Origin of the sequence: Paenibacillus sp. FSL K6-2859, from assembly GCF_038008265.1 — a bacterium.
GTDB lineage: Bacteria > Bacillota > Bacilli > Paenibacillales > Paenibacillaceae > Paenibacillus_AQ > Paenibacillus_AQ nitricinens.
Genome location: NZ_JBBOYU010000001.1, coordinates 2,417,587 through 2,475,257, shown reverse-complemented (window position 1 = coordinate 2,475,257; position 57,671 = coordinate 2,417,587). Strand labels below are relative to the sequence as shown.

The 57,671-nt window shown below is 44.5% G+C and carries 58 protein-coding genes and 1 tRNA gene (2 of these 59 only partly in view); 17 read left to right on the top strand and 42 right to left on the bottom strand.

Annotated features, from left to right (window positions below):
* The 4 genes from pepF to MHB64_RS10700 form a co-directional block, all read left to right on the top strand.
* A protein-coding gene (gene pepF / locus MHB64_RS10715; protein WP_094876149.1) for an oligoendopeptidase F crosses the window boundary here: on the top strand, positions 1–785 show its 3' portion. It extends 1,006 nt beyond the left edge of the window; 785 of the gene's 1,791 nt are visible here — the last part of the coding sequence; its start codon lies beyond the left edge, outside the window; it ends in the stop codon at positions 783–785.
* 87 nt (positions 786–872) lie between these two features.
* Positions 873–1,184 (top strand): LapA family protein, encoded by a 312-nt coding sequence (locus MHB64_RS10710; protein WP_042186819.1) that lies wholly within the window; start codon positions 873–875, stop codon positions 1,182–1,184.
* A gap of 2 nt (positions 1,185–1,186) precedes the next feature.
* The gene (locus MHB64_RS10705) at positions 1,187–2,227 is read left to right on the top strand and encodes a M42 family metallopeptidase (RefSeq protein WP_094876176.1); all 1,041 of its coding nucleotides are present in this window, start codon (positions 1,187–1,189) and stop codon (positions 2,225–2,227) included.
* Entirely contained in the window at positions 2,211–3,041 is an 831-nt protein-coding gene (locus MHB64_RS10700) for a hypothetical protein (protein WP_341134385.1), read from the top strand. The genes MHB64_RS10705 and MHB64_RS10700 overlap by 17 nt, the downstream gene beginning before the upstream one ends.
* 55 nt (positions 3,042–3,096) lie before the next feature.
* Here the strand turns inward: MHB64_RS10700 and MHB64_RS10695 are convergent, their stop codons facing one another.
* The 10 genes from MHB64_RS10695 to hemE form a co-directional block, all read right to left on the bottom strand.
* Entirely contained in the window at positions 3,097–3,567 is a 471-nt protein-coding gene (locus MHB64_RS10695; RefSeq protein ID WP_341136068.1) for a tetratricopeptide repeat protein, read from the bottom strand.
* A 54-nt stretch (positions 3,568–3,621) separates the two neighbouring features.
* Positions 3,622–5,559: an ABC-F family ATP-binding cassette domain-containing protein gene (locus tag MHB64_RS10690; RefSeq protein ID WP_094872263.1), complete on the bottom strand. Its 1,938-nt coding sequence runs from the start codon at positions 5,557–5,559 to the stop codon at positions 3,622–3,624.
* A gap of 54 nt (positions 5,560–5,613) precedes the next feature.
* A complete protein-coding gene (locus MHB64_RS10685; RefSeq protein ID WP_341134384.1) occupies positions 5,614–6,216 on the bottom strand; it encodes a TetR/AcrR family transcriptional regulator in 603 nt (200 codons plus the stop codon).
* Positions 6,217–6,227: 11 nt separating this feature from the next.
* Complete coding sequence (locus tag MHB64_RS10680; RefSeq protein WP_094872260.1) at positions 6,228–7,031, bottom strand: DUF92 domain-containing protein; 804 nt, start codon at positions 7,029–7,031, stop codon at positions 6,228–6,230.
* Between the two features lie 23 nt (positions 7,032–7,054).
* A complete protein-coding gene (locus MHB64_RS10675) occupies positions 7,055–7,678 on the bottom strand; it encodes a fumarylacetoacetate hydrolase family protein (protein WP_094872259.1) in 624 nt (207 codons plus the stop codon).
* A gap of 36 nt (positions 7,679–7,714) precedes the next feature.
* The gene (locus tag MHB64_RS10670) at positions 7,715–8,446 is read right to left on the bottom strand and encodes a glycerophosphodiester phosphodiesterase (protein WP_094872257.1); all 732 of its coding nucleotides are present in this window, start codon (positions 8,444–8,446) and stop codon (positions 7,715–7,717) included.
* Between the two features lie 21 nt (positions 8,447–8,467).
* Entirely contained in the window at positions 8,468–9,856 is a 1,389-nt protein-coding gene (locus MHB64_RS10665) for a CapA family protein (protein WP_341134383.1), read from the bottom strand.
* 280 nt (positions 9,857–10,136) lie between these two features.
* Positions 10,137–11,558 (bottom strand): protoporphyrinogen oxidase, encoded by a 1,422-nt coding sequence (gene hemG / locus MHB64_RS10660; RefSeq protein WP_341134382.1) that lies wholly within the window; start codon positions 11,556–11,558, stop codon positions 10,137–10,139.
* Entirely contained in the window at positions 11,555–12,511 is a 957-nt protein-coding gene (hemH, locus tag MHB64_RS10655; RefSeq protein WP_094876153.1) for a ferrochelatase, read from the bottom strand. Before hemH ends, hemG begins: the two co-directional genes overlap by 4 nt.
* A 35-nt stretch (positions 12,512–12,546) precedes the next feature.
* Positions 12,547–13,608: a uroporphyrinogen decarboxylase gene (hemE, locus tag MHB64_RS10650; RefSeq protein WP_094874395.1), complete on the bottom strand. Its 1,062-nt coding sequence runs from the start codon at positions 13,606–13,608 to the stop codon at positions 12,547–12,549.
* A gap of 278 nt (positions 13,609–13,886) precedes the next feature.
* Here hemE and MHB64_RS10645 point away from each other — a divergent pair, with 278 nt between their 5' ends.
* Entirely contained in the window at positions 13,887–15,107 is a 1,221-nt protein-coding gene (locus MHB64_RS10645; protein WP_094874394.1) for an MFS transporter, read from the top strand.
* Between the two features lie 7 nt (positions 15,108–15,114).
* On the opposite strand, the gene MHB64_RS10640 is transcribed toward MHB64_RS10645, so the two are convergent.
* The gene (locus MHB64_RS10640; RefSeq protein WP_341134381.1) at positions 15,115–15,744 is read right to left on the bottom strand and encodes an O-methyltransferase; all 630 of its coding nucleotides are present in this window, start codon (positions 15,742–15,744) and stop codon (positions 15,115–15,117) included.
* A gap of 198 nt (positions 15,745–15,942) precedes the next feature.
* On the opposite strand from MHB64_RS10640, the gene MHB64_RS10635 reads away from it, so the two are divergent.
* On the top strand, positions 15,943–17,082 hold the full coding sequence (locus MHB64_RS10635; protein WP_076283187.1) for a THUMP domain-containing class I SAM-dependent RNA methyltransferase: 1,140 nt from the start codon (positions 15,943–15,945) through the stop codon (positions 17,080–17,082).
* 203 nt (positions 17,083–17,285) lie between these two features.
* Positions 17,286–19,256 carry an LTA synthase family protein gene (locus MHB64_RS10630; RefSeq protein WP_445671636.1) on the top strand — a complete coding sequence of 657 codons (1,971 nt, stop codon included), beginning with the start codon at positions 17,286–17,288 and terminating at the stop codon, positions 19,254–19,256.
* An 86-nt stretch (positions 19,257–19,342) separates the two neighbouring features.
* Here the strand turns inward: MHB64_RS10630 and MHB64_RS10625 are convergent, their stop codons facing one another.
* The 9 genes from MHB64_RS10625 to MHB64_RS10585 all read right to left on the bottom strand — a co-directional run bounded on the left by MHB64_RS10625 (position 19,343) and on the right by MHB64_RS10585 (position 25,112).
* Entirely contained in the window at positions 19,343–19,582 is a 240-nt protein-coding gene (locus MHB64_RS10625; RefSeq protein WP_042126265.1) for a DUF1450 domain-containing protein, read from the bottom strand.
* A gap of 41 nt (positions 19,583–19,623) precedes the next feature.
* A complete protein-coding gene (locus tag MHB64_RS10620) occupies positions 19,624–19,926 on the bottom strand; it encodes a HesB/IscA family protein (RefSeq protein ID WP_042126263.1) in 303 nt (100 codons plus the stop codon).
* Positions 19,927–20,051: 125 nt separating this feature from the next.
* Positions 20,052–20,303: a hypothetical protein gene (locus MHB64_RS10615; RefSeq protein WP_094876156.1), complete on the bottom strand. Its 252-nt coding sequence runs from the start codon at positions 20,301–20,303 to the stop codon at positions 20,052–20,054.
* Between the two features lie 104 nt (positions 20,304–20,407).
* Complete coding sequence (locus tag MHB64_RS10610) at positions 20,408–21,622, bottom strand: M14 family zinc carboxypeptidase (RefSeq protein WP_341134379.1); 1,215 nt, start codon at positions 21,620–21,622, stop codon at positions 20,408–20,410.
* Positions 21,623–21,834: 212 nt separating this feature from the next.
* Positions 21,835–22,641 (bottom strand): glutamate racemase, encoded by an 807-nt coding sequence (racE, locus tag MHB64_RS10605; protein WP_042193608.1) that lies wholly within the window; start codon positions 22,639–22,641, stop codon positions 21,835–21,837.
* Positions 22,642–22,895: 254 nt separating this feature from the next.
* On the bottom strand, positions 22,896–23,348 hold the full coding sequence (locus tag MHB64_RS10600; RefSeq protein WP_094874389.1) for a YtxH domain-containing protein: 453 nt from the start codon (positions 23,346–23,348) through the stop codon (positions 22,896–22,898).
* Between the two features lie 100 nt (positions 23,349–23,448).
* Positions 23,449–24,114 carry a helix-turn-helix transcriptional regulator gene (locus MHB64_RS10595; protein ID WP_094874388.1) on the bottom strand — a complete coding sequence of 222 codons (666 nt, stop codon included), beginning with the start codon at positions 24,112–24,114 and terminating at the stop codon, positions 23,449–23,451.
* 59 nt (positions 24,115–24,173) lie between these two features.
* On the bottom strand, positions 24,174–24,614 hold the full coding sequence (locus MHB64_RS10590) for a DUF86 domain-containing protein (RefSeq protein ID WP_042186787.1): 441 nt from the start codon (positions 24,612–24,614) through the stop codon (positions 24,174–24,176).
* Between the two features lie 210 nt (positions 24,615–24,824).
* The gene (locus tag MHB64_RS10585; protein WP_042126253.1) at positions 24,825–25,112 is read right to left on the bottom strand and encodes a Dabb family protein; all 288 of its coding nucleotides are present in this window, start codon (positions 25,110–25,112) and stop codon (positions 24,825–24,827) included.
* 164 nt (positions 25,113–25,276) lie between these two features.
* Between MHB64_RS10585 and MHB64_RS10580 the strand changes: the two genes are divergently transcribed.
* The gene (locus tag MHB64_RS10580) at positions 25,277–25,861 is read left to right on the top strand and encodes a helix-turn-helix domain-containing protein (RefSeq protein ID WP_094874387.1); all 585 of its coding nucleotides are present in this window, start codon (positions 25,277–25,279) and stop codon (positions 25,859–25,861) included.
* A gap of 146 nt (positions 25,862–26,007) precedes the next feature.
* A complete protein-coding gene (locus MHB64_RS10575; RefSeq protein ID WP_094874386.1) occupies positions 26,008–26,811 on the top strand; it encodes an MBL fold metallo-hydrolase in 804 nt (267 codons plus the stop codon).
* Between the two features lie 269 nt (positions 26,812–27,080).
* Here MHB64_RS10575 and MHB64_RS10570 read toward each other — a convergent pair whose 3' ends face one another.
* The 10 genes from MHB64_RS10570 to rpmG form a co-directional block, all read right to left on the bottom strand.
* Positions 27,081–27,293 carry a hypothetical protein gene (locus MHB64_RS10570; RefSeq protein ID WP_341134378.1) on the bottom strand — a complete coding sequence of 71 codons (213 nt, stop codon included), beginning with the start codon at positions 27,291–27,293 and terminating at the stop codon, positions 27,081–27,083.
* Position 27,294: 1 nt separating this feature from the next.
* Positions 27,295–27,597: a hypothetical protein gene (locus MHB64_RS10565; protein WP_341134377.1), complete on the bottom strand. Its 303-nt coding sequence runs from the start codon at positions 27,595–27,597 to the stop codon at positions 27,295–27,297.
* A 22-nt stretch (positions 27,598–27,619) separates the two neighbouring features.
* On the bottom strand, positions 27,620–28,393 hold the full coding sequence (locus MHB64_RS10560) for a GNAT family N-acetyltransferase (RefSeq protein WP_143812211.1): 774 nt from the start codon (positions 28,391–28,393) through the stop codon (positions 27,620–27,622).
* Entirely contained in the window at positions 28,371–28,808 is a 438-nt protein-coding gene (locus MHB64_RS10555) for a DUF6157 family protein (protein ID WP_341134376.1), read from the bottom strand. Before MHB64_RS10555 ends, MHB64_RS10560 begins: the two co-directional genes overlap by 23 nt.
* A gap of 186 nt (positions 28,809–28,994) precedes the next feature.
* Positions 28,995–29,264 (bottom strand): 30S ribosomal protein S14, encoded by a 270-nt coding sequence (gene rpsN, locus MHB64_RS10550; protein WP_094874382.1) that lies wholly within the window; start codon positions 29,262–29,264, stop codon positions 28,995–28,997.
* 28 nt (positions 29,265–29,292) lie between these two features.
* Complete coding sequence (locus MHB64_RS10545; RefSeq protein ID WP_341134375.1) at positions 29,293–30,366, bottom strand: metal ABC transporter substrate-binding protein; 1,074 nt, start codon at positions 30,364–30,366, stop codon at positions 29,293–29,295.
* Complete coding sequence (locus tag MHB64_RS10540; protein WP_341134374.1) at positions 30,356–31,222, bottom strand: metal ABC transporter permease; 867 nt, start codon at positions 31,220–31,222, stop codon at positions 30,356–30,358. Before MHB64_RS10540 ends, MHB64_RS10545 begins: the two co-directional genes overlap by 11 nt.
* Positions 31,168–31,875, bottom strand: a complete 708-nt coding sequence (locus MHB64_RS10535) for a metal ABC transporter ATP-binding protein (RefSeq protein WP_094874654.1) — start codon at positions 31,873–31,875, stop codon at positions 31,168–31,170. Before MHB64_RS10535 ends, MHB64_RS10540 begins: the two co-directional genes overlap by 55 nt.
* A 214-nt stretch (positions 31,876–32,089) precedes the next feature.
* Complete coding sequence (locus tag MHB64_RS10530) at positions 32,090–33,298, bottom strand: GTP-binding protein (RefSeq protein ID WP_094876166.1); 1,209 nt, start codon at positions 33,296–33,298, stop codon at positions 32,090–32,092.
* A 50-nt stretch (positions 33,299–33,348) separates the two neighbouring features.
* Positions 33,349–33,498, bottom strand: a complete 150-nt coding sequence (gene rpmG / locus MHB64_RS10525) for a 50S ribosomal protein L33 (protein ID WP_094874652.1) — start codon at positions 33,496–33,498, stop codon at positions 33,349–33,351.
* 203 nt (positions 33,499–33,701) lie between these two features.
* Between rpmG and MHB64_RS10520 the strand changes: the two genes are divergently transcribed.
* From MHB64_RS10520 to MHB64_RS10510, 3 genes are read left to right on the top strand one after another with little or no spacing between them, the layout of a single operon-like run.
* Positions 33,702–34,730 (top strand): CobW family GTP-binding protein, encoded by a 1,029-nt coding sequence (locus MHB64_RS10520; protein ID WP_341134373.1) that lies wholly within the window; start codon positions 33,702–33,704, stop codon positions 34,728–34,730.
* The gene (locus MHB64_RS10515) at positions 34,706–35,716 is read left to right on the top strand and encodes a permease (RefSeq protein ID WP_445671607.1); all 1,011 of its coding nucleotides are present in this window, start codon (positions 34,706–34,708) and stop codon (positions 35,714–35,716) included. The genes MHB64_RS10520 and MHB64_RS10515 overlap by 25 nt, the downstream gene beginning before the upstream one ends.
* Before the next feature lie 48 nt (positions 35,717–35,764).
* A complete protein-coding gene (locus MHB64_RS10510; RefSeq protein WP_094876169.1) occupies positions 35,765–36,640 on the top strand; it encodes a TIGR03943 family putative permease subunit in 876 nt (291 codons plus the stop codon).
* Here MHB64_RS10510 and MHB64_RS10505 read toward each other — a convergent pair.
* The 5 genes from MHB64_RS10505 to MHB64_RS10485 form a co-directional block, all read right to left on the bottom strand.
* Entirely contained in the window at positions 36,633–37,025 is a 393-nt protein-coding gene (locus tag MHB64_RS10505; RefSeq protein ID WP_256990397.1) for a NusG domain II-containing protein, read from the bottom strand. The genes MHB64_RS10510 and MHB64_RS10505 overlap by 8 nt on opposite strands.
* Positions 37,026–37,126: 101 nt before the next feature.
* Entirely contained in the window at positions 37,127–40,216 is a 3,090-nt protein-coding gene (locus MHB64_RS10500; protein WP_341134372.1) for a PAS domain S-box protein, read from the bottom strand.
* Positions 40,217–40,437: 221 nt separating this feature from the next.
* Complete coding sequence (locus MHB64_RS10495) at positions 40,438–40,995, bottom strand: DUF2812 domain-containing protein (RefSeq protein WP_341134371.1); 558 nt, start codon at positions 40,993–40,995, stop codon at positions 40,438–40,440.
* The gene (locus MHB64_RS10490; RefSeq protein WP_094874645.1) at positions 40,992–41,321 is read right to left on the bottom strand and encodes a PadR family transcriptional regulator; all 330 of its coding nucleotides are present in this window, start codon (positions 41,319–41,321) and stop codon (positions 40,992–40,994) included. The genes MHB64_RS10495 and MHB64_RS10490 overlap by 4 nt, the downstream gene beginning before the upstream one ends.
* A 222-nt stretch (positions 41,322–41,543) precedes the next feature.
* Positions 41,544–41,627, bottom strand: a tRNA-Leu gene (locus MHB64_RS10485).
* Positions 41,628–41,894: 267 nt separating this feature from the next.
* Between MHB64_RS10485 and MHB64_RS10480 the strand changes: the two genes are divergently transcribed.
* Both MHB64_RS10480 and MHB64_RS10475 read left to right on the top strand, forming a co-directional pair.
* Positions 41,895–42,326 carry a class I SAM-dependent methyltransferase gene (locus MHB64_RS10480; protein WP_341134370.1) on the top strand — a complete coding sequence of 144 codons (432 nt, stop codon included), beginning with the start codon at positions 41,895–41,897 and terminating at the stop codon, positions 42,324–42,326.
* Positions 42,308–42,559, top strand: coding sequence for a hypothetical protein (locus MHB64_RS10475; protein WP_341134369.1), 252 nt, complete (start codon positions 42,308–42,310; stop codon positions 42,557–42,559). The genes MHB64_RS10480 and MHB64_RS10475 overlap by 19 nt, the downstream gene beginning before the upstream one ends.
* 90 nt (positions 42,560–42,649) lie before the next feature.
* On the opposite strand, the gene MHB64_RS10470 is transcribed toward MHB64_RS10475, so the two are convergent.
* Entirely contained in the window at positions 42,650–43,873 is a 1,224-nt protein-coding gene (locus MHB64_RS10470) for a CynX/NimT family MFS transporter (RefSeq protein ID WP_094873349.1), read from the bottom strand.
* A gap of 267 nt (positions 43,874–44,140) precedes the next feature.
* Here MHB64_RS10470 and MHB64_RS10465 point away from each other — a divergent pair, with 267 nt between their 5' ends.
* Positions 44,141–45,856 carry an ABC transporter ATP-binding protein gene (locus MHB64_RS10465; RefSeq protein WP_341134368.1) on the top strand — a complete coding sequence of 572 codons (1,716 nt, stop codon included), beginning with the start codon at positions 44,141–44,143 and terminating at the stop codon, positions 45,854–45,856.
* Positions 45,857–46,971: 1,115 nt separating this feature from the next.
* Here the strand turns inward: MHB64_RS10465 and MHB64_RS10460 are convergent.
* Both MHB64_RS10460 and MHB64_RS10455 read right to left on the bottom strand, forming a co-directional pair.
* A complete protein-coding gene (locus MHB64_RS10460) occupies positions 46,972–48,417 on the bottom strand; it encodes a DEAD/DEAH box helicase (RefSeq protein ID WP_341134367.1) in 1,446 nt (481 codons plus the stop codon).
* An 85-nt stretch (positions 48,418–48,502) separates the two neighbouring features.
* Entirely contained in the window at positions 48,503–49,156 is a 654-nt protein-coding gene (locus MHB64_RS10455) for an HD domain-containing protein (RefSeq protein ID WP_094878869.1), read from the bottom strand.
* A 353-nt stretch (positions 49,157–49,509) separates the two neighbouring features.
* Here MHB64_RS10455 and MHB64_RS10450 point away from each other — a divergent pair, with 353 nt between their 5' ends.
* Positions 49,510–50,787: a histidine--tRNA ligase gene (locus tag MHB64_RS10450; protein WP_341134366.1), complete on the top strand. Its 1,278-nt coding sequence runs from the start codon at positions 49,510–49,512 to the stop codon at positions 50,785–50,787.
* Between the two features lie 150 nt (positions 50,788–50,937).
* On the opposite strand, the gene MHB64_RS10445 is transcribed toward MHB64_RS10450, so the two are convergent.
* From MHB64_RS10445 to MHB64_RS10435, 3 genes are all read right to left on the bottom strand, one after another.
* On the bottom strand, positions 50,938–52,971 hold the full coding sequence (locus tag MHB64_RS10445; RefSeq protein WP_094873359.1) for a methyl-accepting chemotaxis protein: 2,034 nt from the start codon (positions 52,969–52,971) through the stop codon (positions 50,938–50,940).
* 215 nt (positions 52,972–53,186) lie between these two features.
* Positions 53,187–54,212 carry a bile acid:sodium symporter family protein gene (locus MHB64_RS10440; RefSeq protein ID WP_341134365.1) on the bottom strand — a complete coding sequence of 342 codons (1,026 nt, stop codon included), beginning with the start codon at positions 54,210–54,212 and terminating at the stop codon, positions 53,187–53,189.
* Positions 54,213–54,387: 175 nt separating this feature from the next.
* Entirely contained in the window at positions 54,388–55,335 is a 948-nt protein-coding gene (locus MHB64_RS10435; protein WP_094878873.1) for a radical SAM protein, read from the bottom strand.
* Between the two features lie 725 nt (positions 55,336–56,060).
* Here MHB64_RS10435 and MHB64_RS10430 point away from each other — a divergent pair.
* A complete protein-coding gene (locus MHB64_RS10430) occupies positions 56,061–56,609 on the top strand; it encodes a hypothetical protein (protein ID WP_341134364.1) in 549 nt (182 codons plus the stop codon).
* 467 nt (positions 56,610–57,076) lie between these two features.
* Here MHB64_RS10430 and MHB64_RS10425 read toward each other — a convergent pair whose 3' ends face one another.
* Positions 57,077–57,671 carry the end of a stalk domain-containing protein gene (locus MHB64_RS10425; protein ID WP_341134363.1) on the bottom strand. Its footprint extends 659 nt past the window's final position, so only the last 595 of its 1,254 coding nucleotides appear in the window; its start codon lies off the right edge, out of view; its stop codon occupies positions 57,077–57,079.

The following is a 57,671-nucleotide window of genomic DNA, read 5'->3' as shown; positions in this document are numbered from 1 at the left end:
ATGTGCTGCAAAAAGGCTACGACAACGGTTGGATCGATGTGTATGAGAACGAGAATAAACGGTCCGGGGCTTACAGCTGGGGGCCATATGGTACGCATCCTTTCGTACTGCTGAACCATAATGATAATTTAAACAGTATGTTTACACTGGCACATGAGATGGGCCATGCATTACACTCGTATTTTTCGGATAGCGCTCTGAATTATCGGGATGCGCAATATACGATTTTCCTAGCAGAGGTTGCTTCTACTACTAACGAGGCGTTGCTAATGGATTATTTACTCAAAAAGTCTACAGATCCTAAAGAAAAAATGTATTTGCTCACCTACTATGCTGATCAGTTCCGGACAACGATTTTCCGGCAGACGATGTTTGCTGAGTTCGAGAAAATCATTCATCAGCGTGTTGAAGAAGGTGAATCGCTTACTCCACAAGATCTTTCGAGCATCTACTATGACCTGAATGTTAAATACTATGGTAAAGAAATGGTTGTAGATCAAGATATCGAGATGGAATGGGCGCGGATTCCGCATTTCTATAACAGCTTCTATGTTTATAAATACGCAACCGGCTTCTCAGCAGCGACTAGCTTTGCCAAACAAATTCTTGAAGAAGGCAAACCTGCGGTGGATCGTTACCTCGGCTTCCTGAAGAGTGGCGGCAGTGACTACTCCATTAATATTCTGTCTAAAGCTGGTGTTGATATGTCTTCTCCTGAGCCGATTCGCGAAGCAATGAGTGTCTTCGAAGATGTTATCGCTCAAATGGAACAGTTGACCAAATAAGGCAGAGAGCTTAGTATTGCATTAATCCCTTGCCCTATTTGGGCAAGGGATTTTATTCTGTTATATCCCCTGAGGAGGAAGAATTCAATGAGAATTCAATGGTCTTTAATTGCAGGTCTAATCTTCGCGCTGCTAACAGCCATATTTGCAGTCATCAACGTGGATCCCGTTCAAGTTAATTTCGGTTTTGATGTAGTTAATATACCGCTGATCCTAGTTATTCTGGGCTGCGCGCTAATTGGTGGAATCATCGTGGGTTCTTACGGTATTTTTCGCCAGTACAAGCTACAAAAACAAATTAAAAGCTTAAATGCTGAGCTAACCAAACTTCGTGATGCCGACACTTCTTTAGATTCTTTTAACACAGACAATGATGGCCTAACAGGAGGACTTAACTAATGATTACTATTCAACCAAACGAAGATTACATACTCTCAATCCTAAAAAAATTACTTGATACACCGAGCCCCAGCGGCTTCACAGCACAAGTAATGAACCTTGTTGCCGAAGAAGCGGCAGCATTAAATGTACCGCTAAGCTGGAATGAAAAAGGCGGCGTAATTCTAACCGTCCCAGGCCTAGATCCTTCCCGTACAATCGGCATCAGCGCTCACGTGGATACACTTGGAGGCATGGTTCGCTCTATTAAATCTGATGGTACACTGCGACTAACCTCTGTTGGTGGCTTCACAATGCACAGCATCGAGAATGAATATTGTGTGATCCATACCCGCAGCGGCAGAACCTATACTGGAACCATCTTAACCAGCCATCCATCCGTTCACGTATATCCTGATGCTCGTGATTTCAAACGTTCAGAAGAGAACATGGAAGTACGGATTGATGAGCTAGTATCTAACAAAGAAGATGTACTTAAGCTAGGCATCTCTGTTGGTGATTTCATTTCCTTCGATGCACGTGCGGTGATTACACCTAGCGGGTATATTAAATCCCGGCATCTGGATGACAAAGCTAGCGTGGCTGCCCTTCTTGGCCTGCTGGAAAGCATGAAGCGCGAAGGCTGGAAACCGCTCCACAACCTTTCTTTCCTCATCTCCAACTATGAGGAAGTGGGACATGGCACATCTTGGATTCCTGGCGAGATTAATGAAATGATCGCAGTCGATATGGGTGCTATGGGCGATGATCTTAGCTGTAAAGAAACCGATGTGTCCATCTGTGCAAAGGATTCTTCCGGCCCTTATGATTATGTTATGACTGGCCGTTTGATTGAGCTGGCAGAAGCACTTGCTATTCCTTATGCCGTTGATATCTATCCCATGTACGGCTCTGATGCTTCCGCTGCCCTTCGAGGCGGCAATAATATTCGTGCCGCACTGATCGGCCCAGGCGTACACGCCTCCCACTCCATGGAACGTACACATAAGCAAGCTGTAGTAAACACTGCTAAGCTTCTCGCTGCTTATGTGGGCACTAACTGAGTCAAGCACTGGCAAGCTAACGCAGCTCTGGAGACGTAGACAATGGCTGATCGTTTCACTTCTGCTGCTCTTGGTAGCAGCGTCAGTGCTCGCAATGATCCTGTTATCCAGAAATCACACGGAAGATCCCTTTGCTGATCTTCCTCACGCCTACTCCTATTCAGAGGCTGTAAGTCCAGAAAATGTTCAACTCTATATGATGTCACTTTCGCCAGATGATGTTCAACTCAGAGCCGCTGGTGCACCTCTTCAGCAAGTTATGGCTTATGGGATTAATGGAGGCTTCTTCTATGAAGACGCACTCCTCTCTATTGCTATAATGAATGATGTCCCCACTAACGGGGTTAAAAAGGCATACGGCTCCGGCTGGTTTAACGCTAAATATGCACGCGGAACCCTGGTCTGGGATGGTGCCAGTCGTAGCTTTTCGGTACAAGTCGTCTCATCGGGAGAAGAATTGAACGTTACGGATCGCCAGCATTATTTTGCGCAAGGCGGCATTAGTATGAATCTTAAGCATGAAGATGTCTGGGAAGCTGTGATCGCGAAAGAACATCTTCCTTATGCTGATGAGCAACGAATGCGCTCAGGCATGCTGTATGATGATAATGGCAAGCTGTGGCTGATTGTTACGCCAACACTCTCGACGGCGGCAGAGTTCCGCACAGCCATCCTACAGAGCGTGCCTGCTGAAGGTCTCGAAGGTATCTTTCTTGATGGAGATGGCTCCTCACAGATGAATGCTGATGAAATCATCTTACCTGGCGACTCTCGTGCTGTGGTGCAAATGATCGCGGTGGACGGAACGAAATAAAGCAAAAAAGAAGCGATCTCTAATAGTAGAGAATCGCTTCTTTTTGTGATTTTATTCAATCCCAGACTTGCTCCAGCTTATCTGAGTAATATGAAATGGCCTTACTATAACTTCTTATTCCTTCATCCGCTGAGGTTTCAGCCAGCAATTTAAGCAAAATCCCCATAGCCAGACTATGATCTCCAAGATTGTGCAAGGTCATCGCAAGGAACACCGGAAACTCCTTATTCTCTGGGTATTCATGAACGGCCTGCTCCAATATTAATTTGGAGTTTTCATATTCTCCGAGTGTTCGGTAGGTGCTGCCCAGTCCCAATAAAGCGCCGACTCTCTGCTCCGAAGATAAGCCTAGTGTTAGGCTTTTCACATAAAAGGGTACTGCCTCACGTTCCAGACCGAGTACATCATGCGTCCAAGCTAATTGATACAGAAGTTCAGCATCATTACTATTCTGCTCATATAGCTCTAACAGCATCACTCTGGCTTCTTCAGCTTTACCTTCGTTTCGCAGGGCTACAGCTAACATAAGTTGATTCTTCAAACTGAGCCCTCCCTTATCGTCACACCAAGACAATCCGTTTCATGCTTTACCAGCGATTTTCTCTGCAAGCTCATTCAGATAGGTCCAGCGCTCCATTAGACGCTCCAGCTCGGCTTCGGCAAGCCGCTGCTCTTCCATTAACTCCTGCAGTCTCCCAGAGTCAGCAAACGCTGCTTCCATCTTGGCACTAATATCCGTCAAGCGCTGCTCTGCAAGCTCGATCTGCTCGTCAATTCCCTCATATTCACGCTGTTCCTTAAAGCTGAATTTGAGTTTGGTCTTAGGCGCTGAGGATGGCGCTGTGTTATTACTAGCATCTGTAGTCTCTTTACGCTTTGCATTTCCGTCATCTTTGTTCGATTCTGCATGGCGTGAAGAGACATTTTTGGCCAGCCATTCTTCATATTCCGTATAATCGCCAACATGAATCCGGATATCACCATTTTCAAAAGCGATCAGCTTATCTATTGTACGATCCAGGAAATAACGGTCATGGGATACTGTGAAGACGACGCCCGGGAATTCATCCAGATAGTCTTCTAAAACAGCCAACGTTCCGATATCCAAGTCGTTCGTAGGCTCATCCAACAGCAACACGTTTGGAGCTCCCATCAATACACGAAGCAGATACAGGCGCCTTTTTTCGCCACCTGACAGTTTGGAAATCGGCGTCCATTGCATCGCAGGAGGGAACAAGAAGCGTTCGAGCATTTGGCCTGCCGTAATAACGCTACCATCAGCCGTTCGTATGACTTCCGCTTCTTCCTTCACATATTCAATCGCTCGCATGCTGTCATCCATATCCTGATGTTCTTGCGTAAAATAACCCAACTTAACAGTCGCGCCAAGCTGAACCTCTCCCTTATCCGGCTGCAGCTTACCTGCAATCAGATTCAGAAGGGTTGATTTACCGCTGCCATTCGGACCTACAATACCTACGCGGTCTTGGGGTACAGCAATATAGGTCAGATCTTTAATCAACTGACGGCCATCCAGCGATTTCGACAGTTCATTGATTTCAATGATTTTACGACCCAAACGTGTGGATGCCACCGAAATATCCAGCGAACCGTTCGAACTGCTTCCTGTACTTTCTTTCAGCTTCTCAAAACGGTCGATTCTTGCCTTCTGTTTCGTTGATCGAGCTTTAGCTCCACGACGAATCCAAGCAAGCTCCGTACGTAGCAGGTTCTTACGCTTTTGCTCCGCAGAAGCTTCACGTTCTTCACGGTCGGCTTTTAGCTCTAGAAAACGGGAATAGTTGGCCTCATAACGGTATAACTGTCCTCCGTCCAGCTCTAGCATGACACTTGCGACACGCTCCAGGAAGTAACGATCATGCGTTACCATTAAGAGGGCGCCACGCCGTTTCTGTAAATATTGCTCTAGCCAAGCCACGGAGTCCGTATCAATATGGTTCGTAGGCTCATCCAGAATAAGTAGCTCAGATGGCGTAATCAGGGCAGCCGCAAGTGCTACACGTTTCCGTTGACCACCAGACAGTGTATCCATCAGTGCATCGAATTTCACTATACCCAGCTTAGTAAGCACGCTCTTAGCTTCACTCTCCAAATGCCAAGTACCTGCCGCATCGATAGCCTGTCCAATCCGCACCAGTTTGCCTTCCAGTTCTGCGTTACCTGGTTCTTTTTCAAGGCGAGACATAGTCTCCATATACTCACGCATGGTAGCAAGATCTGGATCCTCTCCGGCGAAGACCTGTTGCAGTACCGTATTTGTCGGCTCATAAGGAGGGTTCTGTGCCAAGTACTGCACTCTAACATTATTTCCGATCGCAATTTGCCCACCATCCGGAGTATCCAGACCGGCAATAATACGTAAAAACGTTGATTTACCCGTTCCATTCACACCGATCAAACCAATTTTATCCCGATCGTCCATACCAAATGAAGCATCACTAAAAAGTACTTTCTCACCATAACTTTTGGAAAGATGTTCCACGGTCATAATATTCATGCTATTTCCTCGCTTGCCTTATATTTTCATAAAACCGGTCGCAGCATAGTGCTGCTATTCCACCGATCTATCGTCCTGACCTAAATTCAAGTAATCCATTGCCCCTTTAATAAAAAGACCCGCAGCGAAACCAACACGTTTATACGCATCTTCTTCCTTAAAAGATGGATCGAACAAAATATCCATCTTCAGCCGATCCAACATCCCTATGTAGGACTGCGCCATAAGCTCAGGCTCAGACGCTCCGCCCTCCAGCAACACCTTCACCACTGCCTGCATATATTCTTCCATAAAAAGCGTCATATACGCCACAAGCTCTGGGTTATTGTTAGGTGCGCGGAAAAAGAGCTTCGTGTGTCGCTTTCGCTCATAATAATAGTAAAGATGATGTTTGGCGATGATCGACAGTTTACCTGCCAAAGTATCACTATCCTTCAGCTTTTCCTGTAATTGCTGAAGGAATCCCTCACAATCCCGGCGCGTTACCGCCATGAACAATTCTTCTTTACTCTTAAAATATAAGTAAACGGTGCCCTTAGCAATTCCGGCCTGAACCGCAATTTCCGACATCTTCGTTTCGTAAAATCCACCTGAACCGAAGAGCTCGTATGCGGCATCCAGAATGGCAGTATGTTTATGATTGGACGTGCTGCTCATCGGTTCCTCCTTTAAAACATCATTCCACACAGTAAAGCAATAGCCCCTCCGACGATAGAGCTAATAGCATTAACTGCATCATTGGTCATCCACTTCCAGCCACGTGCGTTTTCAACTTTTTTACCGCAGTGATGTGTACTTTCCACTTCGCGTCCGCATACGGTGCAGCGATTCATCTGCTGAACGGTTGCCCCAAGAATAGAATCCGTGAACGCACCCGCAAGACCTCCAGTGAGTCCAGCCAATGTAAGCAACAAGAAGGATTGATCTGACATGCCGGATATCATCCGCAGCAGCCATGAAGATGCACCGATAAGTGCACCTCCTGCGGCAGCGGCCAGCGTGCCCAGGCTGGATACGCCACCCGAGGCACCGGCCGGAAGTATTTTACCTGTGAGGACAGACCGAGGTGACTTCTTGCTGAGTGTACCAATCTCCGTAGCCCATGTATCAGAGGTTACCGTTGCCATCACCCCGATAAATAAAAATTCCCAATGTTCCATCGGAACCATCGCATTCAGTAGAACGAAAACCATCCCAAGCCCGCCATTAGCAAAGACCTGCCCAGCATCTCGGCGACCCGTCTTGGCATAAGTCTGCTCAAGCTCTGCCTTATTATCATGATGAAGCTTAGACAACAGGCTTGAAGAGATGAAAAAAATTAACAATATTCCAAACCAAAAGGCATTTCCAGCACCAAAATAGATGGTCCCCATAGCTACCGCGGCAAGCATGCCGGAGAGACTTAAGGATTGTTTCCTATAAGCCGCTCCCGCAACTAACAAAGCGCCAAGGGCGCCAATAATCCATAACATAGATTCAACTCCAACAGATGTTTTTAGCCGATCAGGCAAGTCCCCATCAGCTTGTCACCCCAGTACAATTCAAAAGAATCTCCTGATACGGTAGGGCCTACACCTTCTGGTGTTCCTGTGAAAATCACATCGTCTTTACCCAGCCCGTAACGCGCAGCGATAAAATCGACAACTTTTTGGAGCGAAAAAATCATGTTTTTAACATTTCCTCGCTGAACTTCAACACCATTTTTTAAAACCGTGAAATCCGTTCCTTCTAGCTCTTCCTTGTCAGGAAACGCAATGTAAGGTGTGAGTGGAGCAGCGTTCTTAAAGCCTTTAGCCGGTGTCCAAGGCAGACCTTTCTTCTGCAGATCATTATGCACATCACGCAGTGTGAAATCTAGTCCCAGTGCCATAACATCCACCAGATCCTCCACGCTCATACCCGGTACATAATCACGCGCGATCCGAAGCACAAGCTCTCCTTCATAATGAACCTGTCCTGAATCCTTTGGAAGCTGAATGACTGCTTTATCGAGGGAAACCGCCGCATGTGAGGGCTTCAAAAAAATGAGTGGCTCTACGGGGACGTTATTTCCTAATTCCTCCGCATGTAGCTTGTAGTTCCGTCCAACACAATACAAATTATTAACAGCAGCGCACACAGACAATCAGCTCTCTTTCCCATCGAATTGGATTATTTATACTTTTAGAAATGTGTCGCCCCAGATATCCGGACGGTTTGTACAAATCATTATATCAGAATGCATATCTGCTAAGCGACGCATCTCTTTCTCTTTGTTCACAGTCCAGGCCATAATCTTCACCCCTTGCTCCGTCAAAACCTTAGCCAATCTAGGATTTAGACGCGAGAAGCTAATCGACAAAAGAGAACATTCCAGTTCACGCAGCCTTCGAGCAGGATTACCAAATCTTGAATCAAAAATTAAGCCTGTACGAAAGTGAGGGTCTATTTCCTTGATTTTTTTCAACACATCTTTGTCAAAAGAGGTCAAAATCACGTCGTCCCGCATGCCTTTAGAGGAAATAAGATCCGTCACCTTCTGCTCGATGCCAGGATACATATTACCCACTGTTTTCAGTTCAATATTGAGACGCAGTCTACCAGAAGCTAAGGTAAGCACCTCTTCCAAGGAAGGCACCCGCTCTCCCCGAAAAGAACGCCCTTTCCAGCTACCCGCATCGAGACGCCGGATATGTTCCCAATCCATATTCTTCACCTTACCATGACCATTGGTTGTACGGTCCAGTGTGAAGTCATGAATGACAACAGGAACACCGTCCTTGGAGAGCTGGACATCCAATTCCATCCAGTGGACAAAAGGCATGGCAATGGCCATCCGGATTGCTGCTAATGTATTCTCCGGAGCTTTACCGGAAAATCCCCGATGGGCAACACACAAATTGTTCATCATAAGGACCTCCCAGGAACCCTATTTTGTAACTTGAGTGACTTTACCGTCACTGTCGATCTTAACTCGACCAGCAGATAAAGACTCTACTTTTTTCAGCAAAAGCTGTCCGTTCACCTGATTCATGGGCACGGGCTGAGCTAGCTCAGCAGTCATAGGCTTCAGCTGTAATGAACATTGACCTTTTTTACTGCATTCCGCCTGAAAAACAGCAGTTTCCCAAGTGGCGGGTACTGTTGATCTCGTAAAAATAAAATTACCGGTGCTGTAGGCGATCCACTTGCCTTTGTATGGCTCCACACCTTGCAATACATGCGGGTGACCACCAATGACAAGATCGGCTCCCGCATCGACAAAACTACGTCCAAGGGTCTGCTGAATATTATCAAACTGCTCTACCCGTTCTTTGCCCCAATGGACAACTACGACAACCAAATCAGCTTTTTGTTTAGCTGCAGCAATCGCTTTAATTCCTTCTCTACTATCATATACTGAAGCAAGCCCCGGTTTATTTTTACCCGCCATCCAGTCCGATGCAGGAATCACCCGTGTGAACCCCAGCAGGGCGATCTTAATCCCTTTACGCTCAAAATATTGTGCTGAGAATGCTTCCTTACTGTTGAGTCCAGCACCAACATAAGGAATGCCTCTTTCTGACAGATGACTAAGCGTGTCTCGCAGACCTTCTTCCCCTTGATCCAGCGTATGATTGTTCGCCATATTTACTGCATCCACTCCGGCTGCTTTAAGAGCATCTAGTGCTTTAGGCGAGCCTTTGAATACGTATTGCTTATTAGCGGCGCCAACCCCACCCGTGGTCACAGGGGTCTCCAGATTCACGACCGTTAGGTCATCCTTCTTGAACATTCCATCGAGCGCGGCATACGAATAGTCGTAACCTTTCTTTTCGAGCAATTCCCCGGCTTTCCCCGAAAAAATAACATCTCCACCAAAATTCAAGGTCACTGTAGTGCCAGAAGCCTGGTCATCTGATGGAAGTCCAGACACAGAACCACTATCTGCGACTTGGGAGCTACCTTCATCTGGCGAAGGGGTCTCAGTTGGTACAGGTGCCTGTGTTTCAACATTTTCTTCTCTCTTTGGCTCGGGTGTAGGTGTAGCTTCCGGAGTTACCGTTGGAGAAGGAATGGGAGACTCCGTGGCTTCAGGCGTTGCAGTCACTACAGGTGCTGTCTCCTGAGCAGTACTATCCGGCGTAGGCGAAGCCGTCATTTGTGCCACTGGAGGCGGCTCAGAACTTCCCTTGAATCTGTCATCCAAAAAACTATAGCTGAGCGCCACAATAATCATCAGAAGTAGACCTGCATTGACCCACATCCAGGCCGTTCTGCGCTTACGCTTGCTCTTATGTTTGCTCTTCTGTCTAGAACGCGATCGCGGCGGATACATTGTTTCTATGATCTCCTCTACTCTCAAATTGGTTCTATTATAGCATATCTAGCACCTGTCCCTCCAAATAAGAGAGTCCGCCAAGTATAAACGCTCTCGGCGTCCTTTTAAGGACGGTGAGTGTTTAAGCGAGAAATATAAGACATAAAGTATAGCCTAAAACTTATACTTTCTTATATTTTAAAATAGTATGTTCTTAGTTTTAAACAAAAACGGTGAAGCAAAAAAATCTTCGCTTCACCGTTCATTATATAGTTCTAACTCTCCCGTAAATGAACAATTAATTCGATATACGCTTTGCAGCGCTTTGTGCTGTAAGCTTAGCCTGCTTAACACAATCAGGCATTGCCACTCCATCATATCCCGCTCCAAAGACATATATCCCAGGAAGTGTGGTCTCAAGCTCCCTATGGAATTTAGAAAGATTGTCAAGATGTCCAACAGGATACTGTGGCATCGAATGTTCCGAACGAGTAATTTCCGTGAATATAGGTTTCGCTGTAATGCCCAAGATCTCTCGTAAATCCTTACTCACTAGCTCCGTAAGCGCCTCATCTGGAAGTTGAACATTCTGCTCATCTCCGGAGCGGCCTACATGACAGCGCATAAGCACTTTATCTTCCGGGCTCGTATGCGGCCAATTCGTAGACGTCCATGTACAAGCAGTAATATTGCGTCCTTCCTTACGTGGCACAAGAAAACCTGCTCCTGCATCATCAATTTCGATATCCTTCTTGTTGAAGGCCAAAACTAAGTTCGCAACCGATACATAATTTACTGCATCGAGTGCTGAAACATCCACATGTGGACGCAAAAGGTCGGCAGCAAAAGAATTTGGTGTGGTGATATATATTTCATCCGCAAGCAGCCGTTCGCCACTTTCCAGTTCTAGTTCATAACGAGAAGCTTTAGTTCCTGTAGCATGTATAGAGACCACCGTAGCTTCAGTTCGCTGTTCTACATCGTGCAGTTCATGAATCAAGCCATGCACGAGACTTTGTAGTCCTTTTCGAAAGGTCAGAAAAGTGCTGTTCTTTGTGCTCGTTTTTGTCTTGGAGGAATTCCGTTCTTTGATGAATCCACGAATAAGACCACCATACTGCCGCTCTACTTCTCCAAACTGCGGAAAGGTAGCCTGTAGGCTGACTTTGTGTAAATCCCCAGCATACATACCGGCTAATAGCGGTTCGGTCAAATTCTCCATCACTTCAGTACCTAAACGTCGCTCAATCAGCTGTCCGAGGGATTCATCGACATTACTCCGCTTAGGAGGAAGGATCAGGTCCATCAGCGCGCGTATTTTGCCACCGAATGAAACCAGAGCACTTGATAGAAATGGCTTTAGTTCAGTAGGAATTCCAAGCACCAGACCGGTAGGCATAGGATGAAGCTTGTCACGCTGTAGTATATAGGTCTTCTCTGCCTTTGGATTTGTGTTCACCAGCTCGTGATCTAGCTCTAATTCCTTAGCCAATTCAATCATCTCTGTTTTGCTAGCTAAAAAAGAATCCGGACCTTTCTCAATCACAAATCCATCCCGGTGCAATGTTTCGATCTTCCCACCAAGAGTCTTTTCTTTCTCTAGCAGCACAATATCAGGTTTCATGCCGGCTTTCTTGTAAAACTTACGAATGTAAAAGGCGGCGCTGAGTCCACTCAGCCCACCGCCTATGATAACAATTCGCCTAGAGGGACCAGTCATGATTGACCGGCCGGCATTTGATTCAGTCTTGTACGAACAACATCGCTCAATACGGACATGTACGCAGGATCGCTGTTTAATGATTCAATCCGCATAAGACGCATATCCAGCTCTGAAGCTACGGCTGTTGCCTCGATATCAAGGTCATACAGCACTTCTAAATGATCGGATACGAACCCGATCGGTGCCACTAGAACATACTCTACCTGTTCCTTGCTAAGCTGTTGAAGAGTATCCAGAATGTCTGGTCCAAGCCATGGTTCAGCGGTCCGTCCTGCGCTTTGCCACGTAAACTGCCAATTGGTTATCCCCGCTTGATCTGCAATAGCCTTTGAAGTCTCCAATAGTTGATCTTTATAAGGATCCCCCATAGCTAGAATACGCTCTGGAAGGCTATGCGCGCTAAATAATACCCTTATCTCATCGCGAGTAGCACCTGCTTCGATATATTGATCTATTTTCGCAGTTACTCTCCGGCTTAGAACATCGATCAATACTGGGTGCATATGGTAGCTCTCCACAAAACCCATGTTGATTTTACATGCATCAGCCTTTTCCTGAGCACGTTTGATGTAGCCGCCCACGCTCATGCTTGAATAGTGAGGGGCAAGCACAACACCAACCGCTTGGGTAATCCCATCCTTTGCCATAGCCTCGACGCCGTCCTCAATAAACGGATAGGCATGCTTCAAACCCTGATAGCAGACAAATTCTACATCCGCCCCAGCTTTATCCGCGTTTAGTGCTGCCTGTAATGCAGCTACTTGACGGTCTGTATTCTCCCGCAGCGGGAATACACCCCCGACAATCGCTTCATAGCGATCTGTTAATTCTTTAAGCTGCTCCGCAGTCGGCGGATTACCTCGCCGAATATGAGTGTAATATGCTTCAACGTCTTCTAAGCTTTTAGGAGTGCCATACGACATGACGAGAACACCTATTTTTGCTGTCACGGATTCCATCCCCTTATAGATTTAATGGGCTATTTTTAAGAACGCAGTTTGGCTGATTCTTTCAATACTTCCTGTGAATATTCGTGAATATATTCCGTTAATTCTCTAAGCTTCTCTAAGGAAGCCTCCGGGAATAAGCCATGACCCAGATTGAAGATATATCCCGGCTCTTGTACCCCTTCATCAATTAGCTCTTTCGCGTGCTCCTTCAAGACGTCCATCGGCGCTGTAAGTAAATACGGGTCCAGGTTGCCTTGAATCGCAAATTTCCCACCTGTTCTGCGTCGACCTTCGGATAAGCTCACACGCCAGTCCACCCCGATTACATCCGCTTGAAGCTTCGTAAGACTAGGTAGCAATTCGCCAGAGCTCACACCAGGAAAGTATATTTTCGGTACATCAAGATCGGATAATTCGGAAAAAATACGAGAAACCGTCGGTAACACATACTTTTCAAAATCGCGTGGCGCAAGGGCACCGACCCAGCTGTCGAACAATTGAAACGCTTTTCCACCACTACGCACGTGACTGCGGAGGTAAGCGATAATCATATCGCCGAGCTTGTCCATCAGCATTTCCCAGACACGGGGTTCACTGTACATTAGCTCTTTAGTACGAATATATCCTTTGGAAGGTCTGCCTTCGATCAGATAGCTGGCAATGGTGAACGGTGCGCCTGCGAAAGTAATCAAGGGCACGTCCAGCTCCTTATCCAGAATTGCAATTGTCTCCAAAATATGTCCGAGATCGCCTTCAACATCAATGGGCTTCAGTCTCTCGACATCTGCTGCAGAGCGAATCGGATTCTCGATCACAGGGCCAATATCCTTGACGATATCAAATTTCACACCGATAGAAGCGACCGGATTCATAATGTCTGAATACAAAATAGCCGCGTCCACACCTAGCTTGCGCACAGGCATCAAGGTTACTTCAGCCGCCAACTCAGGCTGTTTGCAGATTTCAAGCAATGTGTACTTTTCCTTGATTTTACGGTACTCGGGATCATAACGGCCGGCCTGCCGCATGTACCATACGGGAACGTGCTCCGTCTCCTGCTTTCTGCAGGCGCGGATAAAAGTGTCGTTGTAGGTCATGATAAGATCTCCATTATATTTTATAGGATTTTTTAAAATAAACGCTTACCGTCCTAATAAGAACGCCGATGGCGTTTATGCTTGATCGGCATACTTACTATTATGCCCTTTTTAAAAGGTTGTAACAAGCAAAACGAAGATCGTGGAATGACAATCCTATGACATTACTATGACATGTATTGCACTTTTGAAGCTTAAAAAATGATATACTGATAAAATGTCTATTTTTCTGTGAATCATGTATTTTCTGAAATTCTTTGAAAGGAAGTGAAAGCACTTTGAAGAAATGGGAGACATGGAAGGTCAACCTCTTAGTGCTTTGGTTCGGACAATTCTTGGTAAATGCCGGAATGACGATGATTACACCGTTCCTGACCTTGTATCTTGCTAAGGATCTTGGAGTTCAGGGTGAGCATGAAATTGGAATTTGGGCGGGCCTTATTTTTGCCGCAAATTTTTTAACTTCATTCATTTTCCAGCCACTATGGGGGAAACTCGCTGACAAATATGGGCGTAAAATCATGCTCCTGCGCTCCAGCTTTGGCATGGCTATCGTTATGGTGTTAATGGGTTTCGCACAATCCCCTATGCAGCTGCTCTTACTGCGACTGCTAAACGGTACAATCTCCGGCTTCAATCCCGCTTCCATCGCCCTCGTTTCGGGTACTACTCCCAAAGCACGCATGGGATTTTCGATGGGGCTGATGCAGTCGGGTTCTGTTGCAGGTACCATCCTTGGACCACTTATTGGTGGTTTTCTTGCTGATTTAATCGGATTTCGTCCGATCTTTTATGTCGTTGGCGCCTTGCTCTTTATCGCCTCTCTGCTGGCATTATTTCTCGTTAAAGAGAAATTTGATCGTGCAGAAGCGGCACAAGAGCCGCAGGTATCAGTAATGGAGGGCTTGAAGGAATTGATCAAAATCCCTCAGCTCCCGGCACTGTTTGGTGTAACCTTTTTGCTGCAATTTGCAATGATCAGCCCCATGGCCTTGTTGCCGCTTTATGTTGAAAAGTTAAATGGCCCTGCTGAGAATATAGCCTTTTTAGCAGGAATGGTCAGCGCAGTTACAGGGATCTCAAACATGATGGCTTCCCCCTTGCTCGGCAAGCTGAGTGACAAAGTCGGCGCACATCGCATTCTGACCTACGCCTTAATCGGGGCTTCACTATTCCTAATTCCGCAGGCATTCGTTACTAGCGTTTGGCAGCTAATCATTGTCCGCTTTCTCATGGGGATTTTTATGGGCGGCCTATTGCCCAGCGTTAATGCGCTTATCCGGTCTTATACCCCTGACGGGAAAGAAAGCCGCGCATTCGGCTTCAACGGCAGCACATTGTCACTGGGCAATATGCTAGGAGCTATCATAGGCGGCTTTCTATCTGGTTATATTGGTATTGAGGGACTGTTTATCATCTCCGGAAGCTTGTTGCTGTTAAACACCGTATGGGTCCGGGTTAAGCTATACAAAGCTACTCCGCCACGGCTATTTCGCTAATCTTCTGCTATTTCACCATTGCCAACGCCAGTCCATCATAGGCTGGCAGACAAGTGCTGATCAGACGGTCATCGGTGGCGATCATTTCATTGAAATGCCGTACAGCCAGAATGGCAGGTCCATTTCGATCTGTATTTAGCGTCCGTCCGCGGAGAAAGATATTATCACCAGCAATGATCGCTCCTGGATTAGCCATCTTGATGGCATATTCCAAGTAATTGGTATAGTTAATCTTGTCTGCGTCGATAAAGAAGAAATCGAACTTAGCTCCCTCTACGTCCAGTGCCTTCAGGCTGTCCATAGCGGGTCCTATTCTATATTCCGTAGAATCCCCGAATCCGGCCAGTTCTAAATTACGGCGAGCAAGCTCGGCATAATCGGCCCTCAGCTCTAGCGAAGTCAGCGTGCCACCTTCAGTGAAGCCGCGAGATAAGCAAATCCCGCTGTAGCCGCCAAGTGCACCAATTTCCAAAATACGCGTGGAGCGGGACAGTCTAACAAGCATAGTGAGCAGTCTTCCGTACCCCGGCTCGACAGACACCTCCGGCATACCCGATTGGACGATAGCTTCTTTTACCTGAAGCAGGATTTCATCCTCGGTATAAAGTTGTTCACTGTATTCTTCTTGTGTAAGCATAAAGTTTCTCCTTTGATGACCCCCCGTTTTCTCGAATGAAGGGATGACGGGGAAGATTTTATGATTTATGGAATGCCGGGCATTGTGAAGTGTCCCGCATTCCCCTATACTTGTATGGATGCTTTTCTTATGGTACTGGCTTTTCTTATTGTACTGGCTTTTTGTATTTATCTACAAGTTAAACGGAGTTGAGAGTATTTGAGCAAATTACAATTAATCGCTACTGCCCCCATGGGACTAGAAGCTGTAGTAGCGCGCGAATTAAACGAACTGGGTTATGAGACCACGGTCGAGAACGGTCGTGTATTGTTCAGTGGTGATTATATCGACATCTGTCGCTGTAATTTATGGCTGCGTACATCCGACCGCGTATTAGTAAAAATGGGTCAATTCCCCGCTAAAACCTTCGATGAGTTATTTGAGGGTGTTAAAGCGCTGCCTTGGGAAGACTGGATTCCCGAGAATGGAGAATTTCCGGTTGAAGGACGATCCCATAAATCACAACTAACGAGTGTACCCGCTTCCCAAGGGATTGTCAAAAAAGCTATCGTCGAGAAGCTGAAGCTCTCCTATCATACGGACTGGTTCCCAGAGAACGGACCTCGATATGTGATCGAAGTGATACTGTTAAATGATATCGCGCTTATTACGCTAGACACCACCGGACCCGCTCTTCACAAACGTGGATACCGCAGACAAGCTACAGAAGCGCCACTGAAGGAAACGATGGCCGCCGCTTTAATCCAGCTTAGCCGCTGGAATGGCCACCGGCCGCTATATGATCCATGTTGTGGTTCGGGAACATTGTTGATCGAAGCCGCGATGATCGCTTGGAACATCGCACCGGGACTACGTCGTTCCTTCCCTTCAGAACATTGGCCAGTCATTCCTAAGTATCTGTGGGAAGAAGCTCGCGAAGAAGCTTTCGATGCCGTGCGAGATGATTATCCGTTGCAGCTAACCGGCACGGATATCGATCCTGCTGCTATAGAAATTGCTGAAGCCGCTGCTAAAAGCGCCGGCCTGTCCGGAGAAATCACCTTCACCGTGATGGCTGCCGCCAAAGCAAGACCCCAAGGCGAATATGGCTGTATCATTACCAACCCGCCATATGGTGAACGGATCAGTAATGATAAAGAGGTGGAGAAGCTGACTCGCCAGTTTGGTGAAATGATGCTGTATCTACCGACTTGGTCATTCTTCGCGATTAGTCCCTATAAGGAATTCGAACAATATTACGGCCGTAAAGCGGACAAGCGTCGCAAGTTGTATAACGGACGTATTGAGTGTCAATATTATCAATACTTGGGTCCACTTCCACCTAGAAATCCGAAATAATTCGGAAGACAATTACGCCAAGCATGAACGCCTTCGGCGTCCTTATAAGGATGGTAAGCGTTTATGCGAGAAATATAAGAACGGACATCTCCCTCGATTGAGGACGGTGTCCGTTTCTTCTTACATACTCAACTTCTGCGCTAGGAGGCTTTAACGTGTCACGAGATCTATTTAGTAGGAGCAGCTCATCGATAACGGATAGAATGATCACTATTGTCCGCTCCCGTTATATTGGTTACATCCTTTTTCTTGTCCTTATGCTCGCTAAGCTAATGTTTCTTCACAGCGGCCTGCATGCCCCTAATATTGATATGAACCGTCTCGATAAGCTAATTGCTATCGGTTCAGTTATGCTGTTATCATTTTGGGTGTTATGGCTCCCCCGACGTGGACAGACCATAGCCCTGATAATCATAAACGTGCTCCTGACATTACTTATTTATTCTGATATTGTCTACTATCGCTACTTTCAGGATTTCATCACCGTTCCTGTTCTTTTTCAAGCCGGACAGATGGATGCACTTGGCGGAAGTATCTTTGCACTACTCCGTCCCTCTGATCTCTACTTGTTCGCGGATTGGCTGATATTTCTGGTTTACACCATTTGCGTGGTGTTATTCCGTCGGAACACGCCTACCTATAATAATAAACAGCCATCCTATTATGCTCGTACAAGTCATTTCCGTCCCTCTTCACGCTTAATGAGAGGACTAAAACAGAGCGTTAACGGAGTCGTTGCATTACTATTAGGCTGCATTCTGACCTTTGGTCCTATCCACTCTTACGCCACTACGTGGGCCAAGGGTTTATTCACTGGTAATTGGTGGAGCTTGGCGATGTATAACGTTACTGGACTCATTGGATTTCATGGTTATGATATTTACTTGTATACCAAAGATCATTTAGGCCCGCAGCCTGAGCTTTCACAAAAGGAAGCCAGCTCCATGAAGCTCTGGTTCAATGAACACAATGCTGAGCAAAGTGCTCTTAACGACAGCTTTGGAAAATACAGCGGAAGCAACATCGTTGTTATTCAGGCCGAAGCTTTTATGAATTTTGTAGTGGGACGTTCGATCAATGGACAAGAGGTCACACCTAATTTGAACGCTCTAATCAAAGAGAATACCTACTTCAGTAATTACTATCATCAGACCTCACAAGGACGAACCTCCGATGCCGATTTCGCCTCGAATGGTTCAATGTATCCGCTGGTCTCCGGCTCAGTATTTGTCCGTTACCCGGATCATCAATTCGACACGTTACCTGCCATTTTGAAGTCCAAGGGCTATAGCACCAATGCCTTCCATGCGTATGAAGGAAGCTTCTGGAATCGGCAGATTATGTATAAGGCGATGGGATATGACCATTTTTATAGCAAAAAAGACTTTAAGATCGACGAGCCTCTAGGCTGGTCATTGGGAGATAAATCATTCCTGCGGCAGTCCCTAAATATTATGGATTCTGCAGAATCGATCCAGAAGCCCTTTTACTCTTTTTTGACTACACTATCTAGTCATCACCCATATTCTCTCCCTGCGGCTAAACAAGGGCTTGATACCGGGGAGTTTAAAGGTACCATCTTCGGAGATTATTTGCAGGCTGTTCATTATACAGATGAAGCTCTAGGTGAATTGGTGAGTGATATGAAGCAGCGTGAGTTGTGGGATAACACGATCCTTGCCTTTTATGGTGATCATGATAACTCAATCCAAGACACCTCTTATTACGAACAATTTCTTGGTAAAAGCTTAAGCAAACTCGACATGCATCAAATTATGCATCAAGTTCCATTGCTCATTCATCTGCCGGGTAATAACACCTCGGTGCTTGATTCTAATCCGGCTGGTCAATTGGATCTCACACCTTCCTTACTCCATCTGCTGGGGATCTCACAAGATCCTTATTATCTTATGGGTAATAATCTGTTCAGCGGCAAAGAGCGACTTGTGACACTGCGAACCGGTGCCTTTGCTAATGCGAAGAGATCCTATCTACCAAGTGAAAATGGACAATTCAACAACGGCACCTGTTATAGCCTTGACAGCCGCGAAGCTATAGACGTTGCGGGTTGTAGCACCGGGTTCGAGACAAGCAAGCAAAGACTGCAAATCTCAGACGATATCATGAAATACGATGGCATCAAGATGCTCCGAAAAGAAGAATCCGCACCATAAATATTTGATTTTATAAACAAAAAGCCCTAGACTCCGTCATCAGAACGGGTTTAGGGCTTTTTAAGTTGATGGATAAGACCTCTGCATTATTTCTGAACGGCCGGTTGCTTGATAAAAGCTTCTACCTTCTTCAACACTTCTTCCTCTGTTGGAGCACTCACATAACGACCATTAACATATACAAAGGCCCGTTTGCCACATGGACCGCAGTACGACTTACAGCCGACCTTGATCTCTGCATCAGGCGCCATCTTTTGCAGTTTGGGTATGATACTTTTCAATTTCATAAAATTACATTCATCGCACACTTGTATATCGTTAGCCATGGAGCAACCCTTCTTTATGTCCCAAATTTAAGGCGAAACGTTTAGTGATCGCCGTGATTACCTTTAGATGGATTAGTAATAACAAAACCTTCTTCAGGAAGATATAAATAATCAACGACCACACCATCAAGGAGCGGTTGATTCGGATCAAGAATAACATCGATTTCTTTATCTGTCGAGACTACAACATCATTCTCATTAGGCGTGTCCAAATCCAATCCGTAGTGAGCATGATCACCGTGAGCATGCGTAATCGCTACGCGAAGCTTCAGCTCGCTGTTTCCTTCAAGTTCCATTTGTTTCTTTATCACTTTAGCCGCATTGCGGGTAATTTTGACCTTCATCTATCATCCATCTCCTAGTACTTAAATTAAATACTCAATTACCTATTTTAAAGGTAAATGATATCTAAAAGCAACTATATTAACAAATTAGATACACAATCCGAGCTAAATCTCACTTCACTGCCTTAGTTTCCGGCCTGAAGTGCCGGGTATTTCCGTCCCATCCGTGACACGAACCAGCCCATAAGGAGCATTGTCACACCAATATCATCGATCGGTAAAAAAGGCATGAAATCCGGCAACACCCAATAGAGCAGCACTGGGATTGTGAATAAAAGCTTGTCCCCTATTGCGACTTTTGGGGAGATCACATATCGCCAGGAACTACTGAAGATAGTAGACCATTGTTTCAGTGACAGCAGTTTTTTCAGTTTCATAGTGGCTCTCCTCCCAAGTAAAAAGGATACAGCCGCGGATAACGTGTAGTGACGACAGCGGCCATACCCTATGGTTTATGTTACGCAAGTTTACTGTAATTGTTTCATAATTTTTTCACATTGGATAGTATCGTTCCCAAAATCAGACCTGTTTCTAACGCCATATCCTCAAAATCTGCCAGTGGCAACGGATTTTTGCCGATCCCCAGCTCTACAGTAAATCCTGGTTTGCGAAAGGTTTGGATAAACCAATCCTTATATCCGGCATCGCTGCCCGTTAATTCGACTGCACGATAGCTACTCGCAGCCGCCAACCGTGTTGCTAATTCGCGGCTTTCGGGCGGCTCATATCCCCGGTAATTCCAGTAGATCTCTCCTCCTTGGCTATGCAAAGACACTGCAGCTTCTCCGGGCGCGTTCTCAGCAAGTACCGCTAGAGCGGCTGCCTCAGGTTCACTTAACGCCTCAGGACCACTGTAATCACGCGGAGAGGGCCCGATTACACCACGGCGTTCCCGTTCCTCTTCCCAATGGGCAGGGAACTGATCCCCGAGATCCACACCGCGTATATTGGCCTTCCAATGGCGAAAACTCCGCCGTCCCCCGTTCCATATCATAAGGTCCTCATAATAAGGGTGGCCTGGTAAAACGCCCTCCTGCACTAACTCCACACCGTCAGGGTTAGCCATGGGTACAGCCCATAGGGTCCAATTATTGTACCATTCCTCTGGACAATGACCATTCCATGCCAAACCTTTAACATAAGCTGCCGCATACTCTTCTATGAACGACATCAGGCAAGGCGAGGTCAGCCATTCATTAGCATGTAGAGCCGCATTAACATGCAAATGACGGGTTCCCTTGCCTATTTTAAGCACATGAATTGGCTTGCCGAGCACACTGTTGCCAATTGGATGTGCTTGTATAAAAGGATATTGTGCAATCAGACTGCTGATGTCCTTCTCAACATCAACCGGACCGTACTCTCCACGTAAGAATACCACTCGCTCTGGAATCGGAGGTGGAATGACGAGCACTTTTCCCGGTGTACAGAAACGCCCTGAGGACACACCTGGATTAAGCTTCTCCAAATCATCTAAACTCACATTGAATAATGACGTTATACGTTCAAGGTCGTCCCCTTCCTGCACCGCATATCTTTTACGTGGCGAAGACGGCAGAAATAAAACCTGACCCGGATATAAATAAGACTGTCTCCCAACCCATGGATTGCCTTGAATGACATGCTCAGGGGTTAATCCATGCAGGGCGGCAATTCGGCTTACGGTATCTCCCCTGCTTGCAATATATTGTCGCATTAGGTCTCATCCTCTCGGCCTTAAATTGCTGATACGGCGGATACAAAAATAGCAGCAAACAGCACTTAACTCTATTGTATGCAAGAGCCACTACCTTGCATGAAGGAGAAATGAATCACAAGAAGATAAAATAGGCTGGGAATTATGCTTCCCAGCCTATTTTATCTTACACTCCGTAGAGTTTGTCCCTATTCAATTCAACATTGCTCTGCTTATAACGTGGATACTTGCCATACTACTGGGGTGCGTTTAATTTGTTCTCCAAGCCAGTCACGGGCAATTCGCTGAAACATTTCAGCATCCCCACTGCAGAAGAACTGATGAATTGGACTTTCATCCCCGATGGACAGCTTGCCTTTATCGTATAAAATCGTACTGATCTCACGAGCTGTCTCATCTGCGGAACTGATCAGTTTGACTCCCGGTCCCATGGTCTCACCAATAGGCTCAACAAGAAATGGATAATGAGTGCATCCTAAAATTAAAGTATCGATGTTATTATCTTTAATGCCTTCCAATGCCTGCTCTACAATTTCATAACTTTTCTCTGAGCGGAACATACCTTGCTCAACGAGTGGGACAAGCGCTGGGCAGGCTTGACTTACTACCTCAACAAAAGGAGACAGCTGCTTTAGTGCATTAGTATAAGCCCCGCTGCCGATGGTTCCTATTGTACCGATCACGCCGACATGTCCGCTTTTAGTCGCGCTAATTGCAGCACGGGCTCCGGGATGAATCACCCCAATGACAGGAATAGAGACCTTGGCTGAGATATAATCGAGTGCCGCAGCTGTTGCGGTATTACAAGCGATAACAATCATTTTAGGATTAAACTGGATCAAATAATCTACAATTTGTTCTGTAAACAATGTTACTTCCTCGGTCGAACGGGGTCCGTACGGAGCTCGGGCCGTATCTCCGAAATAAATGATCTTCTCCCGCGGGAGTTGCCTCATCACTTCTTTGACAACTGTTAGCCCTCCCACACCTGAGTCTAATATTGCAATAGCTTGCTGCACGAACACACCGCTTCCTTCTACTTGTTTTGTGTAGCTTATGTAAGCCGAAAACAAAATGTACCTGACTTTCAGCCCCAATTGCAGATAATACTCCTTTTGGACTCTTTGTTCAAGACAAGACTTTTTACATTATTTCACAGGTCCTTAAAAATGAAATAAAAAAGCCACTCTCCGCCCAATGCGAAAAAGCGGCTCTATTAAAAGAGAATAAGTACTTTTTGACCGTAAAACCAAACACTCCATCCACTGTTTCATTATGCGATTTCGTTATTGTCCTTGTCATCTGTTTGAGCTTCTTCAAGGCTAGCTTCTTCACTGCTTACTTCATCACTAACAGGTAAAACCTCTAACTCCGTTACCTCTTCCAAAGTAGCCGCAGCCTCTTGAATCGTTTCTTCCGTAGCAATTCCACTTACTGCTACAGTAGCAGTATCTTCTTCTACAGCATTCGAACATGATTTGCTCCATTCGCGAACCTCATGGACTACATGACCTATAGAATCCTTAGCTTTGTCGTACAGCTCAACGCTCTTGTCTCCAGCCTGCACGGCAATTCCCTGTACCTTTTCAATGCCGGCAGCTGTTCCTTCCGCAATATCCTTGCGCAGCTCTTTACCTGGCTTAGGCGCGAACAGAAGTGCTGTCACTGATCCAACCACACTTCCGACTAAAGCTCCCCATAACAAACCTTTAGTGTCCTTTTTCATCGTTTCATCTCTCCTTTAAATTCATTGCTCCCCGCTCTACCGGGCTAATGCCTATATCTGCTATATCATAAGCAGCAGGAGTTTGTCTTGTGACTAATTATTACGACTTTTCAGAAGTTTTGTCTGTTACATTTTTGGGTGCAATTGCGTATCGGCAGCATTGTCCGCCTTCTGCCATACATTCACTTCGTGTAACCTTAGCATCCAGCAATTCCTCAAATAGGCTATGCTCGCATTGACAAGCTTTACGATACTGAGTAGCCACCTGGCGAATCGGGCAGTTGTATTCTCTTATGACAAACGAACCATCCTCTTCACGGTTCCACTCTGCCATATATCCACCGGCGTTTTGGATCGACGATAACTCAGCTACTCGTTCTTCCAAACTCCGGCGTTCCATCATTGGTGCATACTGTGTGAGCATCCGGCGACGGCGTCCCTCAAACAATGTATTAACAGCATCCAATCCACTGCCATAATCCAATTCACGCAGAAGCTCCAAAGCCAGATTGTGATAACTTTTTGGAAAATACTCTTCGGACTTCTCTGTTAAAGAATACATATGTAAAGGCCGCCCCATCGCTTGCCGAACCACTTTTGTCTTAGCAAGTCCCTCCTGCTCCAGCTGAAGCACATGGCGACGGACACCCATCTCTGTAATTCCCAATTCTTCTGCCAGCGCGCCGATGGTCAGTGGTCCTTTCGTCTTCAGGAGCGTCATAATCAAGTGCCTTGTCGATCCATTTTCCTGCCCCATCTTCATCATAAAGGAACCCCCTCTCTTTCACGGCTACCGCCTATTTTATATGATTCTATCTTATGCTATTATAGCGTTACACCGGACCCAAGTTCCTGATCCAAATAATTCCCTACTTCAACAGCAAACTTCTCTAGCACCTCTGAAAGGATTGGTGTGAGCGGGTGCAGCGCTTCTCTTTCCCAGGCAAAATAATCCTGCACGAGCGGCTTACGAAGTGCGACAAGCTCTATCAAACGCTCGTAGATCTCACTTTTACCTAGCACTTTTTCTTCATGTATGATTGAAATGATATCCTCATAACTTCCAGCATCGCGCATAATAAAACCGTCAATCAGACAACTACCAACGTCCGTAACCACCTCTATCGCCAGATGAAGGCAGCGTTCTTGTATTAGTCCGGTTAAAGTATTGCCATCCCATGAAGCTGTTACAGTCCGAAGACCCGTCGTTATATCTGGGATTTGAGCAAGAATGGTTTCGATTTGTTTGCGGTTGACATAATACACAGCAATACCCCCATGTCAAAAATAGTTAGAGAAATCTGCATTATCCCTACTTACCGCGTTTGCCGCGGCGTTTCAGCCAGAAGAACATAATGAAACATGCCGCAAGAAAAACTACCAAATAAGTTAACGCTTCCATCGGATACTCGAGCTCACGCATTCCTGTCACCGCTTCCGGTATAAAATGATGATGCTTGTTAATCAGTAGACCGCTTAAATTACGTAATCCACAGCAATTGAAAGTTCTTTAACCTCATTAATATGAGCTATAACTTCCTTGTGCGCCGGATGAACCTGATAAGCCTGTAAATCATCTAGAGAAGCTACCACCGTAACTAGAGCAATATCAAAGGATCGATCAGAATGAATGATATCAGCACCCACTTCAATCGAAAGGAGCTGCGGAATTTTACCTTCCATATTTCGCAGTACGGCTACCGTTGCCGCAACGCTTTCTTCGGACCGGTCCTTCAATTTAAAAAACACAATATGCTTGATCATTCTAACTCGCTCCCTGTTGTAATATTGTAATTAGATATTAAAAATATATCATAAGCTTACGTGTTCTGAAAGAAACTTAAAAGGTGATTACAGAAATAGCAGCATTAACCATTGCCGATGTACAGGAAAGTGTTGTAGTATATTTTTAAAAAATCGGAGGAATTATGCCTAGTAACCAACAAGAAACTCATAATATCCAGGCGTGGTCTCTGATCAACCGCAAATATCTTGGACAAGGCGTTCGTGTAAAAAGATTCCGCCGTCCAAAGCGTAGCCAGATTAGAAACCGTGTGTTACTTGCTGTATTGATGGCTAAGGATATCAAACTTTCAAAACTCGCAGAAGATCTGGGTATATCCTCTCGCAGCGTAAGTGCCTGGGTATACGAAGGTCGTATCCCTTCCAACAATAACATTGACAAGACCTGCCGCCTACTCGGGTACCCGCCCCACATTTTGTTTAATGAAGCACTGATTCGTCAAAGTCCAATTGTATGTCAACCAACACCTTCGCGATTTATGAAAAGAAGTATTACCAGTTCTCCACGTAGCAATGTGATTCTGACCGGTCTCTGTATGGTTTACGATTTTTCCGTTACCGATGTAAGTATTTGGATAGGCGTTCATCCCGGAACGTTTCGAAAATGGTTGCACAGCAGCCATCTGCCTACCCCTGCTCTGCAGGAAAAAGCCGAAGCCTTCTTCCGGATTCCACGCCATATTCTATTTGCAGACTGCGGAACGCTCTAATGTGATCACTTCGTTTATAAGTGCAATGCCAACCCTTTTTCATGAATTCATGAAAAGGGTTTTTTGCCATATTTTTTTCTCGGAAAAAGGTCATACTACTGCTTAGGTACCACGTACAGAACTAAGAACGGAACAGGAGGCGTAAGATGAGACTTGACGGAATACTATCTGAAGGCTACACCGATACTTGGGACGTGGCCCCTGGTGTCATCGGACTGCGAACCATGTTCGTAAATTGCGCATTCATCGGCCAGCCCCATTCGGACTGGATCATTGTAGATACGGGGCTAAGCTCATACACAGACCATATTATTGATTTTGCTAAGGAGAAGTTTGAGAAGCCTCCGGTGGCAATTGTCTTGACGCATGGGCATTTTGATCATATCGGGGGTGTGAAAAAGCTTATTGAGGAATGGAATGTACCCGTGTATGCTCATCCACTAGAGCTTCCTTATTTAACAGGTAAAGCGGATTATCCGCCAGCCGATCCGGCCGTAGGCGGCGGGCTGATGAGTATGGTGTCCTCATTATTCTCCCATCATGGCATCGACCTTGGATCAGCCATCCATCCGTTGCCGGAAGACAGGACCGTCCCTGGAGCACACGGCTGGAAATGGGTCCATACTCCTGGGCATAGTCCGGGACATATTTCCCTGTTCAGACCAGAGGATAAGGTGCTAATTGCTGGTGACACTTTCCTTACGGTCAAACAAGAATCGGTATTCGCTGTGGCGACTCAGCATCAGGTGGTGCATGGCCCTCCCTCTTATTTCACGACAGACTGGGAAGATGCGGAAAAGTCGGTCCGCACCCTTGCACTGCTCAATCCTCATATCGTTCTCTCTGGACATGGGGTACCGATGGAGGGTGAAAAACTATCTACTCAGCTTGCTCATTTATGCAAAAATTTCAAAGAAATGGCGCTGCCGGGTCAAGGAAAGTTTGTGTAAGTAAGGTGCTTTTATCATTCAACTAGAATTAGGGAAAAAGTCCCTATTTATCCGGGCGAGCATCCCTCTCAAAGCATAATCCGGGAAAAACTCCCTTTAATTCACTTGAAATAGCCAATTCAAAGGATATTCAACGAATTATTAGGGAGTTTTTCCCTTAAAACCATGGATTTCAAGCAATATTTGCTAAATTTCAGGGAGGTTTTCCCTCATTATCAGCGAAACAACTACCTCTCACGTTTCGAAGAGAATTAAGAGCTGCTCTACTTCTAGGTATTGAAATTTAATTCCACATCGCTGAAAAAGTGGGCACATTTCCCTTCTTTATATTCGTAGGTTCCCGGCTCCAAAAGTGCTCCACAGCCGTTATTTGCGTCCTCATCGGAAAAGCTGGTGAAATAGAGCCATCCATCTGGCTGTAACTGTTCCAGACAATTAGCCACCAATCTTCTACGATCCTCTTCGAGAAATAAATGCAGCATGTCATAGCAATAGATGGCATCTACCTTTTCTTCCAAAATAGAGTCTAGCACTGAACCTAAAAAAATGACTCCTAGAGTCCCACTCTGTCGCCATCTTTAGCGCCTCCACGCTTAACTCAACGCCGAAGGTCTTAAACTCTTCTGAGAATACCTTCGTATTTCGTCCATATCCTGAACCTGGGACTAGAATTGACTTCACATTATGCTGCCGAAAAATATTCCTTGCTGCCTGAGCTGTAGGACTAGGTTCACTCCCCCAGATCATGCCTTCTTGCGCAAATCTTCGACTCCAATATTCGGACATAGATTTTCTTCCACTCCTCACACTAGCTTCCCAGCACCCTATACCAATACTGATAAATCTCCTTAAAGCCCAGTTTGTCATACAAGGCTGAAGCTCCAGCATTAGCTTGTACCACTTGCAGGAAAGAGGCCATAGCTCCCTGTGATTTCCCCCAGTGAAGCAAAGCAAGCAGTAACTGCTCTGCCATCCCCTGTCTACGGTATTCAGAAGCAGTGACAATATCATACAGGCCCATGTAACCGTTCTGAATCACACCAAGACCACAAGCAGTAGGTGCACCATTGTTATACAATAGGACATAACCTTGTCTTAAATGCGACGCGGACAACATTCTGGTTAAGGTTTCACGATTCTTATCGGTCAGTTCGGTAAGCTCACTGAAGACGTTTAACCATTCTTCAGTTAAACTCTCTGACACTTGAACAGTAAATCGTAGATCAGGGGTCGCTAAGTCCTCCAGATCAAGCAATCTTACTGATGAAGGCTCCACTATGGTGTAACCATGCTCCTCTAGCCTCTCATCAAGGTTTGCAGGCTGGGTATAGGGAGTTATTTTAAAGACTGGCTTTAGCCCAGCCTGTTCATAATACTGCTCCGCAAGCTTGATTTGACCGCCTAAATCAGCCGTGCAGTGCCCTGCCCCATATAACGGATTGACCGAATTGGCCCGTTTTGTATAACCTGCTGCAGTACGTAGAATCCATCCCTTCAGAAGCACGCTCTGCTCTGCCGGCCAAGTATTCAGTGTGATTTCTTCTATGAATTTATACAGTTCAACCCTCTCCCTTCGAGGCACGTTTGTTGCGCATCGCAAGCAACAGCTTTACAGTAGTTACCTCTCCTTGGGAGGTGTAGAAGTCGTATTCGGGCGATTCTTTACCGTAAAGAGCTATCTTTCCTTCACTGTTAAAATGAACTCCCCAGCCAAACCGCTTCGCCAGCAATGACGCCCGCAGGCAAGGGTGGTTTCTGGAAAATAGCTCGTTCCATATTTCCTCCTTACGAGTCACTCGATCTTCTAGAGGGATTTGTTTATGATGCACATGAACCTCATAAAGAAGTTCTTCATGGTTGTATTGGTAAGGTTCATTCATAAGCAGTTCATATTGAATCACATGTGCAGGCGGGAGCGTTCGGCAAGACATCGGAGGTACTCCGGTCTCCACTGGACAATCCTCTGCTACACGAATAAAAGTATCGGTATAGCTCATTTGCATCGCCTCCATACGGAATAGAAATATATTCCTTATATGATAAATCATCATCCTATGCTAAGCATAGCCGAATTTTCTGAAGTCCATGAAATTGAAGCAACAAAAACAACAAAAACGGCCAATCTTCTAAATGATGAAGGGTTGACCGTTCTCTTAGTGTTCTCTGATTAGCAAAGCTTACTTCTACCAGCTCGACTTTGTGATCCCGGGAATTTGACCTTTATGCGCCAATTCACGGAATACAATCCGGGAAACATTAAACTTCCGTAAATATCCCCGCGGCCTTCCGGATACTTGACATCTATTTTTTTGACGAGTTGGGGAGGAATCACGCGGCAGCTTTTGCAAGGCCATATAGTCTCCTTTTTCTTTTAGTTCTTTTCTTTTAGCTGCATATTTTTCCACTAGCTCCTGTCTCTTCAATTCTTTCACAATTTTTGATTTCTTGGCCATTGTGGTTCTCCTTCCACTTCTGAATGTTCTACTCGTTTAATGCACTCTTCAAGGCTTCCAGGTTCTGACGCATGATCCCCAAATAATCCAGGCTCTGACTACGATCCTCTTCTGTTAAGCCTTCAATCGGGTTTAGAACGGCTGTTTTGGCACCAATCTCCTTAGCGATAGTATCAGCCACACCTGAGGATACAAGCGTCTCGAAGAAAATCGTCTTCACCTCATGCTCTTTTGCAAACTCCACAATTTTGCTCATATTCGCTGCAGAAGGTTCCTGCTCCGGTGATAATCCGGCAATCGGGACCTGAGTTAATCCATACTGCTTGGCGAGGTAACCGAAAGCCGCATGCTGGGTGATGAAATCCTTACGTTTAGTTTCCTTAAGTTCATCCTTAAACGCTTGATCCAGCTGCTCCAGCTTAGCTACATAAGCATCTGCATTCGCCTTGAAAGCTTTTGCATTATCAGGCGCAGCCGCAGATAAAGCCGCTTCAATGTTACGCACTTCTTGAATAGCAAGCACTGGACTGAGCCACACATGAGGGTCTAATCCACCATGGTCATGATCATGCGAATGCTCTTCATGGGCATGTTCGCCTTCTTCGTGAGCATGTTCGCCTTCTTCGTGAACATGTTCGCCTTCTTCATGAGCATGTTCCGCTTCTTCCTCTTCTGTACCTTCCATGATGTCCAAGCCCTTGCTGGCCTCTACCGTGATTAATGATTTTCCGGATACACTTTCCAGTACTTGATCCACCCAGCCTTCCATTCCAGCGCCGTTATAGATCAGCATATCCGCATCTGAGATTTCAGCCATATCCTGAGCGGTTGGTTCCCAATCATGCGGCTCAATTCCAGCTGGAATGAGTGCTTCTACTTCTGCCAGATCACCTGCCACATTTTTCGTAAACTCGTAAATCGGATAAAAACTGACTTTAATATTTAATTTCGAGGCTTCTGGAAGTCCAGTAACTTCTGCGGCTCCAGAGGCATTCGCGGCTTTCGAAGCAGTAGAATTAACTGCATTATTGTTACCGCAGCCTGCGGCAAAAAGTAAGGTGGATAGAGACAAAATAGCTAGATGATGGATTCTAAATTTCATTGAGAGATGTAGCTCCTTTTCTGGAAATAGATTTTTGAATGTGACGACGATTTTTAAGCCTGATCAGCTTCTGTACCAAGATTGCAATTAACAAAAAAAATAGCAAGATAAGCGCAATTGTCCCACCCGGCGGTGTATTGATGTAATAAGAGGCACTGAGTCCACTAAACACACCAAGCAGTCCTACGCTAATCGAGATCCATATAGCTGTCGCAAAACCTGATGCGATACGCAAAGCGATCGATGCTGGCAAAACAATAAGTGCTGAAACCAACAAAACCCCAACAACTGGCATCGCAGCCGCTACCGTCATCCCAGTGAGTACCGCAAACGAAAAGGATAACCAGCCTACATGAACTCCACTGATAGTAGCGGTTTCTTCATCAAAGGTCAGATTATACAGAGATCTGCGAAAAACAATAAAATAGAGCAGGCCGATTACAGCTACGAGAGCAATAATCATCAATTGGGTATCGCTGACCGCAACAATGGAACCAAACAGGTAGGAGCTGAAGCTTTTACTCAAATTCTGCTTAAAGCTCATAAGCACAACTGCCAACGCCAGTCCAGAGGTCATAATAATAGCTACCGGAAGCTCGCTGTATGTACGATAGGAACGTCGAAGCTGTTCGATAACAATACCGCCAAGAATCGCAACCATGAAACCACTTAATGCTGGATTAAGCTGCAGGATCGAACCTAGGGCTACTCCTGCAAGTGATACATGAGAGAGGGTATCTGCCATGAGCACCTGACGGCGAAGCATGAGATATACCCCGAGCAGTGGACCGATAATGCCAATTAACCCACCGGCCCAAAATGCACGTTGCATGAATTCGTAACTAAACATTGCCATCCTTCGTCCTCCTTTCGTTCCAAGCTGATCACCGTATCAAGATAGGAACTGGTCTCTTCCAGAGCATGTGTCACCATGATTACCGTTCGACCGTGTTCACTGACATCGTGGCGCATTAGCTTATAGAACCCTATGCGGCTGTCCAGATCCATTCCTGTAGTGGGTTCGTCCAGAACCAATATCTGCGGCTGCTGTGCCAAGGCACGGGCGATACAGATCCTCTGCTTTTGACCGCCTGACAGCTCTCCTATCCTCCGGTCTCGCAAATGCCACATATCCACCTGCCTTAAACTTCGCTCAACGATTTCGTCCTGCTCCGGTGTGAACCGTCTAAATAACCCCAGCCTTGGGTAACAACCTGAGCGAACCAGTTCAATCACCTTGCTTGGGAACCCCGCGTTAAAAGAAGCTACCTGCTGTGGTACGTACCCGATAACCAGCTTCCCGTTATCCGACAGCGCTTTATTCAAATGTACCGTTCCACTCCATGGACGGAGCAGGCCGAGCATAAGCTTCAACAGGGTGGTCTTGGCAGCCCCATTAGGTCCTGTTATCCCAATAAACTGTCCGGTATGAATCTCTAGTGAAATGTTATCAAGTACAGGTTCATCCCCATACCCGAACACTACATTTCGCATGGATGATAGGATCATATGCCTCGCCTCCCTTCTGACTGATTATGTCTGCCTTGCTTTTAAATCGTAAGTTTTACGATTAACAAAATTGATAATATCGTAATCATTACGATTTGTAAACCCAAATCCAGAAATTAATCGTAATAGTAACTATTATTTACTTGAGCATATAGCAAAAACCGGAATTCCAGCCTGCTGGATCCCGGTTTTTCATCTCTAACTCCCTATAGTTCTACTCTTCAGCGGCTGCTAGAAGCTCCTCAACAGGCCATGGTAATGGATTGTTAAACTTGGCCCAATCCAGCTTCAGTTCTTCGGCTGTCAGCAGACATCTGTCCAATCTGGCTTCGAGCTGAGCTTGATCCATGTTTACACCGATAAATACAATTTCATTAATTCTATCACCCCACTGCTCGTCCCATTTCGCCCGCAGCTCAGGTTCCTCTTCCAGCACCTCCAGCTGTTGCTCTTTAGGCATTGTAGCCAGCCAGTAACCGGCAGGTCCGAACTGAATCGAAGGTCCTGCCTGACTTAAAGTAGCTGCAAGATCCCCTTTGGCCGCTACCCATACTACTCCTTTTGATCGAACAACCTCTTCCGGCCAGTTGCTAAAGAAAAAACTTAATCTTTGCGGATGGAAAGGTGTTCTCTGACGATAGACAAAAGAGGATATCCCATATTCCTCTGTCTCAGGGGTATGCGACTCCTTATTCAGCTCCGCAACCCAGCCCGAAGACAAGCTTGTTTTGTCAAAATCAAACAATCCAGTATTCAGAATCTCCTTCGGATCGACTACACCGTTAACCGTGCGGATAAGCTTGGCCATTGGCTGCAGTTTACGGAGCACAGCTTCAAGCTTGTTGAGTTCATCTTCTTGCAGCAGATCACACTTATTCAGCAGCAGCACATCACAGGTTTCAATCTGATCAATCAGCAGATCTACAATATCGCGGAAATCTCCCTCACCAGCCGTTTGATTACGATCTATTAGACTATCCCCAGAGGAGAAGTCATGCCAGAAACGCCCAGCATCCACTACCGTCACCAGCGTATCCAATTGAGCAAGTGAAGTTAAATCGATATCTAGCTCGGGATTCGCGTAGGTAAAGGTCTGGGCTACGGGTACCGGCTCACTAATGCCAGAGGATTCAATCAGGATGTAATCAAATCGTCCCTCAGCAGTTAGTTTTTGCACTTCAATAATCAAATCATCCCGAAGTGTACAGCAAATACATCCATTAGACATTTCAACCAGCTTCTCTTCGGTTCTGGACAGCGTATTTCCCGACTTCACCAGATTTGCATCCACATTCACTTCACTCATGTCATTTACTATAACGGCCACTTTAAGCCCGTCACGGTTATGCAAAATATGATTCAGCAGCGTTGTCTTCCCAGAGCCTAAGTAGCCACTGAGCACAGTAACCGGGATTTTTTTCATTCAGAACACTCCTATCATTGATTAGCATTTATGTTTGGCATTTATAGCACTTACCGGGTTTCGCGGTGTAATGTAACTCTTTTGAGTCGTGGGCAATATTTCTTCATTTCCATACGTTCTGGGTGATTTCGCTTATTCTTCGTAGTGGTATAGTTGCGATCTCCTGTCTCGGTGCATGCTAAAGTAATGGTTACTCTCATGGGTTCCATCTCCTTTTTAGTTAAATCGTAATAATTACGATTAACACATCGTACACGGTTTATTCACACTCTGTCAACTATCGTCTTGTAAATATTTCAACTCTCTTAACTTTGTGGTCTTTCTGGCGGACAACTCACGTATAGATGGAATTATAAAAATATGATTCTTGTATTTCCAAGAGAATCAGGCAGGAGTGGAGATCATGAAGATACCAGTAATTATTTTGAGCGGGTTTCTGGGGAGCGGGAAGACAACTCTGCTATTGTCCCTGCTGAAAGAGAGCAAGGTAAGAGGTCTGAACCCTGGCGTAGTTATGAATGAGCTGGGAAAGAGAGATGTTGATGGGTATATTCTGCAGGAGCATACGGGTACAACCGTGACTAAGCTACTGGACGGATGTGTATGCTGTAGCCGTAAAGAGGATTTGGCAGACAGCCTGCTGGTACTGTTAAGAGGACGGCCTGATGCTATTTATATCGAGCTTACTGGCGTCGCGAACCCTGAAGAAATTTCCAAAACATTACAAGAAGCCGCTCTACAGGAAAGGGTCGAATTACATTTTACGATCACCTTATTGGATGCAGAGAACGCCTTGGAATATAACAGCAGACTCTCTTCTGACAAACAGCTGGTTCGTACCCTTCGCAAGCAGCTGTCCTCCGCTGATCTCATTGTCGTTAATAAGAGCGATCTTGTAGAGCCAGAAACCTTATGGCGAATTGAAAAGGGTGTCCGAAAACAAAATTCAGAGGCTGAAATCGTTTATACCCATTACAGCGAAATCAACCTTTCACCGATATTATCAAGAATCACCCCACGTAAAATCATCGCTCCCGCGCCACAACGTGCACCTCAAACCTTTAAAGGCGCAACACTTAAACAAATGAATTCAGAACAGGGAGCCACAGCAGTAAAAGAACGGCAAGAGGAGTCCCATGCCTCTTTTTCCCAAGTGACCGCCATCACGCTAACCATTCCGCAAGCAGGGACTACAATGCCTTCCAAAGAACGGCTAGAGGCTTTCTTTCAAGAATGGGGTGACAATCTGCTCCGTGCCAAAGGACATATCCTTCTGTCCGAACAGGAACCGGTTCAACTTGTCCAATATGCGGGAATGCGTACAAGCTGGGAGGCGTCACGTTACCCCGGAATGCCTTATGTAGTATTCATCGGGATAAATTTAGATGAGGAACTGCTGGCAGATCGGTGGTCCACCTTATTCGAGCCTTGACTACCCTTTCCCCTTTAAAAATACTGCCGCTGCTTCTACCGATCTCATTCCTGATTATCATTGGTTTTATATGGGTGCCTAATCAACTGGAGCTACTAGATAACGCGTACATTGACACGTTCAAAACCGGCTTTATCGGGATTTTGCTAGAAGCCTTGCCGTTTGTGTTAGCAGGAGCTTTATTATCCTCGCTGCTTCGTGTCTTTATCCCGGATGAAATGATCTCCCGGTGGATTCCGAAGCAGGCGTTTCTGGCTATTTTATTCGCTTGCCTGCTCGGAATTATATTCCCAGTATGCGAATGTGGAATGATCCCGCTTGTCCGCCGACTTATCCATAAGGGTATGCCTGTCTATGTCGCGATTGTGTTCATCTTATCCGGACCCATCCTAAACCCAGTCGTCTATGGAGCAACACTGACTGCCTTTCGCAACCACTCAGAACTGGCCTATGCCCGGATGGGTCTAGCTTTTATAGTCGCCTGTATTATAGGCTTGATTATCTATGCAACGGTGAAAAAGTCCCCTATACGCCTCAGCGTTCAGCGCGAAACCGATAACACTCATCATAATAATTCTCGTGGAGGAAAGTTAGCCGCCGTCTTCGTGCATACGTCGGATGAGTTTTTTGAGATGGGAAAATACTTAATCATTGGCTGCCTATTGACCGCTGGCATTCAGACGTTTATGGTTCAGGACAGTTTGGCTGCGATCGGAGATAAGCCGCTCGGGTCTTATTTTTTCATGATGGGACTGGCATTTGTGCTTTCGCTCTGTTCCACCTCAGATGCCTTTGTAGCTTCCACCTTTGTACATTCTTTTCCAACAGGAGCACTGCTCGCTTTTATGGTATTTGGGCCGATGCTAGATTTCAAAAATTCATTGATGTTACTTTCGCTGTTTAAGACCAAATTTGCTCTTTATTTGTTCTTTCTTATCTTTTCGAGCGTATTTATTGGAGCCGTACTCATGTCCTTATGGCTGTGATCATAAAGGTGACAAGCAGATGCTTACCGCATTGTTAGGAGGAAGCGTATGAATGACTCTCGAAGCATCCGATTTCACTATTTGTTAAGGGCGGTCATTCTGCTCGCCTTTGCTCTCTATATTGGGCAACTAGTGCAGCAGGACGCTTTGCATTATTATGTAGCGCCTAAGCTAGCACGCTGGGTTCAGTTATGTCCGATTCCTCTGACACTTATGGCGCTCAGCTTGGCTATTCAAGCCTTATTTGGTAAGGGAAGTGTGCTATGTGACTGCGAGCACCGCCTCCCTCATTCCATATTTAAAAGTACAGCGCTTTATGGATTATTCCTCTTTCCACTGTTGCTTGGATTTGTACTTCCTGATCGTGCCTTGGGAAGTATGGCCGCTAGTAAAAAGGGGATTTCGTTCTCCTCATTACCATCAGAGTCTACCAATGCTGTTAGATTCGAATCGATTGATCCTTATCATGAGGAGCTCACTGAGCTAGCTAAGATTCTATATGCGCAGCCTACTATCCCTGTGTATTCTGATATTTTTTCTGAAACACTAGGTGCTATTGACATGTATAAACAACAATTTGAAGGCAAAGAAATTTCCGTTTCCGGTTTTCTGTATCGCGATGATAGTGAAACGCCAGAGAATGCATTTGCCATTGGCAGATTTCTGGTTCAGTGCTGTACCGCCGATGCTACTCCATTTGGGATGCTGGTTGATTCCGGCAAATTAAAAAGCTTGCCCACTGATACCTGGATAGAGGTTCGGGGCAAGCTTCAAGTTGTGCAATACAAGGGCCAAGAAATGATGCAAATACGCGCAGAAGCAATTACACCTATTGCGCAACCAACAACACCCTACATTTACACGAGTGCTGACTCCATAACGGCATGGAAAGCTTTGCAGAATACGGCCAAACCTACTAAATAATTGCGTCCAGCTCATCCTCATCATTCACTCGGTTAGGGTTAAATACTTCAACCATAATACGGGCGGGTATACATATGATTTGTTGCTTTGGCCTAGAAATAAACCCCATTTCTAAAGCGATTCGCAAAGGAGCGTCAGAATATGTCATTTGGATCCCGTAATCAAATACCTTTAAGGTATTGTGACCAAACTCCGTTTGAATATCTATAATTTGCTCTTCTTTAGTCAAAGAAACGGTCTTGTATTCCTTACCATCGACCGTAATTATAGCTTTCAAATCTCCTTGCTGATACTGTTCATTACGGGTGTCCCACCACTTGATTCCGTAGATCAAACCTGCTGCGAATAGAGCTAAAAAAATGATTACAAAATCGCCACGCTTCATCTTTAACAAGGTATAGATCCTTTCATCGACAATATATTCGTAATGATTACGATTACAAATATATTAATCTTACGCCCTTTTGTCAATGACACTCCTCATCCTTAACGAATCCGAGTAGACCAATCTTTTAATACCCTATCAAGCTCCTTTATAGAGATAGGCTTGGAGATGAAATCCTGCATTCCTGCACTCAGACACATATCTTTATCTTCATTTCTGGCAAACGCAGTGGCCGCAATAATAACAGGAGACAGCCCGAGCTTCTCACGTATGATTCCTGTTGCTTCTATCCCATCCATAACTGGCATCTGAATATCCATAAAGACGAGATCATAATCCTTGGACAGCACAGCTCGAACTGCTTCCTCGCCATTTGATGCAATATCAGGGAAGTATCCCCTCTTTTTCATATAAGCCAACATCAGTTGCTGATTCACAGGATGATCTTCAGCGATGAAAATAGACATCGGTCCATATTCTCCAGTATCAGATGCTTTGGCGTTAGGTTTATTGCTTTTGTCTGCATCCACTGAAGGGTGGAGCATTACCTTCTGATTCCATTCCTCTTTGGGCAAAGAGACCTCCACGGTGAAAAAGAACTCTGAGCCATGTTTCTCACAACTCCTTACACCAATCGCTCCTCCAAGCAGCTCCACCAGCTTTTTACTAATGGCCAGTCCCAGTCCTGTTCCGCCATATTTACGATTAATGGAAGGATGCAATTGCGAGAACGATTGAAACAACAACCCTTGACTGGCAACTGGAATTCCCAAACCCGTATCTTTAACCATGAACTTAACGATAATATTTCCTGACTTTTGAGAAGCCTCCAGACTGGCAGAAATACTAATTTCACCTGTCTCCGTAAATTTCACCGCATTTCCCACTAAGTTCACGAGAATTTGGCGCAATCTCGCCTCATCCGTCACAACGACAAATGGAAGATCAGGTGCAATATTGATAGTCAGTAACAACCCTTTCTCTTTGACCTTCGGATAGAATAGCTCACTAACGTTCTGAATCACTTCACGTAAATCCACCATTTGCAGTTCAAGTGTCATCATACCTGCTTCAATTTTGCTGAAATCCAGCACTTCATTCAAAATATGAAGCAATGCTTCTCCACTACTGTTAATGATTTGTGTGTAGTAGCTTTGCTCTTCATCCAGCTCTGTACCTGAGAGCAAGTCTGCCATTCCTATAATACCGTTCATAGGTGTACGCAGCTCATGGCTCATGATCGCTAGAAACTCCGACTTCGCCCGATCCGCTTCCTCTGCAGACTCCTTCGCTCGCACAATCTCCTTCTCTTCTGTGATATCCCGGAAAACCACAACAGCTCCGATCCGCTCTTCTCCATCAAAAAGAGGAGTCATGTGATATCTAACTAAAAAGCTGGAACCATCTTGCCTCCAAAACACGCCCTCTTTCTCATCAAAAGAGCGATTATTGAAGTGCGAGGGAATCAGCGTCTTCTGGATGCCCAAGAATGGCTCATTATCCAGCCAAGTCTGATGAATCGTATGGAATTTGCTGTTCAACCATTCCGTTGGATCGTATCCTAGCATAGTAATCGCCGCTGGGTTGATGAACATCGTATCCCCTTCGAGATTCATACCAAATATGCCTTCAGATACTGAATTCAGTATTAGAGCATGCTCGTTACTTAACTTCTCTATTTCTTCAAAATGCCGCGCCCGTTCCGCAATGTCCCGGGTTACACACACCAGCTCTTGTCCTCCAAATGTCTCCGAGTAGATGTAGCGAAGTGTTGTCTCCGTCCAAATATATGTTCCATCTTTGCAAAGAAACCGAAAGGTCACAGGCTCGAGCTTCTTGCCTTCCATACAATTGCTAAGATAGGTTACTACCTTCTCCTTGTCCTCAGGATGTATGTAATCTATTCCTCTGGTTTCGTACATTTCTTCCGGTGTATAACCGAACATTGTCTGGCAAATCGGTGATGCATACAGATAGGTGAGGTGTCCGTCTGCTGTATTTCGTGAAATAAAATCCATTGAATTTTCCGACAGAAGTCGGTAATTCTGCTCACTATCACGCATCTGTTCCTCCATTCGATGACGTTCAGTCACATCCTGGGCAATCCCGCTGATCTGTAGCACTCTTCCTTCTTCATCCTTAAGCACTTCCCAGTGTACATCCAAAAACTTCAAAATCCCATCCGCACTTTTAATCCGAACCATAGCTTCGCCATTCGTCACATTTGCAAAGGATTGACGCACTAGCTTTTCAAGTCTTGTAAAATCAGCTGGATCAATACAGGAAAGAACATGCCTGTAATCAAAATAGGAATGAATACTCTCATCTAACGAAAAGCCGAAAATGTTACGCATTTCTCTAGAAACCGTCAACCGCGCTTTTGTCGCATCCCATTCCCAAGATCCCATTTTCGCAAGATATTGGGCTTTCGCCAGCATATCCTCATATTTCTTACGCTGTGTAATATCGCGGCCGATGGTTAATATCTGCTTGATTTGCCCCTGCTCATCACGTACCACCTGTGAACTGCTCTCGATCCACAAATAATGTCCGTCCTTATGCCGGGCTCTACGTGTATACACATCCGTATCCGAATAGAGTTTTCCGTGTTTGGTCATCTCTAAGGCATCATCTACGTGATAATAATCAGGTCTTTTCGTGCCTATCATTTCATCTGCAGGATATCCCAGCAACAGCTCCACTGAAGGAGACACGTATTGCAACGTACCGTCAGGTTCGCCAAAAGAAATCATATCCGGTGTATTTTTTGTGATCAAATTATATAAATGTTGATCTTCCTGAATCTTATCTTCGGCAAGTCTTCGGTCTGTGATATCCGTTAGTTCTGAAATCATGACAAGAGGTTCACTAGAATTCTCCTGAAGAATCAGAAATATATGTTGTGCAACCCAGATCATCTCGCCATCCTTACACAGGAACCGTCTTTCTAATTCCATCGCGGACCCAGGATCTGCTAAGAGATTGTTCAGGATAACGTAATGATCATCATCGATTTTATCGTCTGGATAAATAAGATCTAAATAATGCATATTCAAAAGCTCTTCTTCAGAATAACCGAGCATATGGCAAAGCGCCGGATTGGATTGAATCAAGGTTCCTTCCTTGGGAGAGACTACTGCAACCCCTATAGAAGACCGTAAGTATAGTTGCTTAAAAAGAAATTCAGACACCTGAGTAGCCTCCTCTTTTGAGATGGGGACAAACTTTATTACAATCTCGTAATCTATTCCAGTATACCTTTTTTTCGGTAATTAAGCTTGATAGCTGAGTCCTAAATGATAGGTTGGTATAAATCAAAGAGATTGCGTGTTATCCTCACAGACAAAAAATAAACAGCAAGTCCCCAACACTCGGGGAGCTTGCTGTTAGTACATAGCACAACTTAAAATAACTATTCTCTTATTAAATTCTCTTGTTGAAGCTTCTTAATTTTCTTACGGATAGGTGCACCGGCTCTTAAAAAAACAAGTCCCAAAAGGATTAAAAGCCCGCCTAGAACAACGTTTATTAAACTAATGCTGCTGGATGAATTGAAATAATTCGTTACCCCAATGAGAATGTTGGTTAAACCAACAATGAACTCTAACCACATAACAGAATTCCATAGCGTGTTAATTCGCTTAAAGTGTTTTATTTTGGATTCCAGATCCGTGTAAATATCAAACGAACCTTCGGATGACTTCTTCCTAAGATAAATCCAGCGAACATAGCTGCTAACACTCTCTACTCCATTTTCTTCTAAAAACTTGAGGTATGCTACGCTTTCCTGATGAGTAGGCACATTATCTAAAAGTTCAATTCTATACGTATACTCATTCTTAGGCGAGTCAGTAAACACATATTTACACCAGGAGTAGCTTGAAAGGGCAAACCCTTTGGCAGACATTTCATTAAGCCACTGTTCTTCCTTCTCAAAATCCCAAAACAGCTTGCGAACCACATGCTTCATTTCGACTCACCTCCAGCTATTCTCTTCCCATTAGCAATCAGCTCTTCCAACCGGATAAGCTCCCCCTGAATCACTGTCTTCCCTAATTCAGTAATTTCGTATTCCTTTCTTCGGGAGCCTTCTTCCCCTTCTATAGCTCTTATCCAGTTTTTCTCAAGCAAGGTGTTAATAGCTCCATATAAAGTGCCCGCTCCAAGATCCACTCGACCATGACTTAAATCCTTCACATTCTGCATAATTGCGTATCCGTGCATTGCGGTGTATAAAGACAATAAAATGTAAAATACAGCTTCTGTTAAGGCTCCTCTTTCTGAGCTTTCAGGCATGATTCCATCTCCATTCTATTACTGTTAGCGATATATCGGTTACCGTAATAACATTATTACGGTAACCGATATAATTGTCAATACAAAATACCTATAATATCTTCGCCATATTATGCTCCGAAGCATAGCTACAGTAAGAATTGGACCACCATCACTTTCTTCAGAAATAAAAAATAGGCTTATACAACTGCCCAAGAGCAATTGTATAAGCCTATTTGATGATGCGGTCGAGAGGACTCGAACCTCCACGATATTGCTACCACACGGACCTGAACCGTGCGCGTCTGCCAATTCCGCCACGACCGCACATTATGTACACCAATGAAATAATCACTGTACATAATACTATACATTTTTTTCGGATAAATAGCAACTTATTTTTAAATCGTTGTACAGATGAATCCAACAACGATATAACCGATTTAACATATTCAAATCCCCATAGGCATAACCAATCACAGTTATTCAGTTTATATATTTCACTTATAAGAGGCTGGTATGATACAACATAATTAAAGAATGTGCTACATCAGAAATATCACTGTAATTCCAAACCAGAAAGGACGAGTACGTATGAACCACCAGTGGAATACCGGAATCTATGATGCTGATATGGCCTTTGTATCTCAGTTTGGAGAATCCTTAATTGAGCTGCTTCGCCCCCAGCCTGGTGAACAGATTATGGATTGGGGCTGTGGAACTGGCGATTTGGCAGCAGCCATCGCGGCTAGAGGTGCAATTATAACAGGAATTGATGCCTCGGACGAAATGATTCAGACTGCCCGTGACAAGCATCCTCAGCTAAACTTCATCTTAGCAGATGGGCAAAATTACACTGCGGAACAGCCGGTCGATGCTGTGTTCAGCAATGCTGCTCTACATTGGTTGACCGACGCGAATGGAGCTGCCGCTTCTATTGCAGCTAGCCTGCGGACAGGTGGACGTTTTGTCGCTGAGTTCGGTGGGCTGGGCAATATGCATCACTATTGGAACAGCATGGACTGACAGTAGACCTCGCTCTTTGTTTCGACCGTCCAACCCCGCTAGAGGCTGGAGAGCAAGGGTTCCAGCGCTGGTTGAACACTTTTGCTAATGGAATCTTAAGTGTCCTCATCCCCTCTGAACGAGAGGAAGTCCTCACTTACATGGAACAGAAACTGAAGCCCACGTTATTTCAAGCTAACCGTTGGGTGATGGATTATCGAAGAATCCGTGTGTTCGCTTACAAACGGGTCTAATTCTGAGGGGAGTTTCTTCCTATGCTACAAAAAAAAGAGTGTACCGGTGCAGTGTCGCACCCATACACTCTTTATTAATTACAATAGATGTTACCTTTTATCTCCAATATATCGATCACTACCAGCACCAAGTCCGACAACCAGCAGCAATACGCTTGCACAAAGCAATAAAACTAGCGGCATTGTCCAGCTATTCGTAACATCATGCAGCCATCCAAATAATGCCGGACCCATTGCAGCAAGCACATAGCCCACGGATTGCGCCATACCCGACAGTTCCGCGGCTTCTTGAGTGCTTCTAGTCCGTAGACTGAAGAACATCATCACTAGGCCGAAGGCGAATCCTCCGGCAATCCCAAAGCATATCGCCCAGACTGCCATTAAAGCACTGCTGCCCAGCCAAATTCCACCTATTCCTATGAAATACAAAATAGCCGTGATGATTACCAGAATACGTTGGTTCTTCATCCGACCTGCCCACAACGGCACGAAGAAAGTAAACGGCAACTGCGCCATTTGCATCAGCGATAGTAACCAGCCTGCATGGCTTGATGACATTCCTCGCTCACCAAGGAGAACAGAAAACCAAGCTATAAAGACATAATAGAGCAGTGACTGTAGGCCCATAAAAATCGTTACTTTCCATGCAAGCGAAGAACGCCACATATTCCCACTGGAGACCGAGCCCTTAGCCCCAGTCCCTTGATCAAGCTTACGCATTTGCGGAATCCAGAACAAAGTGGCCAGTGCAGCGATCATAAACCAAATTGCCAAAGTCCCTCTCCAGCCAAATCCAGCATTACTGGCTAGCGGTACACTAATTCCTGAAGCGATGGCTGCACATAAATTCATAGAGACCGTATAGACACCTGTCATTAATCCAATTTTGTGGGGAAACTTCCCTTTAATAAGCCCTGGAAGCAGTACATTACACACTGCAATAGAAAGCCCGAGGATCGCCGTACCTGTGAACAATAATCCCGTTCCAGATCCAGACCGAATTAGAATCCCCATAGCAAGCATAACCATGGCAATCAATAACACATTAGCCATCCCGAAACGGCGGGCTAGCTTTGGAGCAAACGGGGACAAGATCGCAAAAGCCAACAATGGTAAAGTGGTAATAGCTCCTGTTAAAGTATTCGATAAGCCTAGATCATCCTGAATCATTTGTACCAGTGGACCAACGGAGGTGAAGGGCGCTCTAAGTGCCGCTGCGATAAACACAATCCCCAACACTAGCAGCCAGCGATCATATTTGGTGTCCGTTAAACCTCTATTCTGAATGTTTCCTTCTCGTTGCGATGCTTTCATCATGTATCCTCCTAAATTACAACAAGCATAAACGCCCTTGACATCCCTGTAAGGACGGTGAGCGATTACGCCAGAAATATAAAAATGTTTATTACATGGCATTAAGACCTATCATCCACTATTATTATAAAAGTTACAAGCCTTAAGTAATTTCATAACCCTATTATTGACAAAATCGAATGACATCTTTAGTATCCATATAATCAAGACAATTGAGAATCAATTTCATTCGATCCCTACATATTCCTATAGAAAAGAGTGAACAGAATGCTTCGAAGGTTTTTTTCCTACTATCGTCCGTATAAAAAACTATTTATATTGGACTTCTCCTGCGCTGTTTTTGCAGGTCTGCTAGAACTAGCTTTTCCGGTAGCTGTCAATAAATTTATTGATGATTTGCTCCCCGGTCAAGATTGGCCGCTGATACTCATTGCTTGTGTCGCGCTTCTAGCTATTTACGCCTTGAATACGGTAATGCAATATATCGTTACTTACTGGGGCCACATGCTTGGTATTAACATCGAGACCGATATGCGTAAAAAAATGTTCAATCACATCCAGAAACTATCCTTCCGATTTTTTGATAATAATAAAACAGGTCACCTAATCGGACGTATCACCAACGACCTAAATGATATCGGCGAGGTGGCGCACCATGGTCCTGAGGATGTATTCATTGCCATCATGACACTCGTCGGAGCTTTTATCCTGATGGCTGATATTAACCTGAAGCTGGCGATTATTACTTTTATTATCGTTCCAATTATGGCTTGGGTGATCATCTACTTCGGACGCAACATGACTTCCACCTACCGCCAGCTATTTGGGAATGTAGGTAGTTTCAATGCCCGTATCGAAGATAATGTGGGCGGAATCCGGGTTGTGCAATCTTTTGCCAATGAGCAGCATGAACAAGCGCTATTCGCCGTAGATAATCAAATGTTCCGTAAAACTAAGCTTCTTGCTTATAAAACCATGGCCAAAAGCTTATCCGTCAGCTATATGATGACCCGCCTCATTACGATCCTTGTGATGATCAGCGGTGCTTGGTTCTTCATCAATGGCGAACTTCAAATCGGTGAGTTTGTGGCATTTATTCTGTTGTCCAATATCTTTTTCCGTCCGATCGAGAAGATCAATGCCGTTATCGAGAGTTATCCTAAAGGAATTGCCGGCTTTAAACGTTATCTAGAAATTATTGATACGGAGCCGGATATCAGCGACAAGCCGGATGCTGTAGAGGTAAGCACTTTACACGGTGATATCATCTTCCAGAATGTCTTTTTCGGATACGACGAGGACCGTCCGGTTCTGCAAAATATTAGCCTGAAAGTAAAAGCTGGCGAAACGATTGCTTTTGTGGGACCTTCTGGTGCAGGTAAAACAACCATCTGCAGCCTGCTTCCTCGTTTCTATGATGTCACTGGCGGGGCTATCACCATAGATGGCATCGATATCCGTGACATGAAGCTAGAGTCGTTACGTAAGCAGATCGGGATCGTGCAGCAGGATGTATTCCTGTTCTCCGGTACGATTCGTGAGAATATCGCCTACGGAAAGCTGGATGCGAAGCTGCCTGAAATCTGGGAAGCTGCCCGGCGTGCCCATCTGGAGGATCTCATTCAGAATCTACCCGAAGGCATGGATACAGTGATCGGTGAGCGCGGAGTAAAGCTGTCCGGTGGACAGAAGCAACGCCTAGCGATCGCCCGCATGTTCCTGAAGAATCCGCCGATCCTGATTCTGGATGAAGCTACCTCCGCGCTAGATACAGAAACGGAAGCAGCGATTCAGCAATCGCTGGCGGATCTGTCCGTGGGTAGAACCACACTCGTCATCGCCCACCGATTGACGACGATTAAGAATGCCGACCGGATCATGGTCGTGAACGAAGAAGGCATTGCCGAGCAAGGCCGCCATGAAGAGTTAGTCCATGCCGGCGGCATATACAGCCGGCTGCATCAGGCGCAGTATAACGCCTAAGGACGTTATCTAGAGCTTCTGAAGAATGATTGATTCAGCTTCTGGGATTTTCAAAAAAAGCAAGCCTAGTCCCACGTCATTGGCGACTAGGCTTGCTTTTTCGTACTTCTCATCTATTTCCTGCATGAGGGCTAAATTGGTGAGTTAGGGAGTATTGGAGTTTAAGAGTAATAGGGAGTTATAGGGAGTTATAGGGAGTTATAGGGAGTTATAGGGAGTTATGGGCTTTTGGATTCGTGGGAATGAAAATTAGGGAAATCCTCCCCAATTTCATCGATATTACGGTCCTGATTTCAACAATTAGGGAATTCCTCCCCTTAAATTCACCTAATTAGCTCATTACAGTGGATTTCAGGCGATTTTCAGGGAGAAATTCCCTATAAAGCTTAAAATCCAGCGAAAATCCGCAATTTTTAGGGAGGATTTCCCTAAAATCAAAGACAACACAATCTAAACACTCGCTCAAACACAAACTATTTTCATCTGCGCCCAATTCGATAATTAATCCTCCGCGTTTAGGGTATCAAACGACCAAACTCATCCGTCCCTAGCATAAATAGAAACTTTTCAATGGTTTTGAAGGACGAAAAGTGAATCTCGTATTTCCATTCTTTATGTACAGATGTTAATCAATTACTGGTTTTTCCTTCGATAATATCATTATTAACATTAAAAATATTAAAATAGAATTCTCAAGCTGGGTAAAGTACTGATAACTAACCATGTAATATTGTACCTTAGCTTCCTCGTCTTTAAAGCCATCATGCAAGACATATATGTAAGAAATATTGATGCTGAATACATTAAGAACATCTGCCTTACTATTTCTTCATCCCAATCTTCAGTTTTCAGCTTCAAAAGATAGATAGTTATAAAATGCAAAAAAACAACAAATAGAACTTGCAGAATTGCTTTAATCCTAGTGTTCTTAAATTCACCTTTCACTCTACCACCTCTTTATTTAATAACAGTTTTGATTACCGATAGATTAATCCTCTATTTTAAATCTTTTTAAAAAAAGAAGGAGCCGTGTAATAAACACGACTCCCTCTTAGTATAAACCGCATCAAAGGCGGCATATGTGACATGATCAGCGATAGACCGCAATCCACCGTTTATTTCTTCGCAATATGCACTTTAAGCTGCTTGCCCTTTACGGTCGTCTCTCTCATCGCTTGCAGTACCATAGCACCCTTACCGTTCAAAATATCCACATATGTCACATTGTCCTGAATTGAGATAATGCCGATATCTTCGGCGGACATCCCCTCAAGCTTCGCGATAGTTCCTACAAAGTCCACGGCTCTTAGCTTCTTTTTCTTGCCGCCGTTGAAGTACAGCTTCATGATCTCTTTGTTCAAGCTTTCGCTTTTGTCCTTCTTGCGGACAGGCTGCTTGTTAATCTTCTGCTCAAACGCTTCCTTCGCGTAAGCAACGGCATCATCTGAAGGTGCTTTCATAGTTGGGATGCTGAAGCCTATATAGCCTTCAATGTCCTTCACCCACTTTTGCTCATTTGGAGTGACAAAAGTGATCGCTTTACCCGTCTTACCTGCACGAGCGGTTCTGCCTGTACGATGTACATAGCTTTCTTTTTCCAGCGGAATATCGTAATTAATCACGTGGGTGATGTTCTCGATATCAATCCCTCTAGCCGCCACATCTGTAGCGATTAGATAACGGAACTGCCCTCTTTTAAAAGCGTTCATGACCTCAAAGCGCTCGTCCTGCTCCATTCCCCCGTGGATCTTATCACAGGGATATTCCAGATCAGCCAGCCCTCTAAATACCGCATTCACCTGTTCTTGTGTGCGGCAAAAGATAATACAGCTGTCCGGATTCTCCACCGTAATAATATCGCTCAGTAGCGAGAACTTGGCAGCTTGTCTCACTTCGATCAATGCATGCTCAATTGTAGCGGTTGTAATTCCACTTGCTTGTATCTCAATTTCCACCGGATCGCTCATATATTTCCGGCACAAATTCTTAATCACTTCCGGTAATGTAGCGGAGAAAACACAAGTCACTCGTTCTTTTGGCAGCTGCTTAATGATCTTTTCGATCTGCTCAATGAACCCCATGCTCAGCATTTCGTCTGCTTCATCGATGATCAAATACTTGATCCGATTTAGCGGAAGCGTACCTCTTTCAATATGGTCGAACACACGTCCAGGCGTACCTACGACAACATGTGTTTTTTGAGTAAGCTCAATTTTTTGTGGAGCAAAGGGCTGCTTACCGAAAAGAGCCACAGCCTTAACCCGTTTAAATCGTCCAATGTTGGTGATATCCTCTTTCACTTGCATGGCAAGCTCCCGAGTAGGCGTTAGAATCAAAGCCTGCGGCTTATTCTCCACCCAATCCACCAAATCACAGACCGGGATTCCGTAAGCTGCCGTCTTTCCACTACCCGTTTGCGATTTAACGATCAGATCCTTTTGCTGAAGAGCTACAGGGATCACTTTACTTTGAACTTCTGTTGGCGTCTCATATTTCAGAACATCCAGCGCTTTAATAATGTCTTCGTTTAACTCATAATCTCTAAATTGCAATTCACTCATCGTTCAACCTCTTCTATGCCGATTGTTCTGGTTAAAGCGGAAACTCCGCGATCCTTCATCTTGTGCATACTTATCATTATAACAGCTATTGGCTCCCTTGATTCCATTCCTTATAGAACTGGTCCAGATAATTAAGCATAAAATCATGCCGTTCTTCTGCTAACTTGCGTCCATAGGTTGTATTCATCAGGAATTTTAATTTTAATAACTTTTCATAAAAATGATTGATAGCTGTTCCTTTGCTGTAATCCCTGTACTCCTTTTGAAGCGATTTATCTCTTGGAGACACTTCCGGATCATAAGCCGGACGACCTTTCGCCCCTGAGAAAATAAAGGTTCTGGCAATCCCAATGGCCCCAAGTGCATCAAGTCGATCGGCATCTTGGACGACTTGGCCTTCAAGAGTCTGCATCGGTTCTCCCCCGCCACCGCTAAAGGACATCGTCTCAATAATCATCATAATATGATTAATTTGTTCCTCATTTGTAAGATATGAAGAAAGCCAAGTACGTACTTTATGCAAACCTTCTTCTTTAGACGGATTAAGCTTCTCGTCAGCAACATCATGCAGCAAGGCGGCCATCGTGCAGACAAATACATCTGCGCTCTCGATCTTGGCAATTTCAGCGGCGGTGTTGCGCACTCTGTCGGAATGCCACCAGTCATGACCCGTAGTATCTTGTCCCAGTTGTTCTTTAACAAAATCTTCGGTCCGAGCTATAATTAAAGATTTATCCATCGTAGAAAAACTCCCTTTCCGTAAGGAATATCGAAGCCTTATTATAGCTGATAACTTATCCATTCGCCCACTAGAAATCGAACCTAATATAAATTCTTACTTGCATGACTCGGAATGATCCGCTATAATCGGCAGTATCAAATTTTCGAAGGGAATTGGTTCTGGTGAATACAAATACAATCATGCTGAATCAACTTCATTATTATCACAAACAGCGTTAGCATTCCTGAATTTTTTCAGGGAGGCTAACGCTACTCGCGTTGGCCTCCCTGCGGCATAGATACGCGCAGGACCAAGAGGTCCTGCGCGTTTTTTATTTTCTAAACTATGCCAATTCAAAGGAGCTACTAATGATGCAAAACATTAAAGGAACTTATGACTACTTCGGTAAAGAGCAAGCGCTCAGAAAGAACATTCAAAAAACGCTGCAGGATTTGTTCGAACTCTATGATTTTGAATCTATGGACACCACATTATTAAACGAACTGGAATTATTAACCTCGAAATATGCAGGTGGAGATGAAATTCTCAAGGAAATGTACCAACTCTCGGATCAAGGCAACCGCAAGCTAGGGTTACGCTATGATCTGACGATTCCTTTTGCTAAAGTGATCGCATTAAATCCAGGGATAGAGTTCCCCTTCAAAAGGTATGAGATCGGAAAAGTGTTCCGAGATGGACCCGTAAAACGCGGGCGTCTGCGTGAATTCCTACAATGTGATGTCGATGTGGTCGGCATTTCCGGCCCTGAGGCTGAAGCTGAGCTAATGCAACTGGCTACTGAAGCTTTCCGCAAGCTGGACATTCCTATCATCCTAAAATGGAACAATCGACGTTTTCTCGGTGAGATTCTAGCATCCATCGGCGTACCTGCAGAAGCGCAACTTTCCGTTATGCTCACCCTTGATAAACTTGAGAAAATCAACATTAATGGAGTGGAGAACGAGTTAATTGGCAAGGGGCTAGAATCTGCAACCATCGCAGCGATTCTTGCGCTTATCGAAATGGACAATCCAAACTTTGAGCAGTTATGCGACAAATACAATCTTACAACACAACCGGGTGCGTCAGAGGTTCTCGTCCTACAAAATCTAATCCACAACATTGGACTACAAGATACTTGCCGCTTCGATCCTTTCTTATCACGAGGTCTTTCATTCTACACAGGAACAGTTTACGAGATCTTTGATGCATCGGGTTCCTTTCCCTCAAGCTTGGGTGGTGGAGGCAGATATGACGCGATTATCGGACAGCTAGTGGGCAGAGAGGATATTGAATATCCTACGGTTGGGTTGTCTTTTGGTATGGAGTCAATCATGACGCTCCTGGCAGAACGACCTACCCAAGAAAATAGTGCAGCTAATGTTATGGTCATTCCCATTGGTGAGACACTACCACAAGCTTTGATTGCAGCGGCTGAGCTGCGTGCTTGTTCTATAAGAACCACTCTCGTATCTGGTAAAAGAAAATTAAAAAAGCAACTCGCCACAGCCTCATCCAAAAACATCCGTTACGTAATACTGATCGGCGAAAGCGAAGCAAGTGATGATAAGGTGCGTTTGAAGGATATGGCGGAACAAACAGAGGTTATCGTTCCGCTGGATGAAGCTATTTACCTCATCACTGGCTAAGCTGGTATTCACTTTAAAAAGATCTCATAAAAAAAGACCCCGCCGACGGCCGGCGGGGTAAAGTTTATATTTAAGGGAGGTTATATATGTACTATAACCTTGCAAGCTTAATATTTTATGAATGACGGATAAAGATTCCCTTAATCCTTCTTAGATCTTAAACCGATCTACCAGCGCCTGTAGCTCCTTGGCACTTTGGGTATTCTCGTCAGCCACCGTAACTTCATGGAATGTCTTCTCAACGATATCAGCCGTCTTCACCGCAATATCCTGAATCCCAATAGCCCCCTCATTTACTGTAGCAGCCACTTCATTGACCGCTATAGAAATACTAGATACCGCCATACTTAGATGATCGGCCGCGGTCTCGAATTGATTCATCAGCAAATTCACTGTAGTAGCATCTCTGTTATATTGCTGACTTACCTCCGTTAACCGCTCATAATCTCCAAGAACATTCTGGTCAATAAAAGCAAGTAACGCCTCTGAATTTTCCTTCATTAGTTCAACAGAAGCATATACACCTGAAACGACCCCTTGAATCCCAGCCGCAGTCTCTGACGATTTCTCAGCCAACTTGCGGATTTCACCAGCTACAACAGCAAAACCTCTACCCGCCTCACCTGCTCTAGCCGCTTCAATCGCTGCATTCAAAGCAAGCAGATTAGTCTGACTAGTAATCGATAGAATCGTATCCGCCAGTACATTAATCTCCGAGATCGCATTCGACTGTTCAATTGCTTTTTCCATATCGATACGAACAGATTCATACACTCGCTTCGCATTATCCGTAGACTCTAACGCCTCATCTTGTAACTCCATCGCCCGCTCACTGATCTGTTTGGAAACTTCCGCGCCTTCCTTTACATTAATGGAGATCTCGGATACATTAACATCAATTTCAGTAATCGCTGCCGTCATCTCTTGTGTTGAAGCTGCTGTCTCTTCCATCCCTGCCGAAAGCTGCTGTGTTGTTGCCGAATTGTCATGAGCATTCTCCCGCACATCTATAGACAGCTTTTCAAGAGTCTCCGCATTATCAAGCACCTTGGTCGAGATCGTGATTAGACTACTCGCCATATCACGAAGAATAACCCGTGTTCGGAGCATCGCAATGGCTATCGTACCTGTTTCATCTTTGTTTTTCGTCAGATACTCGTACTGGGAGTCATACGTCAAATTCAGCTCTGCCGTTCTATTTATCAAATCTGTCAGTTTAGTAATCGGTGAAGAGATTTTTTGGGCAAAATATAAAGCAATCAACAATGCAATAATCAAACTTCCTGCACCCAGCAACAGATTAAAGCTTCTCATCTCGTTCACTGGTTTTACAATTTCATCTAAATTTGCGGTTAGCCCAAGCAACCAGTGGGTCTCAGGCATAACGGTGTAGGCTGATTTTTTATCCACATCATTATATGTATAGCTAAGTAGGCTATCTTCTACTTTTTCACCAGATTTCACACGCTTCACCACAGCCATGATCTGATCATTGGCAACAGGCTGTCCTACTTGCTTCTTATCCGGATGGTATAGTGTATTCCCATTCTCATCGAGAAGATAAGCATACGAAGTCGTTGTATTTACTACTTTTGCATCTGCTAAATACTTAATCATACTATCTGCAGAAACCGCTGAAGCAACATATCCAATCATCTTCCCGTTACTCTTAACCGGATGCACAAAAGCCACCACATAAGCCCCAGTAGATTTTGATTTTAGCGTTTCGCTAATGACCGGCGCCGCGGTATCCATAACTTTTTTCGTATAATTTCTTTCACTAAAATCCGTACCTATAAGCTTAATGTCACTATCAGCCACAGCGATGCCTTTCATATCACTGACAAAAGCATGTTCAAGGTTCCCAGCATCCTTCACAATTCCCTGAAGGCTGATATTCACCTCATTCTGTAGCTCACTCCCCTTGGCGACTCCACCATTCCCTGCTTGGAGTAATAATTCGACAATTTCCGACCTTCCGGCAATAAGCTCAATACTTCTCTGCTCCTTCGAAATCATAGACGATATGGTCTGAGCTTTATTCGTATTGACCTGCTTCATAGAATTCTCAGTAAGGCTCACAATTGCCTGAGTTGACCTTAAATATGTAAAAACCCCCATTACAGCAATACATAATAGGGTCACACCTATCATCATAAGTGATAGTTTAAGACGAATCTTCATTTTTCCTCATCCTTCCGACTACTGTTCATTAGCGAACAATGCAATTGTAAATAATACAACTACTATCGGATATGACGATAAATTAGTGAATATTGATGAAGCGAAAATACGGAAAATATCAAAAAATGTCGAATTTTTGCATATAAATGCAGGAAAAACTAGTTCTACTAGTTTGGTCGCCTTCTTCATACTAGTTATTAAGACCTGTTTTAACTCTATGATGAAATAGGTGGTTCTGACTGGGACGCCGGGGTAACTTGCGTGATTGCACCATCTGTTAAGGGGTGTTTAGTGTTGCTACGTAAAAATAGACCAGACATCGCAGCGAGAATTTGCTGAAATAACATTCCTGAAATTACGGGGAGCGCGACAGCCGGAGGGAAATATTTTACTGCGAGCACAGCTCCCGCGCTTAAATTACGCATGCCGGAATTAAATTGCACAGCCACAGAATTTTCATAGCTAAAACGGAAACGGCGTGATACTAATGCTCCGATTACATATCCAAGAACCACGGTTAAGAAGGTTACGCCAATAATAATTGCCAATTTACTATCCGGGTGTTTCAGATAACGGGCAATGCTGGCACCATTAATAGAAACGACCATGAACAACCCAATCTTTACAAATGGGGAAAGCGGAGGTCCACATACCGTATTCACCTTACCTTTTGTCCATTGATTCAGAAGCATCCCGACCATTGAAGGAATGACAACCATCCATAGGAGCCCTTTCATCATTTCCCCAAGTTGAATCTCCACACTTGCTCCCATGAGCAAATACAAGGTACCCGGAACGACAATCGGTGACAAGAGCGTATCGATCAGAATAATTGCCAAAGTTAATGCAATATTCCCGCCGTATATGGATACCCACACCACGCTAACGACACCCGTTGGGATCGCAAACAACAGTACAAATCCAGTCACTGTGTAAGGATCTCCCGGAAAAACAGCACTTGCAACGAGCCAGCCAATGAGCGGCATCACGATATGAAGAATAATCATCAACACGATCAGCTTCTGTGGTTTCAGCAGTACGCCCAGCAGATCTTTGAGATTGGATTTCAAGCTTCCGATCAATGTCATAAAAGCGAATATCCAAGGGACGAGACCTGTGAATGGTAGCAGTCTGCTTTCATTAAGTACGCCAACGACGATGGCAGTAGGGGTTAATAATGGCATGATTTTTTCGAGTACAACATTGGATTTGATGAGTCCATTTTTTATATTCGTAAGCATGTTTCGCACACCTTATGTATGGATGTCATACATTCCTTATCCGCAAATTTATGTTGTAGCAGTCTCTATAAGCTTACAGAAATCATACAGGACTTTCCATTAATCTACTACACAAAAAAGGAACCAATTCTTTAAATTGGCTCCAAGTAGTAATTTTATAGAAATGCTTAACGATTTAAACCCCTTGCGGAAACAATGCATCCAGTGCTGGACATGGCAGTTTATCCAGAAACTGAGCCAAAGGCGCTGGCATGTTACTGTATAAGTCCTTCAGTGAGGTTCCCTGATAAATGTTGCCAATAATAACGGGATGACATAATTCAGAGATCAGGATGTCCCCATTTCCATGTAGATGAAGCTGTTTCTTGCCCTCTATGCAATGTGGAAAATAAACGCCCTGTTGTTCCTCGAACCCAAGCATATCCATAAAACGGTCCATGCAAGTGAAATACAAAATCGTATCCTCTTTCTTCATAGCGATCAGTTCACTCACAGCATTCTTTAATTGTTCGCGGGCAGCTATAGACTTCCAGCCTGTATGATCCATGATAATACTGTTCTGAATCTCATGTGTTCTAACACCCATCGCGTAGACATGATCGCTGATTTCCTTCATGTTATCCTGAGTTTCGCTGAACAACAGCGTCTCCAGCACCGTATCTACACTAGATGCCGCGAACATAGTAATGTTCTCTCTAATTTTCTCATAGATGCTTGGATGAATATTATAATAACGAGAGAAGGCGTCCGCAGTAGTAAAATTGAAGGAAATATGTATCGTCGTTAATCCTGCCGCGACCAATTGATCAATCCTTTCAGCATTTAAAAGACTGCCGTTCGAATTCAGCTGTGTCTGAATCCCTCTGGATGAGCAGTAGTTTACAATCTCCACACAGTCATCGAACTTTAATGTGACCTCGCCACCTGACAAGCGTACTCTTTTCAGATCAGGAAGCTCTTCAAGAATTCGGATAACCTCTTTAGAATTGATGCTTTGTCCATCATTTCTATTATACGCACAACAATAATCGCAGCGGAAATTACAGTTCGAGGTAACTCCTATTTCTAAGCCTTCCAGCTCATAAGTAAGCGGTTTGTCTAATTCCAATGCTTTATATCTCATACTTTAAAGTCCTCCTGAAAAATAATGATTTGATTCAAGGGCTCAATCTTAGAGATTATAAAGGTTTATGGATTAGGTTAATGTGAGGTTTATAACAGTCGAAGTGTGTTTGAGAAATCCAGGGCAGCAGCTTCAGTCGTAACTCCGGAATGTTTAGACTTCCGGAGACAGCCTATGCTTACGAAGTGAGCTTTCCTACGGAAAGCTTTCGGGCGGTCGCTATCGCTTCTACAGTTCCAAACTTCCCTTCGTCACTACTTAGCTGATCTCATTTTTCGTAATGCTTTCCTTCTTCGAAAGAGTTGCCACCTGATGGTATCCACACACTCTGGTGAATTTTCTTCTCATTTACGACTGAATAAACATAAATCCAACCTTCTTCGTTTTTAAATCTAACTTGTAAATGATAAGGATTTAGTGATTGAGCTGTTCTGTTTTTCGGGATACTTGATAATCAATCCAGTAGGGGCGAATAGCGAAGGATAATAGCAGAAGTACAGTTATTGAAGATACTATAATTAAACCAGACTTCCTAATCTGACGGGGTAAAAACAAGGCTACTCCAAATATAATGAGGACAAAAACAACCGCAACATAACCCTCCTCTGAATCAGGCTTCTTTCGAAGTCCATGACTCATTTACTGGTCTGAACCATTAATTTCCAGTATAATGCTTTATTGTAAGTAAACACAACTCATGCAGAACTCTTGAAAGGAGCCAAAAGATGAGGAAAATCATCCTAAACGCACTCATTATCCTAATATTCATATTTGCTACAGGCTGTACATCTAATGCTGATACTGTTGATACACCGCTGTACTCAGGGAAAAGCTTATTTATAGGTGTTGTTGGCGAGGTCCCTAAAATAAGAGAAGAACATGTGCACTTCACAAGTATTTCTTTTGAGGAGTTAGAAGATTACGATGAACTTGCATCTGATTATGATGCCGTAGTTATTATGAAGGAGCATCTGCAAGAAGCGGACGACAATAAGTATGTTAAAGTATATACCCATGCAGCGATTCCTTTTTTCTTTATACAGTCCACCAAGTCATTTATGCCATTTGTTCTTGAAGACGTATCATATGAGCACTCTTCTTTAAAAAACTTTAATAATAATATGTATGCCACAGGATATTTTCATAATGGTGAAAAATATAGATCTTGGGAATATGGGCTTTACAACGACAAAATAAATGAACCCAACATTAAAGATGCCTACTCGCGGATATTCACTACTATCGAGTCCATCGAGAATGGTACGTATGAATAGGCATATCCCCCTTCGTAAGAGAAAGATCATTTATGCCGTAAAATTTATAAATTCCGATCCATTTTAGATTTCATATCCCAAACTCCCCTACCTCCTGCACCCAGTCAATGAAATTGTGATGGGAGATGGCAAGGGAGATTTATAGGGAAAAACTCCCTATTTTCAGGATGATTTCTTCACAATTACCCATTTATGCGGAATTTCTCCCTATAATACGGGGAATTTTCTAAAAAACGATGATATCCGCTGAAATATAGGGAGAAATTCCCTATACTCCACCTGTACAACCCTAAAATGCAGAATTTTTAGGGAGGATTTCCCTATACTTTAATAGATCTATTCCATACTAGCTTTATGTGAGAAAGATAAGGATAATTTAATGCGTAAGCATATAATATTTTTCCTTATAAGAAAAAAAGGCTGCCAAATGGCAGCCCTTTTCTTTTGATAACGTATCATAATCCCGCCTACAATTCCACCGACTTACCCATCTCATTCCAGACAGGCTGTCCAATCAAGCCCACACGCCAGATTGCAATTCCTTTAAGACCATAACGTTTGGCAAGTCCAACCTTGGAATTTACTGAAGTTTCATTCTCACTATAAACGGAAATACCGAGAATCAGCTTATCCTTGCTCACTTGCTGAAGCGCAAGCCGGATACCTTCATCAACTAAACTCATCGGCTCTGGCATTTTTTTCTCCTGCAAATAATCATAAGCCATAATGACCAAATCGTCTGCGAGGCTGCCTAGCGTCTTGTAATCATAACCTTTATAAGAGCTGTTTAATGGATGAAGGATAACCGTGAGCTTAAGACCTGCTGCATGTGCTTTTTGAGACAGATTCTTCACAAACGCATTATAATCTGCTTGAACCTTAGCTTTATCTCCTGTGAGACCCAATCCCTCAAGATCCAGCGTGATGCCTTGGAATCCCTTTTGTGTAGCCAGATCAACGATTCCTGTAATCGTCTGCTCTTGAAGCACTTTATCTTCCAGGTTCTTCGTCAGCTCGGATGCAGTATCACCAGAAAAGACCATCAGATAAGGCGCTGTGCCC

Excerpts from the sequence above, each read along its gene's own strand:
- MHB64_RS10670 (WP_094872257.1), bottom strand. The coding sequence starts at position 8,446 with ATGAACAATTTGTGTGTTGCCCATCGGGGATTTTCCGGTAAAGCTCCG.
- MHB64_RS10435 (WP_094878873.1), bottom strand. The coding sequence starts at position 55,335 with ATGAGATATAAAGCATTGGAATTAGACAAACCGCTTACTTATGAGCTG.
- MHB64_RS10440 (WP_341134365.1), bottom strand. The coding sequence starts at position 54,212 with ATGCTTACGAATATAAAAAATGGACTCATCAAATCCAATGTTGTACTC.
- MHB64_RS10555 (WP_341134376.1), bottom strand. The coding sequence starts at position 28,808 with ATGAGCTATACCGATACTTTTATTCGTGTAGCAGAGGATTGTCCAGTG.
- MHB64_RS10570 (WP_341134378.1), bottom strand. The coding sequence starts at position 27,293 with ATGCTGCATTTATTTCTCGAAGAGGATCGTAGAAGATTGGTGGCTAAT.
- MHB64_RS10480 (WP_341134370.1), top strand. The coding sequence starts at position 41,895 with ATGAACCACCAGTGGAATACCGGAATCTATGATGCTGATATGGCCTTT.
- MHB64_RS10505 (WP_256990397.1), bottom strand. The coding sequence starts at position 37,025 with ATGAAGCGTGGCGATTTTGTAATCATTTTTTTAGCTCTATTCGCAGCA.
- MHB64_RS10460 (WP_341134367.1), bottom strand. The coding sequence starts at position 48,417 with ATGAGTGAATTGCAATTTAGAGATTATGAGTTAAACGAAGACATTATT.
- MHB64_RS10685 (WP_341134384.1), bottom strand. The coding sequence starts at position 6,216 with ATGAGCAGCACGTCCAATCATAAACATACTGCCATTCTGGATGCCGCA.
- MHB64_RS10470 (WP_094873349.1), bottom strand. The coding sequence starts at position 43,873 with ATGAAAGCATCGCAACGAGAAGGAAACATTCAGAATAGAGGTTTAACG.
- MHB64_RS10575 (WP_094874386.1), top strand. The coding sequence starts at position 26,008 with ATGAGACTTGACGGAATACTATCTGAAGGCTACACCGATACTTGGGAC.
- MHB64_RS10580 (WP_094874387.1), top strand. The coding sequence starts at position 25,277 with ATGCCTAGTAACCAACAAGAAACTCATAATATCCAGGCGTGGTCTCTG.
- MHB64_RS10585 (WP_042126253.1), bottom strand. The coding sequence starts at position 25,112 with ATGATCAAGCATATTGTGTTTTTTAAATTGAAGGACCGGTCCGAAGAA.
- MHB64_RS10530 (WP_094876166.1), bottom strand. The coding sequence starts at position 33,298 with ATGAAAAAAATCCCGGTTACTGTGCTCAGTGGCTACTTAGGCTCTGGG.
- MHB64_RS10490 (WP_094874645.1), bottom strand. The coding sequence starts at position 41,321 with ATGCCTGAAAGCTCAGAAAGAGGAGCCTTAACAGAAGCTGTATTTTAC.
- MHB64_RS10595 (WP_094874388.1), bottom strand. The coding sequence starts at position 24,114 with ATGATGAAGATGGGGCAGGAAAATGGATCGACAAGGCACTTGATTATG.
- MHB64_RS10465 (WP_341134368.1), top strand. The coding sequence starts at position 44,141 with ATGCTTCGAAGGTTTTTTTCCTACTATCGTCCGTATAAAAAACTATTT.
- MHB64_RS10450 (WP_341134366.1), top strand. The coding sequence starts at position 49,510 with ATGCAAAACATTAAAGGAACTTATGACTACTTCGGTAAAGAGCAAGCG.
- MHB64_RS10695 (WP_341136068.1), bottom strand. The coding sequence starts at position 3,567 with ATGTTAGCTGTAGCCCTGCGAAACGAAGGTAAAGCTGAAGAAGCCAGA.
- MHB64_RS10545 (WP_341134375.1), bottom strand. The coding sequence starts at position 30,366 with ATGAAATTTAGAATCCATCATCTAGCTATTTTGTCTCTATCCACCTTA.
- MHB64_RS10620 (WP_042126263.1), bottom strand. The coding sequence starts at position 19,926 with ATGAAGGTCAAAATTACCCGCAATGCGGCTAAAGTGATAAAGAAACAA.
- rpsN (WP_094874382.1), bottom strand. The coding sequence starts at position 29,264 with ATGGCCAAGAAATCAAAAATTGTGAAAGAATTGAAGAGACAGGAGCTA.
- MHB64_RS10565 (WP_341134377.1), bottom strand. The coding sequence starts at position 27,597 with ATGTCCGAATATTGGAGTCGAAGATTTGCGCAAGAAGGCATGATCTGG.
- MHB64_RS10690 (WP_094872263.1), bottom strand. The coding sequence starts at position 5,559 with ATGAATATTATGACCGTGGAACATCTTTCCAAAAGTTATGGTGAGAAA.
- MHB64_RS10510 (WP_094876169.1), top strand. The coding sequence starts at position 35,765 with ATGAATGACTCTCGAAGCATCCGATTTCACTATTTGTTAAGGGCGGTC.
- MHB64_RS10430 (WP_341134364.1), top strand. The coding sequence starts at position 56,061 with ATGAGGAAAATCATCCTAAACGCACTCATTATCCTAATATTCATATTT.
- MHB64_RS10495 (WP_341134371.1), bottom strand. The coding sequence starts at position 40,995 with ATGAAGCATGTGGTTCGCAAGCTGTTTTGGGATTTTGAGAAGGAAGAA.
- MHB64_RS10520 (WP_341134373.1), top strand. The coding sequence starts at position 33,702 with ATGAAGATACCAGTAATTATTTTGAGCGGGTTTCTGGGGAGCGGGAAG.
- MHB64_RS10710 (WP_042186819.1), top strand. The coding sequence starts at position 873 with ATGAGAATTCAATGGTCTTTAATTGCAGGTCTAATCTTCGCGCTGCTA.
- MHB64_RS10625 (WP_042126265.1), bottom strand. The coding sequence starts at position 19,582 with ATGGCTAACGATATACAAGTGTGCGATGAATGTAATTTTATGAAATTG.
- MHB64_RS10610 (WP_341134379.1), bottom strand. The coding sequence starts at position 21,622 with ATGCGACAATATATTGCAAGCAGGGGAGATACCGTAAGCCGAATTGCC.
- hemG (WP_341134382.1), bottom strand. The coding sequence starts at position 11,558 with ATGACTGGTCCCTCTAGGCGAATTGTTATCATAGGCGGTGGGCTGAGT.
- MHB64_RS10640 (WP_341134381.1), bottom strand. The coding sequence starts at position 15,744 with ATGCTTACACAAGAAGAATACAGTGAACAACTTTATACCGAGGATGAA.
- rpmG (WP_094874652.1), bottom strand. The coding sequence starts at position 33,498 with ATGAGAGTAACCATTACTTTAGCATGCACCGAGACAGGAGATCGCAAC.
- MHB64_RS10630 (WP_445671636.1), top strand. The coding sequence starts at position 17,286 with ATGATCACTATTGTCCGCTCCCGTTATATTGGTTACATCCTTTTTCTT.
- MHB64_RS10445 (WP_094873359.1), bottom strand. The coding sequence starts at position 52,971 with ATGAAGATTCGTCTTAAACTATCACTTATGATGATAGGTGTGACCCTA.
- MHB64_RS10615 (WP_094876156.1), bottom strand. The coding sequence starts at position 20,303 with ATGAAACTGAAAAAACTGCTGTCACTGAAACAATGGTCTACTATCTTC.
- MHB64_RS10700 (WP_341134385.1), top strand. The coding sequence starts at position 2,211 with ATGTGGGCACTAACTGAGTCAAGCACTGGCAAGCTAACGCAGCTCTGG.
- MHB64_RS10540 (WP_341134374.1), bottom strand. The coding sequence starts at position 31,222 with ATGGCAATGTTTAGTTACGAATTCATGCAACGTGCATTTTGGGCCGGT.
- MHB64_RS10665 (WP_341134383.1), bottom strand. The coding sequence starts at position 9,856 with ATGTATCCGCCGCGATCGCGTTCTAGACAGAAGAGCAAACATAAGAGC.
- MHB64_RS10455 (WP_094878869.1), bottom strand. The coding sequence starts at position 49,156 with ATGGATAAATCTTTAATTATAGCTCGGACCGAAGATTTTGTTAAAGAA.
- MHB64_RS10680 (WP_094872260.1), bottom strand. The coding sequence starts at position 7,031 with ATGTTATGGATTATTGGCGCCCTTGGCGCTTTGTTAGTTGCGGGAGCG.
- MHB64_RS10600 (WP_094874389.1), bottom strand. The coding sequence starts at position 23,348 with ATGAAAAAGGACACTAAAGGTTTGTTATGGGGAGCTTTAGTCGGAAGT.
- hemE (WP_094874395.1), bottom strand. The coding sequence starts at position 13,608 with ATGACCTACAACGACACTTTTATCCGCGCCTGCAGAAAGCAGGAGACG.
- MHB64_RS10535 (WP_094874654.1), bottom strand. The coding sequence starts at position 31,875 with ATGATCCTATCATCCATGCGAAATGTAGTGTTCGGGTATGGGGATGAA.